This window comes from Pseudomonas sp. 3B-A001-10F (assembly GCF_056313565.1).
Genome location: NZ_JBQYFW010000030.1, coordinates 1 through 57,671 on the forward strand (window position 1 = coordinate 1; position 57,671 = coordinate 57,671).

At 58.4% G+C, this 57,671-nt stretch carries 55 protein-coding genes (1 of these 55 running past the window's edge); 5 read left to right on the plus strand and 50 right to left on the minus strand.

Annotation, left to right across the window (positions count from 1 at the left end):
• Positions 1-88: 88 nt before the first annotated feature.
• From AC0ZWN_RS22595 to AC0ZWN_RS22685, 19 genes are all read right to left on the minus strand, one after another.
• Positions 89-1,117, minus strand: a complete 1,029-nt coding sequence (locus AC0ZWN_RS22595) for a phage late control D family protein (RefSeq protein WP_476336589.1) — start codon at positions 1,115-1,117, stop codon at positions 89-91.
• 9 nt (positions 1,118-1,126) lie between these two features.
• Positions 1,127-1,339 carry a tail protein X gene (locus AC0ZWN_RS22600; protein WP_414926602.1) on the minus strand — a complete coding sequence of 71 codons (213 nt, stop codon included), beginning with the start codon at positions 1,337-1,339 and terminating at the stop codon, positions 1,127-1,129.
• The gene (locus tag AC0ZWN_RS22605; RefSeq protein WP_110720157.1) at positions 1,332-1,715 is read right to left on the minus strand and encodes a phage tail protein; all 384 of its coding nucleotides are present in this window, start codon (positions 1,713-1,715) and stop codon (positions 1,332-1,334) included. The genes AC0ZWN_RS22600 and AC0ZWN_RS22605 overlap by 8 nt, the downstream gene beginning before the upstream one ends.
• Positions 1,715-3,931 (minus strand): phage tail tape measure protein, encoded by a 2,217-nt coding sequence (locus tag AC0ZWN_RS22610; protein WP_476336590.1) that lies wholly within the window; start codon positions 3,929-3,931, stop codon positions 1,715-1,717. Before AC0ZWN_RS22610 ends, AC0ZWN_RS22605 begins: the two co-directional genes overlap by 1 nt.
• A 129-nt stretch (positions 3,932-4,060) precedes the next feature.
• A complete protein-coding gene (locus AC0ZWN_RS22615; RefSeq protein ID WP_476336591.1) occupies positions 4,061-4,642 on the minus strand; it encodes a phage tail assembly protein in 582 nt (193 codons plus the stop codon).
• Positions 4,643-4,810: 168 nt separating this feature from the next.
• On the minus strand, positions 4,811-5,317 hold the full coding sequence (locus tag AC0ZWN_RS22620) for a phage major tail tube protein (RefSeq protein WP_016985055.1): 507 nt from the start codon (positions 5,315-5,317) through the stop codon (positions 4,811-4,813).
• Positions 5,317-6,483, minus strand: a complete 1,167-nt coding sequence (locus tag AC0ZWN_RS22625) for a phage tail sheath protein (protein WP_476336592.1) — start codon at positions 6,481-6,483, stop codon at positions 5,317-5,319. The genes AC0ZWN_RS22620 and AC0ZWN_RS22625 overlap by 1 nt, the downstream gene beginning before the upstream one ends.
• Before the next feature lie 2 nt (positions 6,484-6,485).
• Complete coding sequence (locus AC0ZWN_RS22630; RefSeq protein ID WP_427118840.1) at positions 6,486-6,671, minus strand: hypothetical protein; 186 nt, start codon at positions 6,669-6,671, stop codon at positions 6,486-6,488.
• Positions 6,672-6,773: 102 nt separating this feature from the next.
• Positions 6,774-7,202: a tail fiber assembly protein gene (locus AC0ZWN_RS22635; protein WP_476336593.1), complete on the minus strand. Its 429-nt coding sequence runs from the start codon at positions 7,200-7,202 to the stop codon at positions 6,774-6,776.
• Position 7,203: 1 nt separating this feature from the next.
• The gene (locus AC0ZWN_RS22640; RefSeq protein ID WP_476336594.1) at positions 7,204-9,600 is read right to left on the minus strand and encodes a phage tail-collar fiber domain-containing protein; all 2,397 of its coding nucleotides are present in this window, start codon (positions 9,598-9,600) and stop codon (positions 7,204-7,206) included.
• Positions 9,601-10,236 (minus strand): phage tail protein I, encoded by a 636-nt coding sequence (locus AC0ZWN_RS22645; RefSeq protein WP_476336595.1) that lies wholly within the window; start codon positions 10,234-10,236, stop codon positions 9,601-9,603.
• Positions 10,233-11,228 (minus strand): baseplate J/gp47 family protein, encoded by a 996-nt coding sequence (locus tag AC0ZWN_RS22650; RefSeq protein WP_476336596.1) that lies wholly within the window; start codon positions 11,226-11,228, stop codon positions 10,233-10,235. Before AC0ZWN_RS22650 ends, AC0ZWN_RS22645 begins: the two co-directional genes overlap by 4 nt.
• On the minus strand, positions 11,225-11,557 hold the full coding sequence (locus AC0ZWN_RS22655) for a phage baseplate protein (protein ID WP_095188860.1): 333 nt from the start codon (positions 11,555-11,557) through the stop codon (positions 11,225-11,227). Before AC0ZWN_RS22655 ends, AC0ZWN_RS22650 begins: the two co-directional genes overlap by 4 nt.
• 15 nt (positions 11,558-11,572) lie before the next feature.
• Complete coding sequence (locus tag AC0ZWN_RS22660; protein WP_476336597.1) at positions 11,573-12,181, minus strand: phage baseplate assembly protein V; 609 nt, start codon at positions 12,179-12,181, stop codon at positions 11,573-11,575.
• A 3-nt stretch (positions 12,182-12,184) separates the two neighbouring features.
• The gene (locus tag AC0ZWN_RS22665) at positions 12,185-12,697 is read right to left on the minus strand and encodes a hypothetical protein (RefSeq protein ID WP_476336598.1); all 513 of its coding nucleotides are present in this window, start codon (positions 12,695-12,697) and stop codon (positions 12,185-12,187) included.
• Positions 12,698-12,767: 70 nt separating this feature from the next.
• The gene (locus AC0ZWN_RS22670; protein ID WP_236427604.1) at positions 12,768-13,106 is read right to left on the minus strand and encodes a phage holin family protein; all 339 of its coding nucleotides are present in this window, start codon (positions 13,104-13,106) and stop codon (positions 12,768-12,770) included.
• A 143-nt stretch (positions 13,107-13,249) separates the two neighbouring features.
• Positions 13,250-13,672: a tail fiber assembly protein gene (locus AC0ZWN_RS22675; protein WP_476336599.1), complete on the minus strand. Its 423-nt coding sequence runs from the start codon at positions 13,670-13,672 to the stop codon at positions 13,250-13,252.
• Positions 13,673-14,348: 676 nt separating this feature from the next.
• Complete coding sequence (locus AC0ZWN_RS22680; RefSeq protein ID WP_160769306.1) at positions 14,349-15,773, minus strand: IS1182 family transposase; 1,425 nt, start codon at positions 15,771-15,773, stop codon at positions 14,349-14,351.
• A gap of 110 nt (positions 15,774-15,883) precedes the next feature.
• Complete coding sequence (locus AC0ZWN_RS22685) at positions 15,884-16,618, minus strand: XRE family transcriptional regulator (RefSeq protein ID WP_476336600.1); 735 nt, start codon at positions 16,616-16,618, stop codon at positions 15,884-15,886.
• A gap of 211 nt (positions 16,619-16,829) precedes the next feature.
• Between AC0ZWN_RS22685 and mutS the strand changes: the two genes are divergently transcribed.
• Positions 16,830-19,412, plus strand: coding sequence for a DNA mismatch repair protein MutS (mutS, locus tag AC0ZWN_RS22690; protein ID WP_099758132.1), 2,583 nt, complete (start codon positions 16,830-16,832; stop codon positions 19,410-19,412).
• 163 nt (positions 19,413-19,575) lie between these two features.
• Positions 19,576-19,899 carry a ferredoxin FdxA gene (gene fdxA / locus AC0ZWN_RS22695; RefSeq protein WP_007908827.1) on the plus strand — a complete coding sequence of 108 codons (324 nt, stop codon included), beginning with the start codon at positions 19,576-19,578 and terminating at the stop codon, positions 19,897-19,899.
• Positions 19,900-20,425: 526 nt separating this feature from the next.
• Here the strand turns inward: fdxA and rpoS are convergent.
• From rpoS to AC0ZWN_RS22735, 8 genes are all read right to left on the minus strand, one after another.
• Complete coding sequence (gene rpoS, locus AC0ZWN_RS22700; RefSeq protein WP_038357938.1) at positions 20,426-21,436, minus strand: RNA polymerase sigma factor RpoS; 1,011 nt, start codon at positions 21,434-21,436, stop codon at positions 20,426-20,428.
• 106 nt (positions 21,437-21,542) lie between these two features.
• A complete protein-coding gene (locus tag AC0ZWN_RS22705) occupies positions 21,543-22,412 on the minus strand; it encodes a peptidoglycan DD-metalloendopeptidase family protein (protein WP_093436549.1) in 870 nt (289 codons plus the stop codon).
• A 212-nt stretch (positions 22,413-22,624) separates the two neighbouring features.
• On the minus strand, positions 22,625-23,260 hold the full coding sequence (locus tag AC0ZWN_RS22710; RefSeq protein WP_171057346.1) for a protein-L-isoaspartate(D-aspartate) O-methyltransferase: 636 nt from the start codon (positions 23,258-23,260) through the stop codon (positions 22,625-22,627).
• Positions 23,261-23,301: 41 nt separating this feature from the next.
• Entirely contained in the window at positions 23,302-24,051 is a 750-nt protein-coding gene (gene surE / locus AC0ZWN_RS22715) for a 5'/3'-nucleotidase SurE (RefSeq protein WP_007908831.1), read from the minus strand.
• Positions 24,039-25,097, minus strand: a complete 1,059-nt coding sequence (gene truD / locus AC0ZWN_RS22720) for a tRNA pseudouridine(13) synthase TruD (protein WP_095050410.1) — start codon at positions 25,095-25,097, stop codon at positions 24,039-24,041. The genes surE and truD overlap by 13 nt, the downstream gene beginning before the upstream one ends.
• Positions 25,094-25,567 carry a 2-C-methyl-D-erythritol 2,4-cyclodiphosphate synthase gene (gene ispF / locus AC0ZWN_RS22725; protein ID WP_034149878.1) on the minus strand — a complete coding sequence of 158 codons (474 nt, stop codon included), beginning with the start codon at positions 25,565-25,567 and terminating at the stop codon, positions 25,094-25,096. The genes truD and ispF overlap by 4 nt, the downstream gene beginning before the upstream one ends.
• Before the next feature lie 43 nt (positions 25,568-25,610).
• Positions 25,611-26,456, minus strand: a complete 846-nt coding sequence (fghA, locus tag AC0ZWN_RS22730; RefSeq protein WP_476336602.1) for an S-formylglutathione hydrolase — start codon at positions 26,454-26,456, stop codon at positions 25,611-25,613.
• 65 nt (positions 26,457-26,521) lie between these two features.
• The gene (locus AC0ZWN_RS22735) at positions 26,522-27,634 is read right to left on the minus strand and encodes an S-(hydroxymethyl)glutathione dehydrogenase/class III alcohol dehydrogenase (RefSeq protein WP_007908835.1); all 1,113 of its coding nucleotides are present in this window, start codon (positions 27,632-27,634) and stop codon (positions 26,522-26,524) included.
• 116 nt (positions 27,635-27,750) lie between these two features.
• Here AC0ZWN_RS22735 and AC0ZWN_RS22740 point away from each other — a divergent pair, with 116 nt between their 5' ends.
• Positions 27,751-28,647, plus strand: a complete 897-nt coding sequence (locus tag AC0ZWN_RS22740; RefSeq protein WP_257357118.1) for a LysR family transcriptional regulator — start codon at positions 27,751-27,753, stop codon at positions 28,645-28,647.
• A 143-nt stretch (positions 28,648-28,790) separates the two neighbouring features.
• Here AC0ZWN_RS22740 and ispD read toward each other — a convergent pair whose 3' ends face one another.
• From ispD to rpsB, 23 genes are all read right to left on the minus strand, one after another.
• Positions 28,791-29,498, minus strand: coding sequence for a 2-C-methyl-D-erythritol 4-phosphate cytidylyltransferase (gene ispD / locus AC0ZWN_RS22745; protein ID WP_476336603.1), 708 nt, complete (start codon positions 29,496-29,498; stop codon positions 28,791-28,793).
• Positions 29,495-29,773, minus strand: a complete 279-nt coding sequence (ftsB, locus tag AC0ZWN_RS22750; protein ID WP_007908838.1) for a cell division protein FtsB — start codon at positions 29,771-29,773, stop codon at positions 29,495-29,497. Before ftsB ends, ispD begins: the two co-directional genes overlap by 4 nt.
• Positions 29,774-29,944: 171 nt before the next feature.
• On the minus strand, positions 29,945-31,234 hold the full coding sequence (gene eno, locus AC0ZWN_RS22755) for a phosphopyruvate hydratase (RefSeq protein ID WP_093436567.1): 1,290 nt from the start codon (positions 31,232-31,234) through the stop codon (positions 29,945-29,947).
• 157 nt (positions 31,235-31,391) lie between these two features.
• The gene (kdsA, locus tag AC0ZWN_RS22760; protein ID WP_016985082.1) at positions 31,392-32,237 is read right to left on the minus strand and encodes a 3-deoxy-8-phosphooctulonate synthase; all 846 of its coding nucleotides are present in this window, start codon (positions 32,235-32,237) and stop codon (positions 31,392-31,394) included.
• Between the two features lie 5 nt (positions 32,238-32,242).
• Positions 32,243-33,874 (minus strand): CTP synthase, encoded by a 1,632-nt coding sequence (locus tag AC0ZWN_RS22765; RefSeq protein WP_093436570.1) that lies wholly within the window; start codon positions 33,872-33,874, stop codon positions 32,243-32,245.
• A 274-nt stretch (positions 33,875-34,148) separates the two neighbouring features.
• Positions 34,149-35,477: a tRNA lysidine(34) synthetase TilS gene (gene tilS / locus AC0ZWN_RS22770; protein WP_476336606.1), complete on the minus strand. Its 1,329-nt coding sequence runs from the start codon at positions 35,475-35,477 to the stop codon at positions 34,149-34,151.
• A 132-nt stretch (positions 35,478-35,609) separates the two neighbouring features.
• Complete coding sequence (locus AC0ZWN_RS22775) at positions 35,610-36,557, minus strand: acetyl-CoA carboxylase carboxyltransferase subunit alpha (RefSeq protein WP_108225216.1); 948 nt, start codon at positions 36,555-36,557, stop codon at positions 35,610-35,612.
• Positions 36,558-36,696: 139 nt separating this feature from the next.
• Positions 36,697-40,218 (minus strand): DNA polymerase III subunit alpha, encoded by a 3,522-nt coding sequence (dnaE, locus tag AC0ZWN_RS22780; RefSeq protein WP_038357916.1) that lies wholly within the window; start codon positions 40,216-40,218, stop codon positions 36,697-36,699.
• Between the two features lie 76 nt (positions 40,219-40,294).
• A complete protein-coding gene (gene rnhB, locus AC0ZWN_RS22785) occupies positions 40,295-40,921 on the minus strand; it encodes a ribonuclease HII (RefSeq protein ID WP_476336626.1) in 627 nt (208 codons plus the stop codon).
• 11 nt (positions 40,922-40,932) lie between these two features.
• Positions 40,933-42,063, minus strand: coding sequence for a lipid-A-disaccharide synthase (gene lpxB, locus AC0ZWN_RS22790; RefSeq protein WP_476336608.1), 1,131 nt, complete (start codon positions 42,061-42,063; stop codon positions 40,933-40,935).
• Positions 42,064-42,065: 2 nt separating this feature from the next.
• Entirely contained in the window at positions 42,066-42,842 is a 777-nt protein-coding gene (gene lpxA, locus AC0ZWN_RS22795) for an acyl-ACP--UDP-N-acetylglucosamine O-acyltransferase (RefSeq protein ID WP_038357910.1), read from the minus strand.
• Positions 42,839-43,279 carry a 3-hydroxyacyl-ACP dehydratase FabZ gene (gene fabZ / locus AC0ZWN_RS22800; RefSeq protein WP_003222142.1) on the minus strand — a complete coding sequence of 147 codons (441 nt, stop codon included), beginning with the start codon at positions 43,277-43,279 and terminating at the stop codon, positions 42,839-42,841. The genes lpxA and fabZ overlap by 4 nt, the downstream gene beginning before the upstream one ends.
• A gap of 106 nt (positions 43,280-43,385) precedes the next feature.
• Entirely contained in the window at positions 43,386-44,441 is a 1,056-nt protein-coding gene (lpxD, locus tag AC0ZWN_RS22805; protein ID WP_476336610.1) for a UDP-3-O-(3-hydroxymyristoyl)glucosamine N-acyltransferase, read from the minus strand.
• Between the two features lie 3 nt (positions 44,442-44,444).
• A complete protein-coding gene (locus AC0ZWN_RS22810) occupies positions 44,445-44,948 on the minus strand; it encodes an OmpH/Skp family outer membrane protein (RefSeq protein WP_007908849.1) in 504 nt (167 codons plus the stop codon).
• Between the two features lie 45 nt (positions 44,949-44,993).
• Entirely contained in the window at positions 44,994-47,369 is a 2,376-nt protein-coding gene (gene bamA / locus AC0ZWN_RS22815) for an outer membrane protein assembly factor BamA (RefSeq protein ID WP_476336611.1), read from the minus strand.
• A gap of 74 nt (positions 47,370-47,443) precedes the next feature.
• Positions 47,444-48,796: a sigma E protease regulator RseP gene (gene rseP, locus AC0ZWN_RS22820; protein ID WP_186622030.1), complete on the minus strand. Its 1,353-nt coding sequence runs from the start codon at positions 48,794-48,796 to the stop codon at positions 47,444-47,446.
• 54 nt (positions 48,797-48,850) lie between these two features.
• Complete coding sequence (ispC, locus tag AC0ZWN_RS22825; RefSeq protein ID WP_093436589.1) at positions 48,851-50,041, minus strand: 1-deoxy-D-xylulose-5-phosphate reductoisomerase; 1,191 nt, start codon at positions 50,039-50,041, stop codon at positions 48,851-48,853.
• Positions 50,038-50,844, minus strand: a complete 807-nt coding sequence (locus AC0ZWN_RS22830; RefSeq protein WP_093436592.1) for a phosphatidate cytidylyltransferase — start codon at positions 50,842-50,844, stop codon at positions 50,038-50,040. Before AC0ZWN_RS22830 ends, ispC begins: the two co-directional genes overlap by 4 nt.
• On the minus strand, positions 50,844-51,599 hold the full coding sequence (gene uppS / locus AC0ZWN_RS22835) for a polyprenyl diphosphate synthase (protein ID WP_007908854.1): 756 nt from the start codon (positions 51,597-51,599) through the stop codon (positions 50,844-50,846). The genes AC0ZWN_RS22830 and uppS overlap by 1 nt, the downstream gene beginning before the upstream one ends.
• A 14-nt stretch (positions 51,600-51,613) precedes the next feature.
• The gene (frr, locus tag AC0ZWN_RS22840; RefSeq protein WP_034156333.1) at positions 51,614-52,171 is read right to left on the minus strand and encodes a ribosome recycling factor; all 558 of its coding nucleotides are present in this window, start codon (positions 52,169-52,171) and stop codon (positions 51,614-51,616) included.
• A complete protein-coding gene (gene pyrH, locus AC0ZWN_RS22845; RefSeq protein WP_003222124.1) occupies positions 52,168-52,911 on the minus strand; it encodes a UMP kinase in 744 nt (247 codons plus the stop codon). The genes frr and pyrH overlap by 4 nt, the downstream gene beginning before the upstream one ends.
• 210 nt (positions 52,912-53,121) lie before the next feature.
• Positions 53,122-53,985: a translation elongation factor Ts gene (gene tsf / locus AC0ZWN_RS22850; RefSeq protein ID WP_093436595.1), complete on the minus strand. Its 864-nt coding sequence runs from the start codon at positions 53,983-53,985 to the stop codon at positions 53,122-53,124.
• A 192-nt stretch (positions 53,986-54,177) separates the two neighbouring features.
• A complete protein-coding gene (gene rpsB / locus AC0ZWN_RS22855; RefSeq protein ID WP_003222119.1) occupies positions 54,178-54,915 on the minus strand; it encodes a 30S ribosomal protein S2 in 738 nt (245 codons plus the stop codon).
• Positions 54,916-55,288: 373 nt separating this feature from the next.
• On the opposite strand from rpsB, the gene map reads away from it, so the two are divergent.
• Positions 55,289-56,071 carry a type I methionyl aminopeptidase gene (map, locus tag AC0ZWN_RS22860; protein WP_007908857.1) on the plus strand — a complete coding sequence of 261 codons (783 nt, stop codon included), beginning with the start codon at positions 55,289-55,291 and terminating at the stop codon, positions 56,069-56,071.
• A 41-nt stretch (positions 56,072-56,112) separates the two neighbouring features.
• Positions 56,113-57,671, plus strand: partial view of a [protein-PII] uridylyltransferase gene (locus AC0ZWN_RS22865; protein WP_476336614.1) — the 5' portion only. Its footprint extends 1,144 nt past the window's final position; the window shows 1,559 of its 2,703 coding nt (coding positions 1-1,559); the start codon lies at positions 56,113-56,115; its stop codon lies off the right edge, out of view.

Consider the following 57,671-nt stretch of genomic DNA (forward strand, 5'->3'; position numbering starts at 1 on the left):
GCTCGCGATAGCGGTGTGTCAGGCGCGTTGATTTTGAATGTGGCACCGCTATCGCGAGCAGGCTCACTCCTACAGGGTGGCTCGTGGGTCAGTCTTTGGACTCGGCTTTGGGGTCGAGGCACGACGCATCGATCAGGCAGCGATAGCTGTTCTCTCGATTGCCACTGGCGGTGACCCTGTCGATCGACCAGCGTCCGCGCATGAAGTCCGGCCAGGTGTCATCGAGCAGCACCAGGCCTTCGGCCGCCAACCGTGGATCGCCGGGGCAGGTGATCTTCACCTTGAACTTTTGCCGGAGCATCTTGCGCACTTCACCCTCGCCGACGGCGATGGCATCCGCTTCGTTGGGTTGCTTCTGGCGGATGGTCTTGAACGGCGCAAGCCCGGTTTCGACCCAGCGCAACACGCCTGTCGCCGCATCGACAAAACAGGTCTTGCAGCCTTTGGCCTGCTCGCGGGCGGATTCTTCCAGAGTGGCGCTGATAAAGGCATGATCGCCGGGGCGGTTGTTGCGGGTCACCGACAAGGTCACATCCGCCAGCGTCTGCCCCGACAACGATTTGGTCTGGCCGGACCGCGCCAGCACGTAAATCTGATCGTACGGTTTGGCGACCACGTTGTACTTCATCGCCAATCGAGTCAGAAAGCCCATGTCGGTTTCGTTGGTCTGATCAATGTGCTCGATACGGATCAACGACACATCGGGAGCCACCCGCGGTGAAAAGCCGTGTCGCAATACCAGCTCGCGAAACAGCGCACCTAAAGTGGTCGGCCCGTGACTCTCCGTGCGGCGCTGCTTGAAGCCGGTCTCGTCATCCTTGCTGAATGGCGCTGCAGTAGCGACCAGGGTCAGACGGAACGGGAACAGCGTCGGCGTCAGGCGAGTGACTTTGAATTGGCCTTTGTCGACCATGCCCGATTCCAGGTAACCGACTTTCAGGCCGATTCGACCACCGAGACTCGGCAAACCGTCGAGACCTTCAAGGTCCACCGTCAATGTCAGTTGGTCCGACTCGATGCCCGCGGCATCGATATGTTCCCAACTGATCAGACGCTGATTGAGCAGGGCCGCATGGGCGCCGTAGATTTCTACCGCCGGGGTAAAACCCAGTGTCATGCGACCTCCTTAATCCCAGGCTGTGAGCGGTTTGATTGCGGCGGTTTTTGTATCGAGTTCCGGCAGTACCACCCAGACACCTGCGGACAGGACCGGGCCATGCTCGGCGAGGGTCGGATTAAGTTTCCACAGCGCTTCTTCAGCCACATCATCGCTGCGCCCGGTTTCGCGATAGAGCAGCAGATTCACCGAATCACCGGCCACGCTTCGTACCTTACGCATTGTTGAACTCCGCCAATTCGATGACCCAATCGACCACCATCGCCGTACCGTCATCGATGATCTGGGTCTGGGTTTCCTGAACGTTGTTGATCCGCCACAAGCCCCAATTGCGACCGATGCCGTCAATCAATGGCAGCGGTATGCGCAGTGCCTGTAAGGCGCGCAATTCATCCAGCCGATCCATGGCCACGGCGTACATCGACTTGCCGGTGATGGTCAGGGTTTCCGACTTCTGGCCGGTCTGACTGGATTTGGGTTTGCTGGTGAGAATCTGTATTTCTGTCCAGCCGCCATCGGACTTGCGCAACAGCGAGTGGTACGCAAATTGGCGCGAGAGGCCGAAAATGAAACTGCCCAATGCCATTTGTTGTTTCATCAGGCGACTCCATCGGTCAGGGCTGCGTCACGGCGGGTGGCGAGAGGGTTGTTGGTCAACAGCGGCAGGAACTGGCCGTGGAATTGCCCACTCAGTTGCTGCCCGATGATTGTGCGGATTTGTTCAGCCGTGTCCGGAGCCGGACAGGTGACCTGGATCAAGGGCGAGAAGGTGACTTGCTGGTTTTGGCTTTGGGAGGGAGCGTTGACCAGATTTTTCGCGACATCTCCCGGCGCAGAGAGTTTGTCGGCGGGCGGGCTGGCGAGTTTTTCCCCCAGGTATGATCCCGCTAATCCACCCAGGACTCCCCCGATGGCTGTACCGACAACGGGAAGAAAAAGCGAGCCGACGGCCGCGCCAATGGCTGTACCCGCTAACTCACCTGTTGCCGCTCCCACGGCTTTGTCATCGCCCTCACGCCAGCCTTTCAGGCCTTTGTAGGCGGCGTGTGCAATCATCAATGGCGCAGCGACTTTACCCACAATAGGCGCAGCTCGAGACAGCATAGGCATAACCTTGGCGCCTGCGCTCCGCACTGCGGGCAAGACCTTGGCAGCCGTGCTTTTGATGGCAGGCATAACCTTGAGCGCTGCACCGCGTAAGCGATTGCCCAGGCTTTGGCGAGCAGTTTGAGTGCGCGGCGGAGCACTTTTCGCCGGGGTCTTGGCCCGTTTGCCTTGACCCGGCCTGCGTGCTGATCGTTTCTTTTTGCGACCGCCATTGTCGTCATCCTCACCGGCGATCATTTCGCCGATTTCAGACGGTAAACGCGCAGCCGCCAAGCGCAAAAGTCTTGTGGAAACCGCGTCGAGCACTGAGGACACACCGGTCTTCAGCGCGCCCGCTACGAACGGAGTGGCAGCTACCCCAAGCAACGTCAGTGCAGCTGTGACGAACGGGAAGCTTTCGGCTGCGGCGCTCAGTCCATTTACCACCGCCGTGAGCGCGACGGCAAAGCCATCTGTCACCGGGGCCAATGAGTTGCCGACTGCCGTGGACAGCCTGTTCAGACTCGCATCCAGCGCATTCCAGCGTCCCTGCGATGTATTGCCATAAGCCTCAGCGGTTTGCGCCGCCGAACCTGCATCCTCACCGCGTTTGGATGTTGCATACAGGGATTTGTCAGAAACCAGTTTGAACGCAGTTTGAGCATCCTCAGGCTTCTTCAACAACTCAAGGATTGCATCATTGTTGCCAAACAGCGTTTTTGTCAGTGAAGCCTGTTTCTCTTCAGGTTGTTTCCTGAGTTCTTCCAGAACCAACTTAATCGTTTGGGGGGCATCTTCACTCATCCCACGTGCCAGCGACTCGGGGTTCAGCCCCATTTCGGCCCAGGCCGAGCGCTGCGCCGATGAGGCGGACTGACCTTTACCCAGAACCGTCGTGAAACTCTTCAGCGCCGCTGCGGCATCTGTCTTGTTAGCGCCACTGTTCAGAAATGCTGCCGCAAGTGCAGCCACTTGCTCGGGCGTCATCCCTGCAGCTTTGGCGCCCTCCCCGGCACTTTGAACGACGGAACCGATGTCAGCGGTTTTGACGTTCAGGCCGCTGTTGCCAAGGTAGCTGGTCGCGTCTGCCAGATCCTGGCTCTGCACCCGATCAAGCTTCAGAGCGGTGCGCCAGTCCGCCAACATCTCGCCAGCAGCCTTGACATCGATCTTGAAGGCCGAGGCATTGATGGCGGCATCACGAGAGAAGTCCTGTAATGCCTCCTTTTTCTGCTCGCCCTTCAGACCATCACTGATGCCGGACCGCAGCGCTGCGAGTTGCACTTGCAGCAAATCCGCGCCAGTAGACCCACTAGGGGCAACCCGTTTATCACTGGCGATTTCCAGGTTCGTTTCCGAGAGTGCCTGAAGCGATTCGTTGCTCAGGTGCAGCACCTGATTCAATTCAACCAGCGCCGTTTCGTTGGCCATTGCCGATTGAGTGATTTTCGGCGGCGGACGCTGCTCGATTTCGGCCTTGAGTTTGGACTTCGGCTCAGCGCTTGCAGCAGGGGCTGCTGCGCCGGCCTTGAACAACGACTGCTGGGTGACCAGTAGCTCCCGCAGCTTGATCTGCTCTTGGGTCAGCAAACGAATATCCACGCTTGCCAACGCTAGCGTCAGACTCAAATCCTGCAGCGGTTTACCGAGGTTGTCGGGCAGCGACAATCCGCCCGTTGTATTGCCGCTCTCACCGGCGTATGTGAGCGCATATCTGTTCTCTGCCATTGCCGCTCTACTCCTGTTTCACGCCAAGGCGAGTGATCGCTATGTCGTAGCGGCGCAACGCCTTTTCGGCGTCCCATTCGAGAATTTCCGCCTCACTTACCGGGTAAATGAGCGGGACGATATCGAGGATTACTTCGATATCGCGTTCCGAAAGTAGGCCGCCGGCTGGTTTAAAAAATCGTCGATGCGCACCTGCAATTGCGTCCAGTCCGGGACGGTCATCAGGGCCAGATCGGGGATCATCAGGCCGGTGCAATGGGCGGTGATGAACTCGGCGCGTTCCTTGGCCGTTTTCAGTTTCTTCATCACTTTGGTCGCGCGCAGCGCAGGCATTTCCAGCGACAGCGAGGTCACGGTGCGGCCGCTCACTGCGAGCGGTTGCAGCAATTGCACTTGGTCGGGATCGTCGGACTTTTGCGCGTCTTCGACCTGGTCGAGAAAGTACGACGCAGGGCGTGTCGACATCTCGTGCACGTACTGGGCGATGCTCACGTAGTCCGGGCGCTTGAGCTGGTCGAGTTCCTTGACCGACAGGCCGGTGGCGAGCAGCGCCAGTTCGAAGAACTGATCGTCTTCATCATCGCCGGCACGTTCCAGCGCATCTTTTTGCGCGGCGTAGAACAGCGGTTTGAGCTGGATCGTTTCGATCTGCGAACCGTCATCGCCGGTAATTGGCGACAGCAGGTCATGCTGGGGTGGCATCCACGACATGTATGAATTCCTTGGTGATTCTTGGGGGTTACTAAATTTCTGCCAGTCACACTGGCCCACTGTGGGAGCGAGCCTGCTCGCGAAAGCGGTCGTTCAGTCACATTGATGTTGAATGTGCCAAAGGCTTCGCGAGCAGGCTCGCTCCCACAGGTTTTGCGGTGTAACGGGTTACGGCATCAACACCGCACGCCGGGCATCACCGAGGATGTCGACGCCGTTAAGCACGAACTTCTGGGTGCGTACGTCGATGTCGATCACCGGCACACCGTTTTCCAGGCGGTTGTAGGTGCGGCAGGACAGCTCCAGATTGGTCTTGGGTTTTTCACCCATTTTCACTGCGGTTTCTTCGAGGGATTTCAGCTTGCCGCCGACGGTGTGATAGGTGAACCAGGTGTTGCCATCCTGATCCTGACCGGCTTCACGCACGTTCAGCAGGATGTCGTCGCCCAGCTTCACACCCAGTGCCAGCATGACTTCGGCGCCGAGACCTTGCAGGGTAAGCTTGGCGTTGAGCGCTTTGCCGCCCTTGGCCATTTCCTCGACGATAAAGCGGCCGCCACGCATCTCTTCCACATCGAATTCGATCTTCGGCGGGGTGAATTCTTCAACGGTTGCCGACAACGGCAGGCCTTGCAGGGTGGCCGCGATGGCCTGTCTTACGCGGTTGGTAAACATTAGAGAACGTCCTCCAGGAACTGCTCGATGATTTCATCGCGGGCGTTGAGTTGATAAACCATGTGTTCGTTCGGCGCGTAGCGGCCGTAGTCGATAACCACGTACCAGGTGCCGTTCTTGTACTTCTCGACGCTGTTGAGTTCCGGGTGCAGATAAACGCTGCCGCCGGGAATGGTTTCGTCGGCGACCAGGGTTTGCAGCCAGTCGTTGATGCGCTTGACCTCTTGATCCATGAAGGATTTGGTGAGGTTCTTGGCCATGGCTTTCTGGCCGGCTTTGACCAGCTTGCGGCTGATCGCATCTTCGAGGCCGACGTAGCTGATGAACTTGCCGGTGATCGAGCGGTTACCCAGCAGCGAGAAGCCGCCGAGCACGGTGCGGGCGTAGTAGCTGACGCCGTAGCGGTTGAGCAGATCGCCTTCGGTGGAGGTATCGAGGATGTTGTATTCAACGACCCGCGAAACGTCTTCGGCGTAGGTCAGCTGGTTGCCCGGGCTTTCCCACTGCTTGACCTTGGCCAGCGCGGCAATCGCCAGGCTGGAAGGCGACAGGAAGACGTTTTTCTTCGCCGCTTTCGAGTACACGGCCGGCATGTTGTGCACCACCAGGCAACGGTCGAAACCGAGGTCGGCGCCGCCGAGTTCCTGGCTGTACAGCACTTGATCGGCGACCGAAGCGTCCTTGCCGTCCAGCACCACACGGGCCTTGATGCGCTTGCCGAACGAAGCGAACTCGCTGGCCACCGCTTTGGTGCCGGTGAAGCCCGGCGCACCGATGATGGTCAGGTCTTCCGGAACACTGCCCAGCGCGGCCAGACCAAGCTTGCGGCCAGTCAGTGGATCAACGCCGCCGATCACATTGTTAACGGTGTCGGCCGGAGTCGCGCCCGCTTCGACGATCACCACGTACACCGGCACCTTGACCACTTTGAGGATCTGGTAGACCGCGTGGTATAGGGTGCCCTCTTCCGCACCGGTCGGATCGAGCAGCGCGTGGGTGGTGAAGCTGTTGATGCGGAACGGGGCGTTACGCGGAATCAGCAGATCGGCTTTCGGCGCAGTGCCGACCAGACCGATCACGTTGTCACCCAGGCCACCCATGGCCTCGGGGGATTCGGTGGCATTGACGGTAATGCCGTTGTGCTCGAAGTTCAGAACCTCAGCCATAGTCAGTCAGCCTTCTTGGCAGCGGCCTTTTTGGCCTGGGTGGAGGGGGTTTTCAGTTCCAGTCGACCGGCGCTGTGCAGGGCACTGGCTTCGACGTCGAGCAGATCAAGGTCTTGGCCGATGCTCGACCAATGCCCACCGCCGGTGGGGAATGGGACGAGCACGGTGTAGGTTTGGCGGGTTGCCATTTTTCGTTTCTCCATAAACGGGAAAGCCCCTCTTGGGGAGGGGCTTGGCGGGTGTTGAATGCTTTTTAAGCGGGCAAGAAAACGCCCCGGAGTGCGGGGCGTTTATTCGGGCTGTTCGACGATCCAAGCAGGTTCGACGGGACGCGCTCCTGCTGACGGAAACTCTGAAGATTGTGGCCAGTCGCGCAGGTTGCGAATGTAAGTCAGCAACTCGTTGAACTGTTCAGCTGTCAGGGTTGGTAACTGATTCAGATCGAGTTGGTCACGGTGACGTTCACGCAGCCACAGGATCGCGTTGATCTGCTCGTCTCGCCAACCGCGCTCTTGCTCTGCTCTCTCGAATGACGTTAGAGCGGGCGGATCAACCAGGATTGGTAGCCCCTCATCGTCATGACCGCAAACCTTGCCCAACGGCCGGTTAGCAAAAACTTCCAGATAACGTTCCTCCGTCATCGGAATCACGTCACCGGGCATAGTGCTATGCAGGCTGTCCAGATAGGTGCCGCCAGTTGTCTTGCTGTAATAACGCATATCATGCACCTATCGCGAAGTAACGGAAGTTCGTTGTTGCGACGTTACCGTAAGCGGTAAATGCCGCTAGAGATATGGCCGTAGCCCCAAGCGAATGGGCTCCACTGCCCGCATCCGTGGCCACCATCTGATAGACCTGCGATCGAAACGCAGTCGGGTAGTTGAAGGTTTCCGTTGTTCCCTGCATGTAGGCCTGCCCCCACTGCAACATGAGACCGCCCAGCCACGACGGGAACACAATGTACCCATTAGGAGCGATGCTCACCTCAAAGCCAAGACGGAGCTTTTTGGGCGTGACAAAAACACTGTCATCTGAGCCCGCATTCACCTGATTTTGGGTGGCTACTTTTGCCGTGCCTTGTTTGATTTCAGTCGCTTGTTGAGCCAGAACGGACAACGCGGCGATATCAACGCTTCCTTGATTGACCGGCGCATTCCAAGCTTTGATGCACCACATCACTGCCAGGTTTCGCGGGCGCGCCACACCATAGTGCGCCTGAGTATAAAGGGAGGTTCCTGGGACATTCACTCCGCTTGCCGTGTAAGTACCGACTCCGGAATAGTCAGCCATCACCGGAATATCCCAGCCCAGACCAGTTCGATTAGCACTGATCCCATTGAGCCCATGAACTTCAGCACCATTGTCATCGTTACCGTGGAGCAGTGAGCCTTTCTGATAGCTGCCAACTGCGCGACCTCCATCTACTCCTCGGCCATGATCCCAACCACGCAAAAACTCGCCACGCGATTCCGGCAAGCGGAAGTTACCCGCACCCTCATTACCCTTGTTGTAAGTGGTGCCGAGATAAGCTGCGAGATCCGGATAAGTCGCAATGCTCTGAACACTGCCATCCAGCTCCAGATAACCGGGAGCGACAATGCCGGTAGGGAATGCCAGAACTGCACCCACCGGAACGGCAGATTTGAGCCGTTCGACTTCCTTGGCCAGCGCGGCGACATCGATGGTTCCCTGATTGACCGGGGCGTTCCAGGCTTTGATGCACCACATGACGGCGATGTTGCGAGGTCGTGCCTCCGCGCCACCAGAACTATTGAAGCCAGCCGCGAAATTGGTCATTACGGCCGTATTGCCGTTGTCTACCACTACGGCACTCGGATTACTGCCGGTCGCATTGGCGAATGCCTGCATGCGGGTGACGGTATGAGCATGCGCCTTGTTGTCGTCGGCCTGCCAGCTGCCGAGACCACGTCCGGCGTCTACTCCGCGCCCATGATCCCAGCCACGCAAAAACTCCCCGCGCGCCTCCGGTAAACGGAAGTTGCCAACGCCCTCATCACCCTTGTTGAACTTGCTACCTAGATAAACGCTCAAGTCCGGATAAGTCGCGCTGCTCTTGACGCTGTTATCCAGCTCCAGAAAGCCCGGCGGTGGTGCATCAACCGGGAACGCGACAATCGAACCTACCGGCAACGCCGAAGCCTTGGCGATCAGCGCTTCAACTTCGGCCTTGGTGTACGAATCCTTGATACCAAACCCAGCCAACGTTTCAGGATTGGCACCCGCCGTCGCACGACCATATTCATCAACCGTCAGACTTTTGTAAGTCCCGGCCGCAATCCCGGTGCGCCCGGCCAGCATCTTGAAGGTCAGTGCAGTAGTGCCCAAAGTGATAGGTACATTAGTCGTGAGATGCCAAAGCGAATCACCGTTCGCCGTACCCTCCTCCACCATCACCGTCAGGCCCGGCGTCACCTTGGCGCTGCTGTTGGCATCGGTCGCCCGTACCCAGTCGCCATTGGCAACAACCCACAGGCCGTTATCCTTGGCCAGCGTCTGGCTTGGCAGCAGCACGCGGTCGCCAGCAACCACTGCAACACCATCGATTTGCTGCGCACCGTTCAGCACCACGTTGGTGGTAGCCGCAACACGCACCGACTGCTTACCATCCAGCTTGCCGAGTTCTTCGGCGAGGTAACTCATGACCCAGGCACGCGTGGCTTTAACCACGGTGTCATCAATCAACAACGTCACCAGCGACGCATTACTCGTCTCGAAAATCGAGCGAATGTAGAACTCTTTCCCCGAACCCGACGTCGCCAGTACCGGTTTGAACGACTCCGGATATTTGACGATGGCGTAAAGAATCCCGGTATCAGTCCACAGCCCCGCCTCTCGCACATACCAGCCGCCAACATCCGGCGGAATGGTCACTTCGGCGAGCAGCCAGCTCGGGTTCTTCTCGTCCTGGAACAGCGCATTGAGCGGGCCGCGCCAGACTTCGCGTTTCAGCGCGGTGGCGGTCGCGGCCGGGTTGTAGACCGTGCCGCCGCCGTCACCGACGGAAATCTGCGTCAACTTGATCGGCGTGCCCGCGGCCTTGCACGCCGTTTCGTAGGCAATCCCTGCGTTGGTGAGCAGGGTGTAATAGTCAGCCATTCAGGCCCCCTGAGGATAAATAGTGGATGTTTCGACGGTGTACATGCCGGTAGCCATGAATGCCTCTCCCGAGGTTTCGAGCCCTTCGATGAACACCGGATAAACCGTGGTCAGTTCACCGCAGAACGTCGCGGCGGCGATGACGTGATTGCCGAAAGCGCTCAAGCCGACCGAGACCGTCAGCACATCCCGTTCGCTTTTGGCATCCGCCAGACGTCGGTCGAGACGGGCGTCGATTTCTTCGCTGTAGGGCTGGTCGCTAAAAGCTCGTACGGAAAAGCTGTACGGCGCACCGGGCGGTGTCTGTTCGTACCAGGCGCGGATCTCGGGTCTTAACTGCAAACCCTTGGCGGCATTTTCCAACGCCTTGCGAGTGCCGGCCTGGCGCGCGGTGGGCCAGGCCAGTTCAACGGTCAGGCGTTTTTCCGCTTCCGGTGCGGCGGTGCTCCATTCGGCGACACCACGATCCGCTGCCAGATAAGGCAGAAAGGCGACAGGCGTTTCGCTCGGGTTCATCAGTTCGGGAAACGGCGGCGCGATGCGATCAAGCAGTGCGCCGAAGCCCAGATCCAGACTTCGTTCGAGTGCCGAGCTGTTGGCCGGCAGCAGCGTCGGACGCTGAGTTGGCTCACTCATAGCGTCAGCACCTCAACTTCGACTGCGGTGCAGTACGGCGCTTGAAACGCCGTCGTCACGATCGGCGCCAGCGGTTCGAGAATCTGCAGTTGCACAGCGCCGGCGCTGTGCAGCGTGTAGTCGATCCAGCTTGGATCAACGCGGCCTTCAAGACGATGGCAACTGTCGGCGTAGGCCTGCAATTGCTGTTGCGCGGCGACTTTGGTCAGACCCGAATCCGGGCCGGAATTGATCTTGGCGACGACGCGGATCTTATAGCGCTGAATGTCAGCAGCCTTGACGGTAACGAGGTCCGTTTCAGGTCGCACATCCGGTCGAGCGAAGTGCTGACGAACGCCGTCAAGCAACGACACGGAAGGTGTGCCATCGCCGTCTCGGGACAGCACAGTGACCTGCACTTCGCCCGGCGCGGTGCGCCGACCATTGCCATCCTTGACCTGTGCAGCGAGGCCGTCCGGGTTGAAGGTGTAAGTGACATTCACCACACCCGCCTCAGTGGATTCGACCTGCACCGTCGGACGCTCGCCGAGCGTAAAGACTTCGCGGCGATACTGCATACGCGAGCCCGCCGCCGGAGCGTGTGGCGCCAGGTAATAACGCAAGCGGGCATCGTCGTCGCTTTCGTAAATCGCCGGCACTGGCGGGAATGCCGCCGGGTCGCCGGGATCAAGCAACTGCCGCTCCAGGCCCATGTCCGCTAGCCGCGCATCGAGGTTGCTCCCCGTCGCCCACCACGCCAGCATCTGTTTGATGCGGGCGTTGTATTTGCGTTCGTGGGTTTGCAGACGGATACAGAAAGCCTCAAGCGCCAGCGTCAGCAGTTCGCTTTCGTTTTCCAGGCTGTTTTTGAGTTTTGCGGCACTGTCCGGCGAACGCACACCGACATATTCGATGACGAAAGTCTTGAACTCGGCGAGCAGATCTTCGAAAGCCTCGACGGTAATCAGCGCGGGTTCGGCCAATTGGTTCTGGCCGGGGATCAACATGCTCATGTCACGACCTCGAAGGTTTGTTGACGGTTTTTCCAGGTGCCGGCGAAGCGCAGCAGTAGACCGGCGCCCTGACGGCTGGCGACGATCACTTGCGGCTGAAAATCGTCGATGCCGTTTTGCTTGTTGTAGAACGCCTGCGCGGCGTGGCTCTGGGCCAACAGCAGAACGTCGTCACCGAGGTTCTGCCCCAGCAGCGAGGGGATCAGCGATCCGTACAACGGGCGTTTTTGTCGGGTGCCCAGCGGCGTGGTCAGGGCCCGGGTCGCGCGCTGCACAAATTGCAGCCAGTCGTCGACCGTGGCCCCGCTGTCTCTATCGATTCCGATCATGTGGAGGCTCTTGAATCAGGGGCTGATGACACGGCCCTGGTGATCGACCAATGGACCGCTGAAGTGCACGCCAGAGGCGTCGATGGTCAGGCCGACGGCCCCCAGTTGCAGGGTAATCAGTTGTGGCGTCATCGCCAGTCGTGCCGGGCCGATGCTCAGTTCCAGCGACTCGCGAGAACCGCTGAAAGCCGCTGGGCCGTTTTGCCAGTGGAGGGTGTGCGTGGCATCGTCGTAGCCGCTTTCGCTGCCGTCGACATGAACCCGTCGCGTCAGCGTGGGGACAGTCGAAACGGGTGGAAAGCGATCACTGTTCAGGCCGAACAGGGCGACACTTTGTGCGCCACTTTCGCCGCTGCCGTAGTTGAACAGCAGACACTGCTCACCCACGGTCGGAATCCGCGACTCACTCTGTGCGCCGGCGCTGGGGTTGAAAAACTTGATCGCTGGCGTGAGCAAGCCACCGTGGCTGACCTGGCAGGTATTGCTCGCCGCATCGACTGTCTGGCAAATGCCGATGCGGCAGAAGCTTTCAGCGCGGCGGTGCAGGTCGTCGATTTCCGCTTCCATTTCGGCCAGGCGTTCGATGATCGGACCCAGTTGCATGCGCAATAACGCGTCGAACATCGGTCAGGCCTCTAGCGCGGTGTATTGGTCTGGATCGTCGATGTTGCTGACTTCCCAGGTACGGGCGAATTTCGGTGTGCCCAGCGGGTCATCGAGCAGGGGCTGGCCAAGGTAAAGGGTCTGATTGAACGTCAGGGTCCAGGCCTTGAATTGCTCGCCGAACAATGACGGCAAGCCATCGATGTTGGTCGGCAAATCACATTGATCACCGGGCAAGTTCCAGCGGTTATCAGTGATCAGGTTTTTCAACACGGCAATCAGATCGCACGCTGCAAACGCGGTTGCAGAAAGCGCCGGGACGACTTGCAGCGACACCGTCATGACATGAGCGATGCGCCCGTCAGCGGCACGCCATCCTGATGCATTGCGGTCGAAGTTGATCAGCACCCAGGCCTGATCGCCTGGCGCCGTGAAATCGTCGCGACTGCCGACGCTGATATTGAGTTCGGCGGTGTTGCGCAGTGTCGTCGCGATGGCTGTGAACAGTTGCGACGGCTGCTGGATCGGTGTGGGCATACATGACCTCCTTTTCAATCGTCCACGCGCAGCCCTGCCGCCCAAAGGGCGGCACGAATCACATTCGAGGTTAAGGCTGGTCGCGGGGTGGGACTTCGCAGACGCCGATGCGCTTGGCGGCCCAGCGTTCATAGAGACCTATGGCCACATCGGCCCCGGCCATTGCAGTCAGGCAACCAAACGCGCCAGCGGCCCAGATCGACATGCCGGCGGCATACAGCAGCATGATTGCCGACACGCCGCAGATCATGCAGGCGCCGGAACGCAGGGCCAGGCGCCGCAGCAATGACCAGCCGCGTGCCCCCTCCTTGTCGGCGCGCCACATTTCGCCGGACACCCCGCCGACAACGGCAAGAAGGATGACCAGCCAGATCGGCATGTCCGCCAACGCTTGTTGCTCGCTTGTCATGTCACGCCTCCTGAGGGTGATTGATGAGTGATGTGTGTTGGGTTCAATCGTTTTCTCTTGAGGTAGGCATTCCAAAAAGCCCGGAGCTAGAGCCGGGCTTTTCAGTAATGCACTCCAGACTTGGTTACGGCGGATAGGCCGAATCAGAACGGAGCGACTGGCCAATTGATCGTCGGGAATGTGTTTTGCTCGTTAACTTCGCTGACGGCAACGAAGTACTGCTTATAGGCGATCAACGCCAACTCGTCCGCTGGAGTGGCGATGCCGAGGTCCGACTTGTATTGCAAAGGGTTAAACATCAGCCAGCGCTCGGCTGCATCAAAACGTTGTTGCATGCGACCAGTGGTGATCAGTTGTTGCTCGAGGGGAGTAGCCGCAACATATTCATCTCCAGCAGGGCCCCATGTGATTTTCATTCCCGACTGAGCAGTGTCGTTACCGGTGATGTCTCGCCATGCGGCATAGGGTTCATTTGCCGGCACAGCCGGCGCGTCTCCCTCAATGTCGACGACCTGAAGAATCACGGTGTAACCCATTACGGTGGTTGTAAGTGCGTAACGATTCATTCCAATTCCCTTTTTTGATGAGTTCTGAGCGAACGCTATGTCCTATGTCTGTCAGTACGGAGCGACAGGCCAGACCAGTTAATAAAGATTCATTTCGTCTTGCTGAGTTTGTTGTTAGCGATAAACAGCGCGATGAAATTAGGCAGGCATTCCAAAAAGCCCGGCACCAGTGCCGGGCTTTTCAGTAATGCGCTCCTTCGCCTTCCTTCAAATCCTGTGTTCAAGAAGGAAGCTGACTTTTCGGCGCTACTGGCGCGGTACGAGTCCATTCAGATTGTTTTTCCGACCGCGGTCCCTGCCCGCCGGATAACTGCTTCTGGTGCTTTACGCTGCACACCCGGGTCAGTTGCCAACCCTCTGAACCGTTGAGGCCGGTTCATCGCTGCCTGTTCTTGTGGAACTAAAGAGCTTTCTTGCCAGCCGCTTTGTCGAGCGGCTTGGCGACAAGAATATGCATGCATGCATATCCAGTCAATGCGCAAATGCATTTATTTATGCATTTGAAATGCGCAGATGCATGGAAGCCCCGCGGTTCAAGGGTTTGGCGGTTTCACAAAGGCGAAAAAAAACCCGCCAATGCAGGCTGTGTGAAAACGCACTGATGGTGGTTCCAGCAAACGCCCCGACTTGTTCGGGGCGTTTGCTTTTGTGCTCACAGCAGACGAAAAAAGGCGTTTCAGCCCATCAGCGCCATCATCTGGCGCACGCCCAACACGTTAATTGCTCTTTTCAGGTTGTAGGCGTTCACCGCCAAGGCCATTTCAGCTCTCGCACCTTCAAGCTGTCGCAGCAAGAATCGAGCGTTACCAAATAACCACTGTTTAAGGTTGCCGAAGGGATGTTCGACGATGGATCGTCGGCTGACCATCATTTCGGGATGCGCCTGCATTCGCTGCTCCATTCGCTCGAAAGCCTGTTCGTGCAGATGGCGCGAGATGTATCGGCGTTTGGCGTCGGTGCACTTCGCTTTAATCGTGCAGCTTGCGCAGTCGCTGACCTTCGCTTGGTAGATCCGGCCTTTATTGCTGATCTGCTTAAAGATCAGCCATTTTCCAGCAGGGCATTGATATCGATCTTGCGACGCATCGTAGGCAAATGCTGTTCGATCGAAAAATATCTGTTCCTTGCCGCAGGAGTTGAGTGATCGCGCCACAGGCACATAAGCCGTGATGTTCTCATCCTCACATGCCTGGAACTGCTTGCCATTGGAATAGCCCGCATCCGCGGTGACCGTCAGTTCATCCTGCGAAAGTTGTTCCTTGGCGGCCTTGGCCATCGGTTCAAGTTGCTTGCGATCATCGCTGTCCTGAGTCACTTCATGATGCACAATCATGCAGTTTTCAGCGTCCACGGCTGTCTGCACGTTGTACCCGACCCGAGGCCCTTTGTGCGTTCGCAGCATTCGCGCATCGCTTTCGTGGGTATTGAATTGCTCAAGCTCCATGGATTTCATCAGCGCCTGGCACGTCAAGTTGTTGGAATGCCTGACTTCAAGTTGCGCCAAAGTCGCCTTGATTGCATTGCGGTCAATCTTCTCGCCGGCTTCGGTTTTATCTGCCTCGTCCAGCTCTGCCAAATAGTGGGCGATGCGCTTCTCCAGCTTCTGCTCTTGATGTTGGAGCCGCTTCAAATTCATATGACGCCGTGAAGAGGCGACCGCCTGAAATTTGCTGCCATCAATGGCCACCAACTCGCCGGTTATCAGCCCCGCTGTGCGGCAAAACTGCACGAAGGCCCGGCACGTCGCGATAAAAGCGGCTTTGTTGTCTTTACGGAAATCGGCGATGGTCTTGAAATCAGGCTTGAGTCGATTGATCAGCCACATCACTTCGACGTTGCGCTGGCACTCGGCTTCGAGCCGTCGTGATGAGCGAATCCGCTGGAAATAGCCGTAGAGGTAGAGTTTGAGCTGATCCGCTGGATCGTAAGAGGGACGGCCGGTGCTTTTGGGAAGTGCTTTATCAAAGCCCAGTCGAGCCAGATCCAGCTTGGCGACGTAAAGATCGATAACGCGAACGAGGTGATCCTCGGGGATCAACTCTTCCAGCGAGACCGGAAACAGGCTGGTCTGGCTGCGGGACTGTCCCTGGATGTAGGCCATAACGAAAAATGCTCCGTATCTTTCGATACGGAGCATTTTCTTTGAGCGCTGCGCAGATTGCTAGGTTTTCACACAGTCTGAATGGGCGGGTTTGTCTTGGGAGGATCGGGTTAGCGGGCGTACATGCCCCACCAGAAGACGTGACCGAGGATGACGATCTGCTCTTCCTGGATTTCCTGGAAGCTGTAGTCCTCGTCCGGGTGTTCATCGCGATTGAAGCTGCGCAGACGAATGCCGGTCGGCAGGCGATAGAGTTGCTTCACACGCAATTGGCCGTTGTGATTGATCGCGTACAAGTCGCCATCAATGATGTCGCCGATGCCGCACTTGCCGGCGTTGACGCCGACGGTGGCACCATCACGCAACACCGGCAACATGCTGTTGCCGCGCACAGTCACGCATTTGGCCTGGTCAAACTGCACACCGTTATGACGCAGGCTGCGCTTGCCGAAGCGCAGGCTAGAGCGCTCGCTCTCTTCGATGACGAATCTTCCTGATCCAGCAGCCAATTCAACCTCGCGAAGGAACGGCACCGACACTTCGTCATCATCGACCGGCGTATCGTCGTCCCACAGCATTATGTCCTTGAGTTCCGCGTGCACGTCTTCACGCGCGGCACCGGCCGACGGCGCGACATCCGCGCGCCCGCGCAATTGATCGGTGCTCACGGCGAAGTATTCGGCGATCTTCGAGATGTGTTTATCCGAGGGATCGACGATCTTCCCGCTGAGAATCCGCGAGAGAGTGGATTGAGGCACGCCGGTGCGACGGTGGAGCTCCGTGGGGGAGATCCCGTGCTGGTCGAGCAGTGCTCTTAAGACGGAGGCTACGTTGCGTTTTTGCATAACGCGCATAGTGCTTGAAGTTATTCGCGAAGACAAATGCTGATTTGCATAAATCATGCATAAATACACTTTCCGATGAAGAAAGCCCTCACCCGGCCGCGATGCCTGCGTCCGACAGACTGCCCATGGTAACCTTGCGCCCATCGCGGAAAAGCCCGGCTTATGCCCTCGCTTTTGCCCTACATCTTTTAACGAGTTGCCTGACAATCCGATGAATAAAGCCGTCTCCGACCTGTCCTCCCACACCCCGATGATGCAGCAGTACTGGCGCCTGAAGAATCAGCACCCGGATCAGCTGATGTTCTACCGCATGGGCGACTTCTACGAGATCTTCTACGAAGACGCGAAGAAGGCGGCCAAGTTGCTCGACATCACCCTGACCGCGCGCGGACAGTCGGCGGGGCAGGCGATTCCGATGTGTGGGATTCCTTACCACGCGGCGGAAGGCTATCTGGCGAAGCTGGTGAAGCTTGGCGAGTCCGTGGTGATTTGTGAGCAGGTCGGCGATCCGGCCACCAGCAAAGGCCCGGTTGAGCGTCAGGTCGTACGGATCCTCACGCCGGGTACGGTCAGTGATGAAGCGCTGCTTGATGAACGCCGCGACAACCTGATTGCAGCCCTGCTGGGTGACGAACGTCTGTTCGGCCTTGCCGTGCTGGACATCACCAGCGGCAGTTTCAGCGTGTCGGAAATCAAAGGCTGGGAAAACCTGCTGGCGGAACTGGAGCGGATCAATCCGGTGGAGTTGCTGATCCCGGATGACTGGCCGAGGGATCTGCCAGCGGAAAAACGCCGTGGCGTCAGTCGTCGCGCGCCGTGGGATTTCGAGCGTGATTCAGCACTGAAAAGCCTTTGCCAGCAGTTCTCCACCCAAGACCTGAAGGGTTTTGGCTGCGAGAACCTGACCCTGGCCATCGGCGCTGCGGGTTGCCTGTTGGCCTACGCCAAGGAAACCCAGCGCACCGCCCTGCCCCACCTGCGCAGCCTGCGCCACGAACGTCTTGATGACACCGTGGTGCTGGACGGTGCAAGCCGTCGCAACCTCGAACTCGACACCAACCTGGCCGGTGGTCGCGACAACACCCTGCAATCGGTGGTTGATCGCTGCCAGACCGCCATGGGCAGTCGCCTGCTGACCCGCTGGCTGAATCGTCCGTTGCGCGATCTGACCGTACTGCTGGCGCGCCAGACCTCGATCACGTGCCTGCTCGATCGCTATCGTTTCGAAAAGCTGCAACCACAGCTCAAGGAAATCGGCGACATCGAGCGAATTCTCGCGCGGATCGGCCTGCGCAACGCACGTCCTCGTGACCTTGCTCGCTTGCGCGACGCCCTCGGTGCCCTGCCTGAACTGCAAGTGGCGATGACTGACCTGGAAGCACCGCACCTGCAGGGTCTGGCGACTATCACCAGCACCTACCCGGAACTGGCGGCACTGCTGGAAAAGGCCATCATCGACAATCCGCCGGCGGTGATCCGTGACGGCGGCGTGCTGAAAACCGGTTACGACAGCGAACTCGACGAGCTGCAATCGTTGAGCGAGAACGCCGGCCAGTTCCTCATCGATCTGGAAGCCCGCGAGAAAGCCCGAACTGGTCTGAGCCATCTGAAAGTCGGCTACAACCGCATTCACGGCTACTTCATCGAACTGCCGAGCAAGCAGGCTGAATCGGCGCCAGCGGATTACATCCGGCGCCAGACGCTGAAAGGCGCCGAACGCTTCATCACGCCTGAGCTGAAAGAGTTCGAAGACAAGGCCCTCTCTGCCAAGAGCCGTGCCTTGGCGCGCGAGAAGATGCTTTACGAAGCCCTGCTGGAAGACCTGATCAGCCAGTTGCCACCGCTGCAGGACACCGCCGGCGCGCTGGCCGAACTGGACGTGTTGAGCAACCTCGCCGAGCGTGCGCTGAATCTTGACCTGAACTGCCCGCGCTTCGTCAGCGAGCCGTGCATGCGCATCTCCCAGGGTCGTCACCCGGTGGTCGAGCAAGTGCTGACCACGCCGTTCGTGGCCAACGACCTGAGCCTGGATGACAACACCCGTATGCTGGTGATCACCGGCCCGAACATGGGTGGTAAATCCACCTACATGCGCCAAACCGCATTGATCGTGTTGCTCGCTCACATTGGCAGCTTCGTGCCCGCAGCCAGTTGCGAACTGTCGCTGGTCGACCGCATCTTCACTCGAATCGGTTCCAGCGATGACCTGGCCGGTGGCCGTTCGACCTTCATGGTTGAGATGAGCGAAACCGCCAACATCCTGCACAACGCAACCGAGCGCAGTCTGGTGCTGATGGACGAAGTCGGGCGCGGCACCAGCACCTTCGACGGTCTGTCGCTGGCATGGGCGGCGGCCGAGCGTTTGGCGCACCTGCGCGCGTATACGCTGTTTGCCACCCACTACTTCGAACTGACCGTGTTGCCGGAAGCCGAGCCACTGGTGGCCAACGTCCACCTCAATGCGACCGAGCATAACGAACGCATCGTCTTCCTGCACCACGTGCTGCCGGGACCTGCCAGCCAGAGCTACGGTCTGGCGGTGGCGCAACTGGCTGGTGTGCCAAGTGAAGTGATCGTGCGTGCCCGTGAGCACTTGAGCCGACTGGAAGAAACCGCTTTGCCGCATGAAGCGCCGAAACCTGCCGCCAAGGGCAAACCGGCGACGCCACAGCAAAGCGACATGTTCGCCAGCCTGCCGCACCCGGTGCTCGATGAGCTGGCTAAACTGGATCTGGATGACCTGACCCCGCGCCGAGCTCTCGAAATGCTCTATGCACTGAAGAACCGGATATAAGCACTGAAGAAGCGGATATAACGCAAACGGCTTCAAGCTGTTAGAATCTCGCGCGGTTTGGGATGCTGCTGGCTAATAGCCTAGCCAGCAGGTATCGCTCCCGAACCTGGCGACCCCAACCGTGAAGGGGCAACGCTGCCGCCGCCTGAGGAGAAAATTAGAAATGACCTTCGTCGTCACCGACAACTGCATCAAGTGCAAGTACACCGACTGCGTAGAAGTGTGTCCGGTGGACTGCTTTTACGAAGGCCCGAACTTCCTGGTGATTCACCCGGATGAGTGCATCGACTGCGCCCTGTGCGAACCGGAATGCCCGGCCGTAGCCATTTTCTCCGAGGACGAAGTTCCGGAAGAGATGCAGGAATTCATTCAACTCAACGTTGAGCTGGCTGAAATCTGGCCGAACATCACCGAGAAGAAAGAATCGCTGCCGGATGCCGAAGAGTGGGATGGCGTCAAAGGCAAGATCAAAGACCTCGAACGCTGATCTGTCGCGCGTTCAATAAAAGGCCCCTTGCGGGCCTTTTTGCTTTTTGCGGGTTCTACTTTTCTGCAGGCGAAAAAAGGGGCGGTATGACCCGCCCACATTTTTTCCCTATTCCCTGTATTCCTTTTCATCGTCCTGATGAATCGCGTCCTGCGATGTCCGTTCCCCTCTTCCTTGAAGGGCGTGTCTGTCCGTCGACACAACCCAGATACTAAAGAGTTCCCTGCCGAGAGCAATCGGCCGTAGGAGCGAAAGAGCGCTGTAATAAGCACTTCACATTAAAAAATATATATAAAATTCAATAAGTTAGAATTAGCCATCTAGAGCAATCGACGTCTACTCCCGCATAAAGATAGTGAACACTTACGAAAGAGTAAGCCAAGGCTTACACCGCGAGACTACAAACGATGGAAATGCCAACCATACGTCCGGCAATGCGCAGGGTGGTGCTGGATTGCCAACAAATTCAGGCCAACAAAAAACCCCGAACCAGTCGGGGCTTCTTGCGGGCGAGCGTGGGAGGCGCTTACTGGAACAGCGACTCGCTCGACAGGCCATTCTTCTCGAGGATTTCACGAAGGCGCTTGAGACCTTCTACCTGGATCTGCCGCACCCGTTCCCGGGTCAGGCCGATCTCCAGACCTACATCTTCCAGAGTGCTGCTCTCATGACCGCGCAGGCCGAAGCGGCGTACGACCACCTCGCGCTGCTTGTCGGTCAACTCCGACAGCCATTGATCGATGCTCTGCGACAGGTCGTCATCCTGCAGCAATTCACAAGGATCGGTCGGACGATCGTCGGTAAGGGTGTCCAGCAGGGTTTTATCCGAATCCGGACCCAGCGAGACGTCGACCGAAGAAACCCGCTCGTTCAGGCCAAGCATGCGCTTGACCTCGCCCACCGGTTTTTCCAGCAGGTTGGCAATTTCTTCGGGTGAAGGTTCGTGGTCGAGCTTCTGCGTCAGCTCCCGTGCAGCCCGCAGGTACACGTTGAGCTCCTTGACCACATGGATCGGCAACCGGATGGTCCGGGTCTGATTCATGATCGCGCGCTCGATGGTCTGACGAATCCACCAGGTCGCGTAGGTCGAGAAGCGGAAGCCGCGCTCGGGATCGAACTTTTCCACCGCCCGAATCAATCCGAGGTTGCCCTCTTCGATCAGATCCAGCAGCGACAGCCCCCGATTGACGTAACGCCGGGCGATTTTGACCACCAGCCGCAGGTTACTTTCAATCATGCGCTTGCGTCCGGCCGGATCGCCACTTTGCGACAGTCGCGCAAAATGAACTTCTTCTTCCGGAGAGAGCAGTGGGGAAAAGCCGATTTCGTTGAGATACAACTGCGTGGCATCAAGTGCACGCGTGTAGTCGATGTACTTATGTTGTTTAAGTGAAGCGGAGTGTTTGGATTTGGAACGAACGGAAGGTGGAGCAGCCCCTTCATCATTCGACATCGAAGATTCCGAATCGATGCCGGTCTCCATAAGGAGAACCTCATCGTCGATGTCAAACTCCGGCACTTCTTTACTGAGAGCCATTGTTATAGTCCTTTGGTGAGTTCGACCCCAAGCTCAAGCGACGCCTTTATCCTTGGCAGCGCTGGAGCCTGTCCCCTCTACGCGACGGAACAGGCTGGCCTACAAATCAACGTCTTGGCAGGAACTGCAGCGGATCTACAGGTTTACCTTGGCGGCGAATCTCAAAATGCAGTTTCACCCGGTCTGTACCCGTTGACCCCATTTCGGCAATTGTCTGTCCGACCTTGACCTGCTGTCCCTCCCGAACCAACAGCCTGCGGTTATGTCCGTAGGCACTGACGTAGGTTTCGCTGTGTTTGATGATGACTAATTCGCCGTAGCCCCTTAAGCCACTCCCGGCGTATACCACCGTCCCATCAGACGCAGCTAAAACAGGCTGTCCCAAATCTCCGGCGATATCAATTCCTTTATTCAAACTACCGTTTGAAGAGAATTTTCCAATCAGAATGCCATTAGATGGCCATCCCCAGCCGGTCGGGGCTGGGCCTGCCGGAGGCAACGGCGCGGGCGCTTGCTTGTTGGCGACGGACGGTACAGCCCCCGTAGAACCGGTGGTTGTAGTGGTCGTGGTGCCATTTGCCTGGCGCCGGATTACCGTGGTTTTACTCGACGAAGAAGGTGAAGAACTGCTGTTGCTCACCACCGCCGTCGGCGTTGAACCGGTGCGGCCGTCGAAGCGAATCGTCTGACCCGGATGGATCGTATATGGCGTAGGAATATTGTTCCGGGCCGCGAGGGCTTTGTAGTCCCAGCCGTAGCGAAATGCGATCGAAAACATCGTATCGCCCGGACGGACTACATATTGTCCGGTCGTCACCGTAGGACGCTGGGCCACCGCGTTGTTGCGATCGACCACCCGCACATTGCTCGATTTGGTGCTGGAGCAACCGACCAGCAAGGTGCTCAAGACGAGGCCAGTCACCAGGCGCTGAAAGCTCGTGTTACCCATACGCTGCGCAATGACTGTGAGACTCACCCGCCGCTCCCTTTGTGGTGGCTGAAAAATGTGGAATGCCGGATGTCGGCATGAGGTGTCGCAAGTATAACGGGCCGGATCGGCTTTACCTTTAATGAAGCGAAATCGCTTCACGCACACGTTTGCCAGCTGACAATCTGCTGCGTTTAAACCATCGTCGCCGAAGTAAGACACAAGCGAACGAAAGGAATTCAGCGCACGCAAACAAATGCTCAGGCCAGTGGCCCATTGAGCAACGGCACAAAACGGACAGCCCCGAGAACATGCCGGGAAAAGCCGTTTTCCTCACGCACGATCAGCAACAATTGCTGCACTTCCCCGGAGCCCACCGGAATCACCATGCGTCCGCCCGGAGCCAGTTGGTCAAGCAAGGCTTGCGGTACATCCGTGGCCACGGCGGTGACGATAATACCGTTATAAGGTGCCAGCGCCGGCCACCCTTCCCAACCATCGCCCCAGCGGAACACCACGTTGCGCAGGTTAAGTTCAACCAAACGTTCCTTGGCGCGATCCTGCAGTACCTTGATGCGCTCAACCGAGAACACCCGCTCAACCAGTTGTGACAACACCGCCGTCTGGTAACCGGAACCGGTGCCGATCTCCAGCACCTTATCCAGTGGGCCCGCCTCCAGCAGCAGCTCGCTCATGCGCGCCACCATATAAGGCTGGGAAATCGTCTGGTTATTGCCGATCGGCAGCGCCGTGTCTTCATAAGCACGGTGTGCCAGCGCTTCATCGACGAACAGATGACGCGGCGTACGCCGGATCACTTCCAGCACCTTGGCGTTGGACACGCCCTCTTCGTACAGGCGCTGGATCAGCCGCTCGCGGGTACGCTGAGAGGTCATGCCGATCCCGCTGCGCAGCCTGTCTTCATGTTCACGGGCCATCAGCGCAGTCCCTCCAGCCAGCCATCGAGGCTTCTGAACGCATCGTTGAAGGTGCGATCAAGCTGCAACGGGGTGATGGAAACGTAGCCCTGCATCACCGCATGGAAGTCCGTGCCCGGGCCGCCGTCTTCGGCGTCGCCGGCTGCAGCAATCCAGTAACCGGCCTTGCCACGCGGATCGACCACTTTCATCGGCGCCGCTGCACGGGCGCGATGGCCGAGGCGGGTCAATTGAATACCGCGAATATGGTCGATCGGCAGATTGGGAATATTCACGTTGAGCACCGTGCGCGGTGGCAGATCAAGCCCGGCATGGGCCTCGACCAGTTTGCGCGCAAAGTAGGCCGCCGTCGGCAGATTATCCACCTGCCGCGAGACCAGCGAAAAAGCGAACGACGGACGCTCGAGAAAACGTCCCTCAAGGGCGGCCGCCACTGTCCCGGAATACAGCACGTCATCGCCAAGATTGGCGCCGAGGTTGATCCCGGAAACCACCATGTCCGCCTCGCGCTCCAGCAAGCCGTTGAGGCCCAGGTGCACGCAGTCGGTCGGAGTGCCGTTGAGGCTGATAAAGCCGTTGGCCAGGTATTGCGGGTGCAGCGGACGGTCGAGCGTCAGCGAACTGCTGGCGCCGCTTTTGTCCTGCTCCGGGGCGATAACCACGCACTCGGTGTAATCCGCCAGCGCAGCATAAAGCGCGGCGAGACCGGGTGCGGTTACCCCATCGTCGTTAGAAATCAGAATACGCATGGGCTGTCCGTCTGCCCCACCGGCACCAGATCAACGAGTTCGCGCACCAATACGGTGGCGAAGCATCCGGCCGGGAGGACGAATTCCAGTTGCAGAATGTCAGGCTGGGGATAATGCCACGTCAACCCGGCAATGGGCAGCCGCAGGATGCGACGTTCGTGGCTCATGCCGGCATGAATCAACCAATCGCGCAGCTCTGCTTCATCGGCGGCGATCCCCTGCTCCAATTCATGGACAACGCCTGCGGTCGGCGAGTCACCTTCGCCCCACTGTGGACCGGTCGGGTGCAGATCGAGAATCGCCAGACGCGGGTCGCTGCATTCAGCTTCTCCGGCCGGGAAAAAACTGCGGCTGTCGGTGAACGCGAGCAGGTCGCCGACCTGGGCTTTTTGCCAGGTGCCATCGGCCACTCGTGCGGCGAGCACCTTGTTGAAGAGAAAACTGCGCGCGGTCGAGAGCAGGCGCGAACGCACATTGCGTTGTTCCGGCAAGGCCTTGCGCGCCGCCCACGAACGCGCGTCAACGACGTTGCCGCCGTCGTGGCCGAAACGCTGGGCGCCGAAATAATTGGGGATGCCTTGTTGGGCTATCAGCTGCAGGCGCTGTTCAATTGCTGCTTTGTCGCCATCGAACTGAGTCAAACGCAAGGTGAAACCGTTGGCCGAATGCGCACCGCGTTGCAGTTTGCGTTTGTGGCGAGTGGTCTTGAGAATCTTCAGCGTGTCGTTTTCCGCCGCCGACAGATCCGGATCGGCCTTGCCCGGCAATTGCACGCTGAACCACTGGCGAGTCAGCGCCTGACGATCCTTGAGGCCAGCATAGCTCACCGTGCGCAACGGCACGCCGGCAGCCTTGGCGATACGCCGCGCAGCTTCTTCAGTGTTCAGGCCGCGTTTTTCGACCCAGATCCACAGATGTTCGCCATCGCCGCTGAACGGAATATCGAGGACTTCATCGACCTGAAAGTCTTCAGCGATGGCTTTCAGTACCGCAGTGCCGAGGGGTTCACCATAGGCCCGCGGGCCGAGCAATTGCAGTTCGTTCATGCGCGCAGCAACAAGGCAACGGAGTGCACGGCGATACCTTCTTCGCGACCGACAAAGCCGAGCTTTTCGGTGGTGGTAGCTTTCACGTTCACTTGATCCAACTCAACTTGAAGATCCGCCGCGATCAGCGCGCGCATCGATTCGATATGCGGGGCCATTTTCGGTGCCTGGGCAACGATAGTGTTATCGACATTGCCGACTTTCCAGCCTTTGGCATGGATCAGCGCGACCACATGACGCAGCAGCGCACGGCTGTCGGCGCCCTTGAATTGCGGGTCGGTGTCCGGAAAATGCTTGCCGATATCACCCAGCGCAGCGGCGCCGAGCAAGGCATCGCTCAAGGCGTGCAGCAGGACGTCACCGTCGGAATGAGCGAGCAGCCCGAAGCTGTGTGCGATGCGCACGCCGCCCAGAGTAATGAAATCGCCTTCAGCGAAACGGTGCACATCATAGCCGTGGCCAATACGCATAAAAAAACGCCCCGATTTTTGTCAGGGCGTGATTCTACCTGCATTAGTCCCGAAGGGCTTGTGCGTGATGCTGCAAGTGGTCGTCTATGAAGCTTGAGATGAAGAAATAGCTGTGGTCGTAGCCCGGTTGCAGGCGCAATGTCAGCGGATGACCCGCTTGTTTTGCCGCTTGTTGCAGAGCTTCGGGTTTGAGCTGGGTGGCGAGGAAGTCATCGCGATCCCCTTGATCGACCAGCAGCGGCAGTTTTTCATCCGCCTCGGCAATCAGTGCGCAGGCATCCCACTCTTTCCATTTAGAACGGTCTTCGCCCAGGTAGCGCGAAAAGGCCTTCTGACCCCACGGGCAATCCATCGGGTTGTTGATTGGCGAGAACGCCGACACCGATTGATAGCGTCCCAGGTTACGCAGCGCGCAGACCAGCGCACCGTGACCGCCCATGGAGTGACCGCTGATGCTGCGTTTGTCCGAGGCGGGGAAATGCGCTTCGACCAGTGCAGGCAACTCATGCACGACATAGTCATGCATCCGATAGTGGCGCGACCAAGGTTCCTGCGTGGCATTCAGATAGAAACCGGCACCGAGGCCGAAATCCCACGCGCCATCCGGATCACCCGGCACATCCGGCCCACGGGGGCTGGTGTCCGGCGCAACGATGATCAGACCCAGTTCGGCAGCCATGCGCATCGCGCCGGCCTTTTGCATGAAATTCTCGTCGGTGCAGGTCAGGCCCGACAACCAGTACAGCACCGGCAACTTACCGCCCTGCTCCGCCTGCGGTGGCAGGTACACGGCGAACACCATGTCGCAACCGAGCACGTCTGAGCGATGGCGATAACGCTTGTGCCAACCGCCGAAACTCTTCTGACAGGAGATGTTTTCCAGACTCATGTAAAGACTCCTACACGGTCATGAGCGCAAGCCTTCAAGACTTGCGCCCATGTCGCCACGATTGATCAGAAATGAATGACGGTACGGATGCTCTTGCCTTCGTGCATCAGGTCGAAGGCCTTGTTGATGTCTTCCAGGCCCATGGTGTGGGTGATGAAAGTATCCAGCGGAATCTCGCCGCTCTGGGCCATGTCGACGTAGCTTGGCAACTCGGTACGACCGCGCACGCCACCGAATGCCGAACCGCGCCAGACGCGACCAGTCACCAGCTGGAATGGACGGGTAGCGATTTCCTGGCCGGCACCGGCCACACCGATGATCACCGACTCGCCCCAACCTTTGTGGCAGCACTCAAGGGCGGCGCGCATCAGTTGCACGTTGCCGATGCATTCGAAGGAGAAGTCGACGCCGCCATCGGTCATGTCGACAATCACTTCCTGAATCGGACGATCGAAATCTTTCGGGTTCACGCAGTCGGTTGCACCCAGTTGCTTGGCAATCTCGAACTTGGCCGGGTTGATGTCGATGGCGATGATGCGCGCAGCCTTGGCTTTCACCGCTCCGATCACTGCCGACAGACCGATGCCGCCCAGACCGAAGATGGCCACGGTGTCACCCGGTTTGACCTTGGCGGTGTTGAGCACGGCACCGATACCGGTGGTGACGCCGCAACCCAGCAGGCAAACCTTTTCCAGTGGCGCATCCTTGGAGATCTTGGCCACGGAGATTTCCGGCAACACGGTGTATTCCGAGAACGTCGAAGTGCCCATGTAGTGGAAAATGGTTTCGCCCTTGTAGGAAAAACGCGAGGTACCGTCCGGCATCAAACCCTTGCCCTGAGTCGCGCGAATCGCCTGACACAGGTTGGTCTTGCCCGACTTGCAGAATTTGCACTGGCCGCATTCCGGGGTGTACAGCGGAATGACGTGATCGCCCACCGCAACCGAGGTCACGCCTTCGCCGATCGCTTCGACGATGGCGCCGCCTTCGTGGCCGAGGATCGACGGGAAGATACCTTCCGGGTCTGCACCGGACAGGGTGTAGGCATCCGTGTGGCAAACCCCGGAAGCCACCACGCGCAGCAACACTTCACCAGCCTTGGGCATGGCGACATCGACTTCTACGATTTCCAGCGGCTTCTTGGCCTCGAAGGCAACGGCGGCGCGCGACTTGATCATGCTGACTCTCCAGTGAATCCATTGAATAAAAAACCAGACGGCCAGTGTAGTTCAACGCCAACTGATGAATAATCAGGACAAAAGCAAAACATTATTGCCATACAGGGATAATCCCGATGTCCGAAAATCGCTGGGAAGGCATCGACGAGTTCGTCGCCGTCGCTGAATGCAGCCAGTTCACTGCCGCTGCCGAGCGTCTTGGAGTTTCGTCCTCGCACATCAGCCGACAAATCGTACGGCTGGAAGAAAGACTTCAGACGCGCCTGCTCTATCGCAGCACACGCCGGGTGACGCTGACCGAGGCCGGGCAGACCTTCCTGCAACATTGCCAACGCTTGCAGGATGGCCGCGAAGAAGCCTTGCGCGCCGTCGGCGATCTGACCAGCGAACCGAAAGGCATGCTGCGCATGACCTGCGCAGTAGCCTACGGCGAGCGTTTCATCGTGCCGCTGGTGACGCGGTTTATGGGCCTTTATCCGCAGTTGCGCATCGATATCGAATTGAGCAATCGCCAGCTCGATCTGGTGCATGAAGGCCTGGATCTGGCGATTCGCCTGGGCCGCTTGCAGGATTCGCGGTTGGTCGCGACACGCCTGGCGCCACGGCGAATGTATCTGTGCGCGTCACCGTCCTACGTCGAGCGGTACGGTCGCCCACATAGCCTGTCGGAATTGAGTCGGCACAATTGCCTGATTGGCAGCTCGGACATCTGGCAGCTTGAGCAAAACGGGCGGGAGTTTTCCCAGCGCGTGCAGGGCAACTGGCGCTGCAACAGCGGGCAAGCGGTGCTGGATGCGGCGTTACAGGGGGTGGGGTTGTGTCAGTTGCCTGATTATTACGTGCTGGAGCATTTGCACAGCGGCGCGCTAATTTCGTTGCTGGAGGCGCATCAGCCACCAAATACGGCGGTGTGGGCGCTGTACCCGCAACAGCGGCACTTGTCGCCGAAGGTGCGCAAGTTGGTGGATTTTTTGAAGGTGGGGTTGGCTGAGCGACCGGAGTATCGAAGCTGAGAGATGGGTTGCTCATGCGTCCGCCTTCGCGAGCAAGCTCGCTCCCACAGTGGACCTGCAGTGACTGCAAATCTGGTGTCAGGCGCAAATCAAATGTGGGAGCGAGCTTGCTCGCGAAGGCTGCGGAATAGGCGCCACAGCAATCAGCGGCGATTCGCCCAACGCTGACGCAACCACTCCAGATCTTCCGGCCGGGTCACCTTGAGGTTATCCGCCCGCCCTTCAATCAGGCGAGGCTTAAGCCCCGCCCACTCCATCGCCGATGCTTCATCAGTGATCACAGCATCCGCCACCAGACTGTCCGCCAACGCCCGATGCAGCGTACCGAGGCGAAACATCTGCGGCGTATACGCCTGCCAGATCACGCTGCGATCGACGGTTTCCAGCACTCGACCGTGCTTGTCGACTCGCTTCAAGGTGTCGCGCGCCGGGACGGCGAGCAGGCCGCCGACCGGATCGTCCGCCAGTTCATCCAGTAACTTGTCGAGATCTTCGCGACTCAGATTCGGTCGTGCCGCGTCGTGCACCAGCACCCAATCCTCATCATCGGCACCCTGCGCATGCAAATGCAGCAAAGCATTGAGCACCGAACCGGAACGCTCGGCGCCGCCCTCGACGCGCTGAATACGCGAGTCGCCAGCGCACGCCAGGTTCGGCCAATAAGGATCATCAACAGCAAGACTGACCACCAGGCCCTTGAGGCTTGGGTGATCGAGGAAACAGCCGAGGCTGTGTTCGAGAATTGTGCGTCCGCCCAGTTGCAGGTATTGCTTGGGACGGTCCGCGGCCATTCGGGCACCAATGCCCGCAGCAGGAATCACGGCCCAGAAGGCCGGCAGGGAATTGATCATTGGGCCAACTGGTAAAGGGTTTCGCCGTCCTTGACCATGCCCAGTTCGTGACGAGCCCGCTCTTCAACGGTCTCCATGCCCTTTTTCAACTCGCTGACTTCAGCGTCCATCACGCGATTGCGCTCCAGCAAACCTTCGTTCTCGGCGTGTTGATCAGCTATCTGCTGATTCAGCTCGGCGACTTGCGCCAGACTGCCATTGCCCACCCACAGGCGGTACTGCAAACCGGCCAGTAGCAAGAGCAAAACGAGAAACAACCAGTAAGGACTGCGCATCGAATATCAGGTATCCAGTGAAAAAAGACAGCCACGCCAAAACTTTGAAGCATCTGATAGCACGAAGCCTGGAAGACCCAGGCTTGTGCTGTTAAGGCATCAGATTAGTGGCAAATCCATCGCTGTCACGACTTTTTCGACACAATCCGGTGTCCTTCCATCGATTTGTACTTAGCCGCGGAACTCGCTGCGACCGTTGTACTTGGCCTTGCCATTCAACTGCTCTTCGATACGCAGCAGTTGGTTGTACTTGGAAACGCGGTCGGAACGGCACAGCGAGCCGGTCTTGATCTGGCCAGCCGAAGTGCCCACAGCCAGGTCGGCAATGGTCGAATCTTCGGTTTCGCCCGAACGGTGCGAGATCACTGCAGTGTAACCGGCAGCCTTGGCCATCTGGATGGCTTCCAGGGTTTCGGTCAGGGTGCCGATCTGGTTGAACTTGATCAGGATCGAGTTGGCGATCTTTTTATCGATGCCTTCTTTCAGGATCTTGGTGTTGGTTACGAACAAGTCGTCGCCCACCAGTTGAGTCTTCTCGCCGATCTTGTCGGTGAGGATCTTCCAGCCAGCCCAGTCGGACTCGTCCAGACCGTCTTCGATCGAGATGATCGGATAACGTTCGGTCAGGCCTTTGAGGTAATCGGCGAAACCTTCAGCGGTGAACACCTGGCCTTCGCCGGACAGGTTGTACTTGCCGTCTTCGTAGAATTCGCTGGCCGCGCAGTCCAGGGCCAGGGTCACGTCGGTGCCCAGTTTGTAACCGGCGTTGGCCACTGCTTCGGAGATCACTTTCAGCGCGTCTTCGTTGGAGGCCAGGTTCGGTGCGAAACCGCCTTCGTCGCCAACGGCAGTGCTCAGGCCACGGGCCTTCAGCACAGCTTTGAGGTGATGGAAAATCTCGGTGCCCATGCGCAGACCTTCCGAGAAAGACTTGGCGCCAACCGGCTGTACCATGAATTCCTGGATGTCGACGTTGTTATCAGCGTGCTCGCCACCGTTGATGATGTTCATCATCGGCACCGGCATCGAGTAGACACCCGGAGTACCGTTGAGGTTAGCGATGTGTGCGTACAGCGGCAGGTCCTGGTCCTGCGCAGCAGCCTTGGCCGCAGCCAGGGACACGGCGAGGATGGCGTTGGCGCCCAGGGTTGCCTTGTTTTCGGTACCGTCGAGCTTGATCATCGCGTGATCCAGGGCTTTCTGGTCGCTTGGGTCGGTGCCCAGCAGCAGATCGCGGATCGGACCGTTGATATTGGCTACCGCTTTGAGCACGCCCTTGCCCAGGTAACGGCTCTTGTCGCCATCACGCAGCTCGAGTGCTTCACGCGAGCCAGTGGATGCACCGGACGGCGCGCAAGCGCTGCCGATGATGCCGTTGTCGAGAAGCACGTCCGCTTCCACGGTGGGATTGCCACGGGAGTCGAGAACTTCACGACCTTTGATGTCGACGATTTTTGCCATTGTTGTAAACACTCCAAAGTTGACGAAAACGACGCAGCTAGAGGAAATCTTTTTACCGTCGGCAAGGGGTGTGCAGCGGGCAGGCTTGCAGACGATAACGCTCACACCCGAGGGCATGAGCGACAAATCGTGCGGTACTTTACCGGAGAATTGAGGTTTACGCGGTTTCTACCGTCGGAAAACTCTTCACCAGTTCGTCCAAAGCCTTGAGCTGGGCCAGAAATGGCTCCAGTTTGTCCAGACGCAAGGCGCAAGGGCCATCGCATTTGGCGTTGTCCGGATCCGGATGCGCTTCGAGGAACAGACCTGCCAACGACTGGCTCATGCCCGCCTTGGCCAGATCCAGAACCTGGGCACGGCGACCGCCGGCGGAGTCGGCACGACCACCCGGCATTTGCAGCGCATGGGTCACGTCGAAGAATACCGGGTACTCGAACTGCTTCATGATGCCGAAGCCGAGCATGTCGACCACGAGGTTGTTGTAGCCGAAGCTCGAACCACGCTCGCAGAGGATCAATTGATCGTTACCCGCTTCCACGCACTTGTTCAGGATGTGTTTCATTTCCTGAGGCGCGAGGAACTGGGCTTTCTTGATGTTGATCACTGCATTGGTCTTGGCCATCGCGACGACCAGATCGGTCTGGCGCGACAGGAAGGCCGGCAGTTGAATGATGTCGCAGACCTCTGCGACGACCGCAGCCTGATCAGGCTCGTGGACGTCGGTGATGATCGGCACGCCAAAGGCTTGTTTGATGTCCTGGAAGATGCGCATGCCCTCTTCCAGGCCAGGACCACGATAAGAGGTCACAGAAGAACGGTTAGCCTTGTCGAAACTGGCCTTGAACACGTAAGGGATACCGAGTTTTTCGGTGACCTTTACGTACTCTTCGCAAACCTGCATGGCCATGTCACGGCTTTCCAGCACGTTCATGCCGCCGAACAGCACCATGGGTTTGTCGTTGGCAATTTCGATGTCGCCGACGCGGATGATCTTCTGTGCCATCGGGGTTACGCCTTCTTCTGGTGTTGAGCCAACGCTGCTTTGACAAAACCGCTGAACAGCGGATGGCCATCACGTGGTGTCGAGGTGAACTCAGGGTGGAACTGGCAAGCAACGAACCATGGGTGATCGGCCGCTTCAACCACTTCAACCAGCGCCGCATCAGCGGAGCGACCGGAGATTTTCAGGCCAGCTTCGATCAGCTGTGGCAGCAGGTTGTTGTTCACTTCGTAACGGTGACGGTGACGCTCGACGATCACGTCCTTGCCGTAGCAGTCGTGGACCTTGGAACCGGCTTCAAGCAGGCAGTCCTGAGCGCCAAGGCGCATGGTGCCACCCAGGTCGGACGACTCGGTACGCACTTCAACGGCACCGGTCGCGTCTTCCCACTCGGTGATCAGACCGACCACCGGATGACCGCTGGCGCGATCGAACTCGGTGGAGTTGGCGTCTTTCCAGCCCATCACGTTACGGGCGAACTCGATGACCGCCACTTGCATGCCCAGGCAGATACCCAGGTACGGAACCTTGTTTTCGCGAGCGTACTGAACGGCAGTGATCTTGCCTTCCACGCCACGCAGACCGAAGCCGCCCGGTACGAGGATCGCGTCAACACCTTCGAGCAGCGCAGTGCCCTGGTTTTCGATGTCTTCGGAATCGATGTAACGCAGGTTGACCTTGGTGCGGTTGCTGATGCCGGCGTGACTCATCGCTTCGATCAGCGACTTGTAGGCGTCCAGCAGTTCCATGTACTTGCCGACCATGGCGATGGTCACTTCGTGTTCCGGGTTCAGCTTGGCGTCAACCACTGCGTCCCACTCGGACAGATCCGCGCTGCCGCATTGCAGGCCGAAACGCTCAACGACGAAATCGTCCAGACCCTGCGAGTGCAGGATGCCCGGGATCTTGTAGATGGTGTCGGCGTCTTCCAGCGCGATCACCGCACGTTCTTCAACGTTGGTGAACTGAGCGATCTTGCGACGCGACGAGATGTCGATCGGGTGATCGGAACGGCACACCAGCACGTCTGGCTGCAGGCCGATCGAACGCAGTTCTTTTACCGAGTGCTGGGTTGGTTTGGTCTTGGTTTCGCCAGCCGTGGCGATGTACGGCACCAGTGTCAGGTGCATCAGCATCGCGCGCTTGGCGCCGACTTCGAAACGCAGTTGACGGATGGCTTCGAGGAACGGTTGCGACTCGATGTCACCGACGGTGCCACCGATTTCAACCATCGCCACGTCAGCGTCACCGGCACCCTTGATGATGCGGCGCTTGATTTCGTCGGTGATGTGCGGGATCACCTGGATGGTTGCACCCAGGTAGTCACCACGGCGTTCTTTGCGCAGCACGTGCTCGTAGACACGACCGGTGGTGAAGTTGTTGTTCTGGGTCATGGTAGTGCGGATGAACCGCTCGTAGTGCCCCAGGTCCAGGTCGGTCTCGGCGCCGTCGTGGGTGACGAACACTTCACCGTGCTGGAACGGGCTCATGGTGCCCGGATCGACGTTGATGTACGGATCCAGCTTCAGCATGGTGACCTTAAGTCCCCGCGCCTCCAGGATGGCTGCCAATGAAGCCGATGCAATGCCTTTCCCCAATGAAGAAACAACACCGCCCGTGACGAATATGTAGCGCGTCATGAAAAACCCTAGAAGTCTGCGTTAAAGCGGTACGAGCCGCCGGGGAAAGCGAAGGAAGGCCGAAGCCCCCGATCACCTGCATTAATCACAGTGCACCTTTCAAAAAAACCGCCGCGTTGGGACAGACCGGCAGGTGAAACACCGGTACGTTGCTCGCTACACATTTTTTGGAATCGCCCAGCAAAGACTGCTTGGTAATCGGCAACTCCTGCAATTCAGGCGAATCCACAGAAGTTGTATCAAGAAGGGAGCGTAGTCTACCGGAATGCTCCTTTCAGCTCAAACCTTGATCTTCGTCTGTTGGCAGCCAATGCAATTTCCAGCCATCCTGTGCATGACCATCAAGTCCCGGCAGATTCGCCACCGCGAGCAATTCATCGCCGCGAAACAGCAGCGGCAATCTGCCACGCATGAAGCCCGGGACCGCGCGCTCATTGAGCAGGCGCTTGAGGTCACGGTGGCCGCGATCCGCCAGATGCATGACTTCACCGCCCTGACGATAGGCAATGCGCAAAGGCCCGACGGGAGTCTGCCCGCTGAACGTGACACGTCCGTTATCGGCCAAGCGTAGCGCTGACGCCGGGCTCTGCCACTCGACGCCGATCATCGGCGTGCGTAGCCAGTGACCGCTGAGCCACCACAGACGACCGGCACTGCGGTGCAACTCGCCATCGGCCAGACGCCAGACCGGTGACGCATCAGGAGCGGCATCGCACAGATCCGTCCAACCCGACCAATGGTCGGTGTCAGGCAGGCGCGTCAGCGGCTCAAGCCAGTGACTGAGGGCGTTTCGCTGGCGGGCGGCAGACAACGCCGCCAGCGGCGCCAACTCCAGCGACGGTAATCCCAGCCATTCGAAATCATGAGCGGTAGCGGCTTGCGTCAGATCGATCTGCGCCAATTCATCCAGCAACCCTTGGGCTTCACGCAGATGCGCGGCACTGCGAGCCATGCTTGTCTGTGCTTGCGGCCAGCGTTCGCTCAGCAACGGCATGACCTGATGACGCAGGTAATTGCGCGAGAACTGTCGATCCTGATTTGACGGGTCTTCGATCCAGCTTAACGAGTGAGCCTGTGCGTAACGTTCCAGCTCGGCTCGAGTGACATCCAGCAACGGGCGAATCAACATGCCCTGCCCCACTGGCCTTTGCTGCGGCATTCCCGACAATCCGCGCACTCCCGCTCCACGCAGCAGCCGGAACAGCAGTGTTTCCGCCTGATCATCACGGTGCTGACCAGTGATTAACACCTCATTAGCTTGGGTCAGCGCATTGAACACGGCGTAACGCGCATCCCGCGCCGCCCGCTCCAGACTCGCGCCTAGTTGCACCGTCACATGCTCGATCAGCAACGGCACTCCCAGCGCATCACACACGGACTGGCAATGTTGCGGCCACGCATCAGCCGCAGCCTGAAGGCCGTGATGGATATGGATAGCGCTTAGCGCGGGGATGGATTCGGTTTTTGCCAGATCGGCAAGCAGGTGCAGCAGGACGGTGGAATCGAGACCACCGGAAAACGCGATACGCCAATGAGCGGCATTGCGCCAAGGCTCAAGGCTGTGCAAAAGCCGTGAAGGCAAATCAATCATGGACTGCCCCATATTTAACTCTTTGCCCCAAAACAAATGTAGGAGTGAGCCTGCTCGCGATAGCGGTGTGACAGCCAACACATTGGTTGAATGTTACGCCCTCATCGCGAGCAGGCTCACTCCTACAGGGGTATTGCGCTCGACTTAGAGACCGTAGCTCATCAGTCGATCATAACGGCGCTTCAGCAACGCTTCGTTATCGAACTTTTTCAGCATCGCCAGTTGCGAGCTCAGCTCGGCACGGATCGACGCAGCGGCAGCTGCCGGATCACGGTGGGCGCCGCCCAGAGGCTCGCTGATCACCTTGTCGACGATACCGAGGCCTTTCAGACGCTCGGCAGTGATGCCCATTGCTTCAGCAGCATCCGGCGCTTTTTCGGCGGTTTTCCACAGAATCGAAGCGCAACCTTCCGGCGAGATTACCGCGTAGGTCGAGTACTGCAGCATGTTCAGCTGGTCGCAGACGCCAATGGCCAGTGCACCACCGGAACCACCCTCACCGATAACGGTGGCGATGATCGGGGTCTTCAGGCGCGACATCACGCGCAGGTTCCAGGCGATCGCTTCGCTCTGGTTACGCTCTTCAGCGTCGATACCCGGGTAAGCACCCGGGGTGTCGATGAAGGTCAGGATCGGCATTTTGAAACGCTCGGCCATCTCCATCAGACGGCAAGCCTTGCGGTAGCCTTCCGGACGCGGCATGCCGAAGTTACGGCGCACCTTCTCACGGACTTCACGACCCTTCTGGTGACCGATGATCATCACCGGCTGGTCTTCCAGACGGGCGATACCGCCAACGATGGCCGCGTCGTCAGAGAAGTGACGGTCACCGTGCAGTTCGTCGAACTCGGTGAAGATGTGCTCGATGTAGTCGAGGGTGTACGGGCGTTTCGGGTGACGCGCCAGACGTGCGATCTGCCAGCTGGTCAGTTTGCCGAAGATGTCTTCGGTCAGCGTTTTGCTCTTGTCCTGCAGGCGGGAGATCTCATCGCCGATATTCAGCGAATTGTCATTACCGACCAAGCGCAACTCTTCGATCTTGGCTTGCAGGTCGGCGATCGGCTGTTCGAAATCTAGAAAATTCGGGTTCATAGGCGTCCGTCTTGGGTCGTGTCCCAAATGAGCTTGGGCCGGCCGGTTGTCTATTCGCGCCCTACCTTAAGGGAGAGGCGCGCTGAGGTCGAGATTAAAAATTCAGGTTGCGGGCAAGCGCCATGATGGCACTTGCCGGTCAACGGTATTGGAGGAAGACGTTGTCTCGCCCGAACTGGTCACGCAGGGCTTGAATCAACGCATCCGCCGGATCGATCCGCCAGGTCTCGCCGAACTGCAGCAAGGTCTTCGCATCCGGGCTGGTGTACTCCATGGTGATCGGGCACGCGCCGCGATGACGCTTGAGCAAATCCCCCAACCAGCGTAGCTGATCGCCTTTCAGATCCTGGGTTTGCAGCTTCAGGCGCAGGCTTTCGGCGAGATTGGTGCGTGCGTCTTCCATGCTCATCACCCGCTTGACGCGCAGGCGCAGGCCACCGGAGAAGTCATCGTTGCTGACTTCGCCTTCGACCACCACCATCGCGTCGGTCTGCAACAATGACTGCGCAGAGTGGAACGCATCGGCAAACAGCGACGCCTCAATCCGCCCCGAACGGTCGTCGAGGGTGATGAAACCCATCTTGTCGCCCTTCTTGTTCTTCATCACCCGCAGGGCAATGATCATCCCCGCCACGGTTTGCGTATCGCGCGCCGGCTTCAGGTCGATGATGCGCTGACGGGCGAAACGGCGGATCTCGCCTTCGTATTCGTCGATCGGGTGACCGGTCAGGTACAGGCCCAAGGTGTCTTTCTCACCTTTGAGGCGCTCCTTAAGCGTCAGCTCCTTGGCCTTGCGGTGCGACGCATACACGTCGGCGTCTTCCTCGACAAACAGCCCGCCAAACAGGTCGGCGTGACCAGAGTCGTGGGTACGCGCGGTCTGCTCGGCCGCCTTGATCGCCTCTTCCATCGCTGCCAGCAGCACGGCGCGGTTGCGGTCGATGTTGGCCTGATAAGCCTTCTGTTCGTCATGGAAGTACGGCCCCAGACGATCCAGCGCACCGCTGCGGATCAAGCCGTCGAGGGTACGTTTGTTGATGCGCTTGAGGTCGACCCGCGCGCAGAAGTCGAACAGATCCTTGAACGGACCTTCCTGACGCGCCTCGGTGATCGCCTCAACCGGGCCTTCACCAACACCTTTGATCGCGCCCAGGCCGTAAACGATGCGGCCGTCGTCGTTCACCGTGAACTTGAACTCCGAAGTGTTCACGTCCGGCGCATCGAGGCGCAGTTTCATCGTGCGCACTTCCTCGATCAAGGTCACGACCTTGTCGGTGTTGTGCATGTCCGCCGACAGTACCGCAGCCATGAACGGCGCCGGGTAGTGGGCTTTCAGCCAGGCTGTCTGGTACGAGACCAGGCCGTAGGCGGCGGAGTGGGATTTGTTGAAGCCGTAACCGGCGAATTTTTCTACCAGGTCGAAAATGTTACCGGCAAGGTCGGCGTCGATGTTGTTGGTCGCGCAACCTTCAATGAAACCGCCGCGCTGTTTGGCCATTTCTTCGGGTTTTTTCTTACCCATCGCCCGACGGAGCATGTCCGCACCGCCAAGGGTGTAACCGGCCATGACCTGAGCAATCTGCATCACCTGTTCCTGATACAGGATGATGCCGTAAGTCGGTGCCAGAACCGGCTTCAAACCTTCGTACTGGTAATCCGAGTGCGGATACGCCAGTTCGGCGCGGCCGTGCTTACGGTTGATGAAGTCGTCCACCATGCCGGACTGCAGCGGGCCCGGACGGAACAGGGCCACCAGTGCGATCAGGTCTTCCAGGCAGTCGGGCTTGAGCTTTTTGATCAGCTCTTTCATGCCGCGCGATTCAAGCTGGAACACCGCGGTGGTTTCAGCTTTCTGCAACAACGAGTACGTCGGTTTGTCGTCCAGCGGGATAAACGCGATATCCAGTGGCGGCTCGTTGACCTTGGCACGGTCGCGGTTAATGGTTTTCAGCGCCCAGTCGATGATCGTCAGGGTCCGCAGACCGAGGAAGTCGAACTTCACCAGACCAGCCGCTTCAACGTCGTCCTTGTCGAACTGGGTCACCAGACCGTCACCGGCTTCATCGCAATAGATTGGCGAGAAGTCCGTCAGTTTGGTCGGCGCAATAACCACACCACCGGCGTGTTTACCAACGTTACGCACAACGCCTTCGAGCTTGCGCGCCATTTCCCAGATTTCCGCAGCTTCTTCATCAACCTTGATGAAGTCACGGAGGATTTCTTCCTGCTCGTAGGCTTTTTCCAGGGTCATGCCGACTTCGAACGGAATCATCTTCGACAGACGATCCGCCAGGCCGTAGGACTTGCCCTGCACCCGCGCCACGTCACGCACCACAGCCTTGGCCGCCATGGAACCGAAGGTGATGATCTGGCTTACCGCGTTGCGACCGTATTTTTCGGCCACATAATCGATAACGCGGTCGCGACCGTCCATGCAGAAGTCGACGTCGAAGTCGGGCATGGAGACCCGTTCCGGGTTAAGGAATCGTTCGAACAGCAGGTCGTATTCCAGCGGATCGAGGTCGGTGATCTTCTGTACATAAGCCACCAACGAACCGGCACCCGACCCACGGCCCGGACCTACCGGCACGCCGTTGTTCTTGGCCCACTGGATAAAGTCCATCACGATCAGGAAGTAACCGGGGAAACCCATCTGGATAATGATATCCAGCTCGAAATTCAGCCGGTCGACGTAGACCTGACGCTTGGCTTCGTAGTCTTCGGTGGTGTCCTTGGGCAGCAGCACCGACAAGCGCTCTTCCAGACCGTCGAAGGAGACTTTGCGGAAATACTCGTCGATGGTCATGCCATCGGGAATCGGGAAGTTAGGCAGGAAGTGAGTGCCCAGCTTCACTTCGATATTGCAGCGCTTGGCGATTTCGACGGTGTTTTCGATGGCGTCGGGAATATCGCTGAACAGCTCGATCATTTCCTCGGCGCTTTTCAGGTATTGCTGATCGCTATAATTCTTCGAGCGCCGCGGATCGTCGAGGGCACGGCCCTCACCGATGCACACGCGGGTTTCGTGGGCGGCGAAGTCTTCCTGCTTGATGAAACGTACATCGTTGGTCGCCACCAGCGGCGCGCCGAGCTTGTCGGCGAGTGCAACGGCACCGTGCAGCTGTTCTTCATCGTTAGGGCGATTGGTGCGCTGGATTTCCAGATAGAAACGATCCGGGAATACCGCCATCCATTCGCGCGCCAAGGCTTCAGCTTCAGCCGGGTTGCCGCCGATCATGGCCATGCCGATCTCGCCTTCTTTGGCGGCGGACAGCATGATCAGGCCTTCGTTGGCTTCAGCAACCCACTCGCGCTCGACGATGATCATGCCGTTGCGCTGGCCTTCGATGAAGCCGCGCGAGATCAACTCGGTGAGGTTGCGATAGCCCTTGGCGTTCATCACCAACAGGCTGAGCCGGCTCAGCGGTGCGTCCGGGTCCTTGTTCGACAGCCACAGGTCGGCGCCGCAGATCGGCTTGATGCCCGCGCCCATGGTGTTTTTGTAGAATTTGACCAGGGAACACATGTTGTTCTGGTCGGTGACCGCGACCGCCGGCATGTTCATGGCCGTCAGTGCCTTGACCAGCGGCTTGATCCGCACCAGCCCGTCGACCAGGGAGTATTCAGTGTGCAGGCGTAGATGAACGAATGAAGCCGGCATAGTGATCCTGTCCAGTTACATAGAGACAACAAGGCCCGGATTGTACCGGGCCTCGAACAAAACATCAGCCTTGCGACTAAACCTGCGTCAGACCTTCCAGCGCTTCGTAAGCCAGACGCACCGGGGCGAACGAGCGCCGGTGAATCGGCGTCGGGCCAAGACGCGACAAGGCTTCCAGATGAACGGGCGTCGGGTAGCCTTTATGGCCGCCGATGCCGTAACCCGGATAGATCAATTCGAAGGCAGCCATTTCGCGGTCGCGACTGACTTTGGCCAGAATCGACGCAGCAGCAATCGCCGGCACCTTGCCGTCGCCCTGCACAACCGCTTCGGCACGCATCGGCAGTTGCGGGCAGCGGTTGCCGTCGATCATCGCCAGTTTCGGCTGGATGTGCAGGCCGGCCACCGCGCGCTGCATGGCCAGCATGGTCGCGTGCAAGATGTTCAGCTCGTCGATTTCTTCGACTTCGGCGCGCGCAATACACCAGCTCAGGGACTTTTCGATGATTTCGTCGTAAAGCTTTTCGCGCTTGGCCTCAGTGAGTTTCTTCGAGTCGTTGAGACCGAGGATCGGCCGGTTCGGATTGAGGATCACCGCCGCCGTCACCACCGCACCGCACAACGGGCCACGACCGACTTCATCAACGCCGGCCACCAGCTCTTCAACTTCGGCGACCAGGGTGAAATCCAGGCCCATCTGCATGCTTGTCTTGCTCATCGCGTTTGACCGATCAGGTTAAGGACGGCGTCCGCCGCCTGATTGGAGGCATCCAGCCGCAACGTGCGGTGGATCTCGTCGAAACCACGGGTCTGTTCTTCGCCACCTTCGATCAGTGGCAACAGGGTCTGTGCCAGCGCGTCGACTGTCGCATCATCCTGCAACAATTCCGGGACCAGCAGGCGCTGGGCCAGCAGGTTCGGCAAGGACACGTACGGGCTCTTGACCATGCGTTTGAGGATCCAGAACGTCAACGGCGCCAAACGGTACGCCACCACCATCGGCCGCTTGTACAACAGCGCTTCGAGAGTGGCGGTGCCGGAGGCGATCAACACGGCATTGCACGCTGCCAGGGCCAGATGGGATTTGCCGTCGAGCAAGGTCACCGGCAGATCACGCCCGACGAGCAGCTCTTCAAGTTGCGCACGGCGTTCAGGATTGGCGCACGGGATGACAAAGCGCAAACCCGGGCGCATCGCACGCAGACGTTCGGCGGTGTCGAGGAACAATGCCCCCAGACGGGAGACTTCGCCGCCGCGACTGCCGGGCATCAACGCCACCAACGGGCCGTCGGGCAGGCCCAGCTCGGCACGCGCCGCAGCGCGATCAGCTTCCAGCGGAATGGTATCGGCCAGCGTGTGGCCGACGAACCGCACCGGCACGCCCTTTTCTTCGTAAAATTTTGCTTCGAACGGCAGCAGCGTCAGCATCAGGTCGCAGCCTTCGCGAATCTTCAGCACACGCTTCTGCCGCCACGCCCACACCGACGGGCTGACGTAATGCACGGTCTTGATCCCGGCCTGACGCAGCTTGAGTTCGATATTGAGGTTGAAGTCCGGCGCGTCGATGCCGATGAATACATCCGGTTTCTCGGCGATCAGCGTCGCGATCAGGTCTTTGCGGCGCTTGAGCAATTCGCGCAAACGACCGAGGACTTCCACCAGGCCCATGACCGACAAGCGCTCCATGGGAAAGTAGGAAGTCAGGCCTTCAGCCTGCATCAACGGGCCACCGACGCCGATGAAATCGACCGCCGGATGCTGAGCCTTGAGCGCGCGCATGAGGCCGGCACCGAGAATGTCACCGGAAGCTTCACCCGCCACCAGCGCAATACGCAGATTGGCCATGATCAGCGCGTGATGCCGCGAGTCGACGACTGGATGGAGTCGCGGAATATCGCAACTTCCGGGTATTGCGCAGCAGGTTCAGCCAGTTCGGCCAGCGCCTGCTCAACCGTCAGACCTTGGCGATAGACGGTTTTGTAAGCGCGACGCAGGGTATGAATCGCGTCTTCGCTGAAACCGCGACGGCGCATGCCTTCGAAGTTCATGCTGCGCGCTTCGGCAGGGTTGCCGAACACGGTGACGAACGCAGGAACGTCCTTGCCGATCGCAGTGCCCATACCGGAAAAGCTGTGAGCGCCGATGTGGCAATACTGGTGAACCAAGGTGAATCCGGAAAGGATCGCCCAGTCATCCACGTGCACATGCCCGGCCAACGCGGTGTTGTTGACCAGAATGCAGTGATTGCCGATGACACTGTCATGCCCGATGTGAGCATAAGCCATGATCAGGTTGTGATCGCCCAGCGTGGTTTCCGAACGGTCTTGCACGGTGCCACGGTGAATGGTCACGCCTTCACGGATGACGTTGTGGTCACCGATCACCAAGCGGGTTTCTTCACCCTTGTACTTCAGATCAGGCGTGTCTTCGCCTACCGAGGAAAACTGGTAGATGCGATTGTGCTTGCCGATGCGGGTCGGGCCTTTGAGGATTACATGCGGCCCGATCACGGTACCCTCGCCGATTTCCACACCTGCGCCGATGATCGACCACGGGCCGACCTCGACGCCATCAGCCAGAACGGCCGACGGATCGATGATTGCGCGAGGGTCAATCAAACTCATAGCTTGCGTTCCGCGCAGATGATTTCAGCCGAGCAGACCGGCTTGCCATCGACCGAAGCCTGGCACTCGAATTTCCAGATCTGACGCTTGCAGCTGATGAACTTGGCTTCGAGGATCAACTGGTCGCCCGGCAAGACTGGCTGGCGGAAGCGCAGCTTGTCGGAACCGACGAAGTAATACAGCGTGCCGTCGGCAGGCTTCACATCAAGCATTTTGAAACCGAGGATCCCGGCAGCCTGAGCCATCGCTTCGATGATCAGCACGCCCGGCATGATCGGGTGCGCCGGGAAGTGACCATTGAAGAACGGCTCATTGATGCTGACATTCTTGTAGGCGCGAATGCGCTTGCCTTCAGTGTCCAGTTCCACCACCCGATCCACCAGCAGGAACGGGTAACGGTGAGGCAGGTATTCGCGAATCTCGTTGATGTCCATCATTTCGGGGGGAAGCCTATGTAAAGATTGGGAGCGCGACTGACGCGCACTCCTCTAGCAAATCAAGGAGGCAGTCTAGAGGCTGTGCACACTTGATATGGAAATGGTATCAGCCATCTGATGAAGCATTGCCGTCAGGGGTCACTTCCCCTACGCGCTTTTCCAGCTGTTTCAAACGTCGCGCGATGTCATCGAGCTGACGGATGCGGGCCGCGCTTTTGCGCCATTCGGCCGCCGGTTGCATGGCTGTGCCGGAAGAATAGGCACCCGGCTCGGTAATCGAGTGAGTCACCATGGTCATCCCGGTCAGGAAAACGTTGTCGCAAATATCAATATGGCCGACCAGGCCAACACCGCCGGCCAGCATACAATGCTTGCCGATTTTGGTGCTGCCGGAGATCCCGACGCAGGCCGCCATGGCAGTGTGATCACCGACCTGAACGTTGTGGGCGATCTGGATCTGGTTGTCGAGCTTCACGCCATTGCCAATGACGGTATCGGCCAGCGCGCCGCGATCGATGGCGGTATTCACGCCAATCTCGACATCGTCACCGATGGTCACGCCACCGATCTGGGCAATCTTCTGCCAGATGCCTTTTTCGTTGGCAAAGCCGAAGCCTTCACCACCGAGCACCGCACCGGACTGGATCACCACACGCTTGCCGATGCGCACGTCGTGATACAGCGTCACGCGCGGGGCGAGCCAGCCGCCTTCACCGATTTCGCTGCGGGCACCAACAACGCAATGTGCACCCAGTGTCACCTGCGCGCCAATTCGCGCACCGGCTTCGATCACCACAAAAGGGCCAATGCTGGCGCTTGGATCAACCACCGCGTCCCCCGCAATCACCGCTGACGGATGGATACCCGCAGAGGATTTTGGCTTGGGATCGAACAGGTGGGAGATACGCGCGTACGCCAGGTAAGGATCAGGCACCACCAACGCATTACCGGCAAAACCTTCGGCATCGGCCTCTTTGAGCAACAGTGCTGCCGCCTGCGAGCCCGTCAGGTATTTGCGATATTGAGGATTTGCCAGAAAGCTCAACTGAGCTGGGCCAGCCTCTTGCAAAGTGGCTAGCCCAGTAATTTGCTTCTCAGGGTCGCCACGCAGGGTGGCGCCGAGGAACTCGGCCAACTGGCCGAGCTTGATAGTCACGGTCATGGGTTACTTCAGCTGATTCATGCGCTCGATTACCTGGCGCGTGATGTCGTACTGAGGCTTGACATCGATCACTGCGCCACGCTCGAACACCAGGTCAAAACCACCTTTCTTGATGACTTCTTCCACTGCGCTATCCAGTTTCGGCTTCAGTTGCTTGAGCATTTCGCGGTCGGCAACGGCCTTGGCTTCGTTCAGTTCCTTGGACTGGAACTGGAAGTCACGGGCCTTTTGCTTGAATTCCAGCTCCAGACGCTCGCGCTCACCTTGCTGCATTTTGTCACCACCGGCCATCAGACGGTCCTGAATGCCCTTGGCGCTGCTTTCCAGCGTCTTCAGCTTGGTCAGTTGCGGACCGAACTTCTTCTCGGCATCAACGGCGTATTTCTTGGCCGCGTCGGATTCGAGCAAGGCCATCTGATAGTTCAGAACAGCGATTTTCATGTCGGCAAATGCCGGGCCTGCCACCATCAAGGAGGCCAGGAGAACCAATTGAGTCAACTTACGCACGATGCACTCCTACAAAATCCATTGTCGTTATCTTGGGTCAGACGCTTAGAACGTCTGGCCGAGGGAGAATTGGAACACTTGAGTTTCAGCCTCATCCGGCTTCTTGATCGGCATGGCCAACGCGAAGCTCAGAGGACCCAGTGCGGTGACCCAGGTCACACCCACACCCACGGAACTGGCCATGTTGCTCAGGCTGATGTCGTTGCACTTGGTGTTCGACGTCGAGCCGTTCGCATTGGTAGTGTCCTTGCACTGCGAGTCAAATACGTTACCCACATCCCAGAATACCGAAGTACGCAGGGAGCGCTGATCTTTTACGAATGGCAGCGGGAACAGAACCTCGACACCACCCTGGATCAGGACGTTACCACCGAACGGCAGTGGATCCTGGTCGGGGTCAGCCAGCGTGCCCGGGTTGGTACCACGGCTCGGCGTACTGCGTGGGCCGAGGGTGCTGTCCTTGAAGCCACGAACCGAGTTGAAACCACCAGCATAGTAGTTTTCATAGAACGGCAAGCCGTCAGTCCCGCCGTAACCGTCGCCATAACCCAATTCGGTGTGCAGACGCAGGGTGTAGTTCTCGCTGATCGGCTGGAACAGCTGACCGCGGTAATCAAGTTTGTAGAACGACAGGTCACTGCCCGGAATGGTGGATTCCAGAGTCAGGCTCTGGGAACGACCACGGGTCGGCAGTACGCCTTTGTTCAGGGTCGACTCGGACCAGCCGGCCGAAGCCTTGAAGTTCAGGTACTTGTCGCCTTCCTTGTTAACGAAGTCGAAAATCTCGTCAACGGTATAGGTACCGGTCTTGATCTCGTCCTGTTGAACCGACAGACCAAACGTCAGACGCGAAGTCTCGCTGATCGGGTAGCCAACGTTTACGCCGGCACCCAGGCTGTCTACCGCATAGCTCGCTACGTCGACGTCGAGGTCTTTGTAGTCAGTGGTGCGATAGAACGCGTTGTAACCCAGGCTCACGCCATCGGCGGTCCAGTACGGGTCAACGTAGCCGAAGTTGTAGCGGCTCTGGTATTCGCTGCGAGTCAGGCCGATGCTGACGCGGTTACCGGTACCAAGGAAGTTGTTCTGGGTGATCGAACCACCAAGGATGAGACCGGCACTCTGGGCGAAACCGACGCTGGCGGTAATCGAACCGGAAGCCTGTTCTTCGACGGCGTAGTTCACGTCAACCTGATCGTCGACACCCGGAACAGCCGGGGTTTCAACGTTGACTTCTTTAAAGAAGCCCAGACGCTCAAGACGGGTCTTGGACTGGTCGATCAGGTAAGTCGAAGCCCAGCCGCCTTCCATCTGACGCATTTCACGACGCAGCACTTCGTCTTCGGACTTGGTGTTGCCACGGAAATTGATGCGGTTGACGTATGCACGCTTGCCCGGATCAACAGCGAACAGGATGTCTACAGTGTGATCATCATCGTGTGGCTGAGGTACGCCGTTGACGTTGGCGAAGGTGTAACCCTCGTTACCCAGACGACGGGTGATCAGCTCGGATGTGGTAGTCATCAGCTTGCGCGAGAACACCTGCCCCTTCTGCACCAACAGCAGGGACTTGACCTGATCTTCAGGGACTTTCAGATCACCACTGAGCTTGACGTCACGAACGGTGTACTTCTCGCCCTCAGTGACGTTGACAGTGATGTAGACGTGCTTCTTGTCCGGGGTGATGGACACCTGGGTCGAAGCGATATCCATGTTGATATAGCCACGGTCCAGGTAGTAGGAACGCAGACGCTCCAGGTCACCGGACAGTTTTTCACGGGCGTACTTGTCATCGTTCTTGAAGAACGACAGCCAGTTGGTGGTTTTCAGCTCGAACAGGTCGGTCAGGTCTTCCTCGGGGAAAACCGTGTTGCCTACCACGTTGATGTGCTGAATGGCCGCAACGGTGCCTTCGTTGATCTTCACCTTCAGGCCCACGCGGTTACGCGGCTGCGAGACCACTTCGGTATCAACGGTAGCCGAGTAGCGACCTTGCGCGACGTACTGACGTTGCAGTTCGTTACGCACACCCTCAAGGGTGGCACGCTGGAAGATCTCGCCTTCGGCCAGACCGGACTGTTTGAGACCTTTCATCAAGTCTTCAGTGGAGATCGCCTTGTTGCCTTCGATCTCGATACTGGCGACCGACGGGCGTTCAACGACCGTGATTACCAGAACGTTGCCTTCGCGGCCCAGCTGGATATCTTGAAAGAAACCGGTTTTGAACAACGCACGAGTGGATTCCACCAGGCGACGATCATCCGCCTGCTCACCGACGTTCAACGGCAAGGCACCAAAGACGCTACCCGCGGAGACCCGCTGGAGGCCATTGACGCGAATATCAGAGATAGTGAAGGACTCGGCGTGAACTTCGGCGATCATCAATACGGTGAGAACCGCAGTTAGCAGCAGACGTTTCATGAAGTCCTTTCTTATTCCAACTGGCAATAAACAAACTGCCGCAAAATGCGGCAGATTCGCAATTCAGCGAAGCGTTACAGACGACCCAGATCGTTGACCAGAGCAAGCAACATCACCCCGACCACCAAACTGATACCGATCTGTATCCCCCAACCTTGCACCCGATCCGACAAGGGGCGACCACGCGCCCACTCGATCAGATAAAACAACAAATGCCCCCCATCCAGTACAGGAATGGGCAGCAAATTCAGAACGCCCAGGCTAATACTCAGATAAGCAAGGAAATTCAGGAAATCAGCGACGCCCGACTGGGCAGAAGCGCCCGCCACTTTAGCAATGGTTATCGGTCCACTCAAGTTTTTTACCGAGAGCTCGCCGAACAGCATTTTCTTCAGTGAATCGAGCGTCAGAATGCTCATGGTCCAAGTGCGACGGGCACCCTCGCCAATTGCAGCCAACGGCCCGTAACTGACCTCGCGGATCATCTCCGGTGGCCAGTCGACAGCTTTTACGCCCGCCCCCAGATATCCGCTGGGCGATTTGCTTTCACCGCGCGCTGCCAGGGTCACAGGGACGTCGATTTGAGCATTGTCGCGCTCGATACGCAGCATGATTTTGGTATCAGGACGCGTACGTACCGTATCAACCACTTGCTGCCAGTCATTCAACGCCTGACCGTCGAGCGCCAACAGACGATCGCCGGTCTTCAGGCCGGCCGCCTGGGCCGGACCTTTCGGATCAAGTTCGGCGAGTACCGGCGGCAAGGCCGGGCGCCACGGGCGAATCCCCAGGGAGCGGATCGGATCCGGCTCATCTGCGCCTTTGAGCCAGTTATCCAGCTTCAGCTCACGCGGCGAATCGACAGTCGTGCCCTGTTCGCGCACCAGCAACTGCAGGGAACCGCTTTCACCAAGGCGCCGGACCAATTGCAGATTGACGGCAGCCCAACCGGTAGTCGGCTCACCATCGACAGCAACAATTTCCTGACCAGCGTTCAAACCGGCACTGGCGGCGATACTGCCGGATTCAACTGCACCAATGACCGGGCGAATCTGCTCGCTGCCGAGCATGGCCAATACCCAAAAGAACACCAACGCCAACAGGAAGTTGGCAATTGGGCCGGCGGCAACAATGGCGATACGCTGACGCACGGATTTGCGGTTGAATGACTGGTCAAGCTGATCGACTGGCACTTCGCCTTCGCGCTCATCGAGCATCTTGACGTAGCCACCCAACGGTATCGCCGCGATTACAAATTCGGTGCCTTGCTTGTCATGCCAGCGCAGCAACGGCATGCCGAAGCCTACGGAAAAGCGCAGAACCTTGACGCCACAGCGACGCGCGACCCAGAAATGGCCGAATTCGTGAAAGGTGACCAGCACACCCAAGGCGATCAGGGTGCCGGCAATCATATAGAGCGCGCTCATCTACTTTCTCCGCAATCCTGTTCAGTGCCGCGTGTAGCCATTGTGTTGCAAATTTTATCGAGCGTGACGCTTCAACCATTGCTCAGCCAGGACTCGCGCCTTGGCATCAGCCGTAAACACGGCCTCGAGATCTGCCAATGCAACAACCGGCTCGAGGCTCAAGACTTCCTCGATGATACTCGCGATTTCCAGGTAACGGACCCGTCCGTCGAGAAACGCCGCCACCGCCACTTCATTGGCCGCATTGAGCATCGCCGGAGCGCTGTCGCCAGCCTCGGCAGCTTGCCGCGCCAGACGCAGGCAAGGGAAGCGTTCTTCATCCGGCGCCTCGAAATCCAGACGCGCGACGGCGAACAGATCCAGTGGTGCCACACCGGAATCAATGCGCTCCGGCCAGGCCAGGGCATTGGCAATCGGCGTACGCATATCGGGATTGCCCAACTGCGCCAGTACCGAACCGTCGACATAATCGACCAGCGAGTGAATCACGCTCTGCGGGTGAATCACCACCTCGACCTGCGAAGGCTTTGCATCGAACAACCAACAAGCCTCGATCAGCTCAAGACCTTTATTCATCATGCTGGCCGAATCGACCGAAATCTTGCGCCCCATGGACCAGTTCGGGTGCGCACACGCCTGATCAGGTGAAACATGCGCCAATTCACTCATGGGCGTCTGTCGGAACGGACCACCAGAGGCTGTGAGTAAAATCCGACGGACACCGACCGAGCTCAATCCACGAGCAAAATCCGGTGGCATGCACTGGAAAATCGCGTTGTGTTCGCTGTCGATCGGCAGCAGGACTGAACCGCTCTTGCGCACCGCTTGCATGAACAAGGCGCCGGACATCACCAGCGCCTCTTTATTGGCCAGAAGAATCTTCTTGCCCGCTTCAACGGCCGCCAAGGTCGGACGCAGCCCTGCTGCACCAACGATTGCTGCCATCACCGCGTCGACTTCCGGAGCAGCAGCGACCTGACACAGGCCCTCTTCCCCTACCAATACGCGGGTCGGCAAACCGGCGGCACGCAAATCGTCCTGCAAACTGCGCGCGGCAGCTGCCTCGGGCACCACAGCGAATTGCGGCACGTGGCGCACGCACAAGGCGAAAAGCTCGCTCAAACGCGTGAAACCACTCAACGCGAAAACCTGATAACGCTCAGGATGACGGGCAATTACATCGAGTGTGCTCAGGCCGATCGAGCCCGTCGCACCCAAAACGGTAATCTGTTGTGGGCGACTCACGGTGCAGCCATCCACAGCAGCACGGCGAATACCGGAATGGCCGCGGTCAGACTGTCGATACGATCAAGCACGCCGCCATGACCGGGCAGCAGATTACTGCTGTCCTTGATACCGGACTGACGCTTGAACATGCTTTCGGTCAGATCGCCAACCACGGAGATGAAGACGATCAGCGCAGCGCCAATCAAGCCTTTAAGCAACTCGGCGACGGTCCAGTCGCGGACAAACGCGACAATGGCGGTAATCAGCAGACTCAGCACCAGACCACCGTACACGCCTTCCCAGCTTTTACCCGGACTGACTTGCGGGGCGAGCTTGCGCTTGCCGAATTTGCGCCCGGAGAAGTAAGCACCAATATCGGCACCCCAGACCAAGACCATCACCGCCATGATCAGCCAGTTACCCAGCGGGTACTGTTTGATCTGCACCAGACCTTGCCAGGCCGGCAACAGAATCAGCAAGCCAATGACCAGTTTGGTGGCAGCCGTGGACCAATGCTCGCTGGAACGCGGATATGTCAGCACCAGATAAGTCGCCACCGCCCACCAGAGCACCGAAGCCCCCAGCACCCACGGTGCCAGGCCCGGCAGTACATACATGACGAACAACATCAATGCGACAACCGCAGCATATCCGACGCGGAACGATTGAGCGGTAAAGCCCGCCAGACGCGCCCATTCCCAGGCGCCCAGACTCACGACCAGACCGATGAACAGGGCAAAACCCGAACCTTCGAGCAGGAAAAAACCGCACAAGGCGATCGGCAGCAGGATCAGCGCAGTGATGATTCGTTGTTTAAGCATTAAACCCGGGCTCCAGCTTCGACCTGTTCGCTCGTTTTACCGAAGCGACGCTGGCGCGAAGCGAAATCGGCCAGCGCATTACGCATGGCATCGTGTTTGAAGTCCGGCCAGAACAGGTCGGAGAAGTACAACTCGGCGTAAGCCAGTTGCCACAGCAAGAAGTTGCTGATGCGGTGTTCGCCACCGGTACGGATGCACAGGTCCGGCAATGGCAGATCGCCGGTCGCCAGACACGTTTGCAACAGATCCGGGGTGATGTCTTCCGGGCGCAGGTGCCCGGCCTGGACTTCACGCGCCAGACGCTGGGCAGCCTGTGCAATATCCCACTGACCGCCGTAATTGGCGGCGATCTGCAAGATGAAACGGTTGGCACCGGCCGTCATCGCTTCAGCTTCACGCATTGCTGCCTGAAGCTCCGGATGAAAGCGTGAACGATCGCCAATGATGCGCAGGCTGATGTTGTTGTCGTTGAGGCGCTTGGCCTCACGTCGCAATGCCTTGAAGAACAGATCCATCAAGGCACTGACTTCATCGGCCGGGCGCTGCCAGTTTTCACTGGAAAACGCGAACAGGGTGAGCACCTCGACCTTGGCCTCGGCGCACACCTCGATGACGGCCCGCACAGCATCCACGCCCGCTTTATGCCCGGCGACACCCGGCATAAAGCGTTTTTTCGCCCAGCGATTGTTGCCATCCATGATGATCGCGACATGGCGCGGCACCGCGGACGGCGCAGTCTGCTTGGTCTTGTCCATTAAAAGCTCGAACCTTATACGGCCATCAGATCCGCTTCTTTTTGCTTGGTAGCCGCGTCGATATCAGCTTCAGCCTTGTCGGTGATTTTCTGAATATCGGCAGCAGCACGACGCTCTTCGTCTTCGCTGATTTCTTTGTCTTTGACCAGCTTCTTCAGCTCACCCAAGGCATCACGACGAATGTTGCGCACGGCAACTCGCGCGTCTTCGGCGGCACTGCGCGCCTGCTTGGTGAAGCCTTTGCGGGTTTCTTCAGTCAGGGCCGGCATGGAGATCAGCAACAACTCGCCCAGGTTGGTCGGGTTGAGGTTCAGGCCAGCGCTCTGGATTGCCTTGTCGACTGCGGCGAGCATGTTGCGCTCGAACGCAACGACTTGCAGGGTACGCGAGTCCTTAACGGTGATGTTCGCCACTTGAGTGATGGAGGTGTCTGCGCCGTAGTACGGCACCATCACGCTACCCAGAATGCTTGGGTGAGCCTTGCCGGTACGAATCTGACCAAAGGCGTGGGTCAGAGAGTCCAAGGATTTCTGCATGCGCTCTTGAGCGTCTTTTTTGATTTCGTTGATCATTGTTGACCTTCCTCGATCAGGGTGCCTTCAGCGCCGCCATGGACGATGTTCAGCAGGGCACCGGGCTTGTTCATGTTGAATACGCGCAGCGGCATCTTGTGGTCGCGGCACAGGCAAATAGCGGTCAGATCCATAACGCCCAACTTGCGATCCAGTACTTCATCATAAGTCAGATGATCGAACTTCTCGGCATGCGGGTCTTTGAACGGGTCAGCGGTGTAGACGCCATCGACCTTGGTCGCCTTGAGCACGACATCGGCATCGATTTCGATTGCACGCAGGCAGGCTGCCGAATCCGTGGTGAAGAACGGATTACCGGTACCGGCCGCGAAAATCACCACGTCTTTGGAGTTCAGGTGGCGCATGGCTTTGCGGCGATCATAGTGATCGGTCACGCCCACCATGGAAATGGCCGACATCACGATGGCCGAGATATTGGCACGCTCCAGCGCGTCGCGCATGGCCAGGGCGTTCATCACAGTGGCCAGCATACCCATGTGGTCACCTGTCACCCGATCCATACCGGCTTTGCTCAACGCTTCGCCACGGAACAGGTTGCCACCACCGATCACCAGACCGACCTGTACGCCGATGCCGACCAGTTGGCCGACTTCCAGCGCCATCCGATCCAGCACTTTTGGATCGATCCCGAACTCTTCCGAGCCCATCAGGGCCTCGCCGCTAAGCTTGAGTAGAATGCGTTTATAGCGAGCCTGATAACCACTGCCCTGCTGAGCCATTGCGAATCTCTCCTGCGGCGTATTTAAAAATTCTTTGCGAGCTGTTTACAGCTGGCGTTCACTCTAGCTTGGCGCTGCTTCAGCGCCATCGGAACATGGCTTTGTAAGTCAGTTCCAAGTGGAAACCAATTAAAAATTGGCAACCCCATCTGAAAAGAGGCTGCGCGCGTAAGCGGGCAGCCTCTTTCGGGCGACAGTTGAAAAACCGTCTTATTGCTTGGCGGCAGCCAGCTGGGCAGCAACTTCTTCAGCGAAGTTGTCGACCGGCTTCTCGATGCCTTCGCCTACTTTGTAGTAAGTGAAGGAAACGATTTCTGCGCCGCCTTTCTTGGCCAGCTCGCCAACCTTGATTTCAGGGTTCTTGACGAACGCCTGCTCAACCAGGCTTGCTTCTGCCAGGAACTTGCTGATACGGCCTTTGACCATGTTCTCAACAATGTTTTCTGGCTTGCCTTTGATCTTCTCTTCGTTCAGCTGCAGGAACACAGCTTTTTCACGCTCGATCGCTTCAGCCGAAACTTGCGAAGGCAGCAGGAACTCAGGGTTGCTAGCAGCGACGTGCATCGCGATGTCTTTGGCCAGCTCGACGTCACCGCCTTTCAGAGCCACAACAACACCGATCTTGTTGCCGTGCAGGTACGAACCCACAACGTCACCTTCGATACGGGTCAGACGACGGATGTTGACGTTCTCGCCTACTTTGGCAACCAGCGCTTCACGAGCAGCTTCTTGCGAAGCGATCAGCGGAGCAGCGTCGGTCAGCTTGTCAGCGAAGGCTTTTTCAACGCTGGCAGCAACGAAGTTTTTGAAGTCGTCTTGCAGGGCCAGGAAGTCGGTCTGCGAGTTCACTTCCAGGATAACGGCAGCTTTACCGTCGTCCTTGATTGCGATTGCGCCTTCAGCGGCAACGTTGCCAGCCTTTTTCGCAGCCTTGATCGCGCCCGAAGCACGCATGTCATCAATGGCTTTTTCGATGTCGCCGTCAGCCTTTTCCAGGGCTTTCTTGCAGTCCATCATGCCTTCGCCGGTACGCTCGCGCAGTTCTTTAACCAACGCTGCAGTAATTGCTGCCATTTTCAAATTCCTCTTGGATAGGTTTTCAACCATTCCACCCGATCGAACGGGCGTTCAATTCGTCCCGAGCCCCACCTTGTAGCTGCTGCACGTTACAGGAGCTGTAGCTGCGCCGCCGACAAATGGTTTTCGAGGTGGCAAAAAGGGGGCCAAGCCCCCTTTTTGCTTACTGAGTCAACGCCAGGGCGTTAATTACTCAGCTGCAGCCTGAGTTTCTTCAGCTGCGAATTCTACAGTGCCGCCAGCAACATTGTTGCGACCACGGATCACTGCGTCAGCCATCGAACCCATGTACAGCTGGATAGCGCGGATTGCGTCATCGTTGCCTGGGATGATGTAGTCAACGCCTTCCGGGCTGCTGTTGGTGTCGACAACGCCGATTACCGGGATGCCCAGCTTGTTGGCTTCGGTGATCGCGATGCGCTCGTGGTCAACGTCGATCACGAACAGTGCGTCTGGCAGACCGCCCATGTCCTTGATGCCGCCCAGCGAACGATCCAGCTTTTCCAGGTCACGGGAGCGCATCAGCGCTTCTTTCTTGGTCAGCTTGGCGAAAGTACCGTCTTCGGCTTGAACTTCAAGGTCACGCAGACGCTTGATGGAAGCACGAATGGTTTTGAAGTTGGTCAGCATGCCGCCCAACCAGCGGTGATCGACGTACGGCGAACCGCAACGTGCTGCTTCTTCAGCAACGATCTTGCCAGCGGAACGCTTGGTGCCGACGAACAGAATCTTGTTTTTGCCCTGGGCCAGACGCTCTACGAAAGTCAGAGCTTCGTTGAACATTGGCAGGGTTTTTTCAAGGTTGATGATGTGAATCTTGTTACGCGCGCCGAAAATGTACTTACCCATTTTCGGATTCCAGTAACGGGTTTGGTGACCGAAGTGCACACCGGCCTTCAGCATATCGCGCATGTTGACTTGGGACATGATAGTTCCTTAATAAGTCGGGTTTGGCCTCCACGTATCCCAATGACCAACCAGTGGCATAAAGCCAAAAGCACCCAGGTCATCGTGTCGACACGTGTGTGGATTTAAGCTTTTCGGGGTATCCCCGGAAAGCGGCGCATTTTATACCACAGGGTGCGCAGAAACGGAACCCGGAATCTGTATTCGCACCAAGGACATGGGCGCAGCCCCCTTGGAATCGGCCCCGAACGCACCATTGTATAGAGAGAAGCGATGCACGCGGGCGCTGAATTGCGCCGTGCGTCTGTTAGAATCGCGTTTTTCAGGGTCGCCAATCGAACACTCGCCACCCTATTCGTATCAGCAAGCGCCGCCGAGCGCAAAGAGAGCCTGTATGACCGTCAACCTCAAAACTCCCGAGGACATCGCTGGCATGCGCGTCGCCGGCAAACTGGCCGCCGATGTGCTGGAAATGATTGCCGAACATGTCAAGCCGGGCGTCACCACCGATGAGCTGAACCAGATCTGCCACGACTACATCGTCAACGTGCAGCAAGCCATCCCTGCCCCGCTCAACTACAAGGGCTACCCGAAGTCGATCTGCACCTCGATCAACCATGTGGTCTGCCATGGCATCCCGAACGACAAGCCGCTGAAAAACGGTGACACCCTGAATATCGACGTCACCGTGATCAAGGACGGTTACCACGGCGACACCAGCCGCATGTTCCACGTCGGCGAAGTGCCGGTCTGGGCCGAGCGTCTGTCGCAGATCACCCAGGAATGCATGTACAAGGCGATCGAGATCGTCAAACCCGGCTGCCGCCTCGGCGACATCGGCGAAGTGATCCAGAAGCACGCCGAGAAGAACGGCTTCTCCGTGGTTCGCGAGTTCTGCGGTCATGGCATCGGCAAGGTCTTCCACGAAGAGCCGCAGATCCTCCACTACGGCCGCGCGGGCACCGGCATGGAACTGAAGGCCGGCATGACCTTCACCATCGAGCCGATGATCAACCAGGGCAAGGCCGACACCAAAGTACTGGGCGACGGCTGGACCGCGATCACCAAGGACCGCAAGCTCTCGGCACAGTGGGAACACACCCTGCTGGTCACCGACACCGGCTACGAGATCTTCACCCTGCGCGCCGATGACACCATCCCGCGCGTCTCGGCCTGATCCACACAACGCTCCCAGCCTTATAGAAGGAAAGCCAATCGATGCCGCAGGTGGATCCCGAACTCTTCGACCGCGGCCAGTTCCAGGCTGAACTGGCCCTGAAAGCGAGTCCTATCGCGGCGTTCAAGAAGGCGATCCGCCAGGCTCGCGAGGTGCTCGACACGCGTTTTCGCAATGGCCGCGACATCCGCCGCCTGATCGAAGACCGCGCCTGGTTCGTCGACAACATCCTGCAAAAGGCCTGGGAGCAGTTCAACTGGAGCGAAGACGCCGACATCGCGCTGGTCGCGGTCGGCGGCTACGGTCGCGGTGAGCTGCACCCGTATTCCGACATCGACTTGCTGATCCTGCTGGACAGCGCCGACCACGAAGTTTTCCGCGACTCCATCGAGCGCTTTCTGACGCTGCTGTGGGACATCGGCCTGGAAGTCGGTCAGAGCGTGCGCTCGGTCGACGAATGCGCCGAAGAGGCCCGCGCTGACCTGACCGTCGTCACCAACCTGATGGAAAGCCGCACCATCTGCGGTCCCGAGCGTCTGCGCCAGCGCATGCTCGATGTCACCAGCACCGCACACATGTGGCCGGCCAAAGAGTTCTTCCTGGCCAAGCGCGCCGAGCAAAAAGCCCGTCACCATAAATACAACGACACCGAATACAACCTGGAACCCAACGTCAAAGGCTCGCCCGGTGGCCTGCGGGATATCCAGACGATTCTGTGGGTGGCCCGGCGTCAGTACGGCACCCTGAACCTGCGCGCCCTCGCCGGCGAAGGCTTCCTGGTCGAAAGCGAAAACTCCCTGCTCGCCTCCTCTCAGGAATTCCTCTGGAAAGTGCGCTACGCCCTGCACATGCTGGCGGGCCGCTCAGAAGACCGCTTGCTGTTCGATCATCAGCGCACCATCGCCGGATTGCTCGGCTTTGAAGGCGACGACGCCAAACAGGCCGTCGAAAACTTCATGCAGCAATATTTCCGTGTGGTGATGAGCATTGCCCAGCTCAGCGACCTGATCATCCAGCACTTCGAGGAAGTCATTCTCGCGCCGGAAGACGAAGCTGCGCCGCAGCCGATCAACTCACGCTTCCAGTTGCACGACGGTTATATCGAGGCACGCAACGACAACGTGTTCCGCCGCACGCCATTCGCCATGCTCGAGATCTTCGTGCTGATGGCCCAGCAGCCGGAAATCAAAGGTGTGCGTGCCGACACTATTCGATTGCTGCGGGAAAACCGTCACCTGATCGACGACAACTTCCGCAACGATATCCGTAACACCAGCCTGTTCATCGAGCTGTTCAAGTGCAAGATCGGCATCCACCGCAACCTGCGCCGGATGAACCGTTACGGCATTCTCGGGCGTTATCTGCCCGAATTCGGTTTTATCGTCGGGCAGATGCAGCACGACCTGTTCCACATCTATACGGTCGATGCGCACACGCTGAACCTGATCAAGCACCTGCGCAAATTGCAGTACACCCAGGTCTCGGAGAAATTTCCGCTGGCCGCCAAACTCATGGCCAAACTGCCCAAGCCCGAACTGATCTACATGGCGGGCCTGTACCACGACATCGGTAAAGGCCGGCATGGCGATCACTCGGAGAT

Coding starts and splice junctions, on each gene's coding strand:
- mutS (WP_099758132.1), top strand. CDS start 16,830: ATGAATAAAGCCGTCTCCGACCTGTCCTCCCACACCCCGATGATGCAG.
- AC0ZWN_RS22605 (WP_110720157.1), bottom strand. CDS start 1,715: ATGAAACAACAAATGGCATTGGGCAGTTTCATTTTCGGCCTCTCGCGC.
- eno (WP_093436567.1), bottom strand. CDS start 31,234: ATGGCAAAAATCGTCGACATCAAAGGTCGTGAAGTTCTCGACTCCCGT.
- fabZ (WP_003222142.1), bottom strand. CDS start 43,279: ATGATGGACATCAACGAGATTCGCGAATACCTGCCTCACCGTTACCCG.
- AC0ZWN_RS22635 (WP_476336593.1), bottom strand. CDS start 7,202: ATGCGTTATTACAGCAAGACAACTGGCGGCACCTATCTGGACAGCCTG.
- kdsA (WP_016985082.1), bottom strand. CDS start 32,237: ATGGCACAGAAGATCATCCGCGTCGGCGACATCGAAATTGCCAACGAC.
- AC0ZWN_RS22710 (WP_171057346.1), bottom strand. CDS start 23,260: ATGACCTCTCAGCGTACCCGCGAGCGGCTGATCCAGCGCCTGTACGAA.
- rpoS (WP_038357938.1), bottom strand. CDS start 21,436: ATGGCTCTCAGTAAAGAAGTGCCGGAGTTTGACATCGACGATGAGGTT.
- AC0ZWN_RS22775 (WP_108225216.1), bottom strand. CDS start 36,557: ATGAACCCGAATTTTCTAGATTTCGAACAGCCGATCGCCGACCTGCAA.
- AC0ZWN_RS22650 (WP_476336596.1), bottom strand. CDS start 11,228: ATGAGCATGTTGATCCCCGGCCAGAACCAATTGGCCGAACCCGCGCTG.
- ispF (WP_034149878.1), bottom strand. CDS start 25,567: ATGCGTATTGGCCACGGCTATGATGTGCACCGTTTCGCTGAAGGCGAT.
- fghA (WP_476336602.1), bottom strand. CDS start 26,456: ATGAGTCTGGAAAACATCTCCTGTCAGAAGAGTTTCGGCGGTTGGCAC.
- AC0ZWN_RS22685 (WP_476336600.1), bottom strand. CDS start 16,618: ATGCAAAAACGCAACGTAGCCTCCGTCTTAAGAGCACTGCTCGACCAG.
- AC0ZWN_RS22735 (WP_007908835.1), bottom strand. CDS start 27,634: ATGATCAAGTCGCGCGCCGCCGTTGCCTTCGAGGCCAAGAAGCCGCTG.
- lpxB (WP_476336608.1), bottom strand. CDS start 42,063: ATGGCCAATCTGCGTATTGCGCTGGTGGCGGGTGAAGCTTCCGGTGAC.
- AC0ZWN_RS22660 (WP_476336597.1), bottom strand. CDS start 12,181: ATGTTCGACGCGTTATTGCGCATGCAACTGGGTCCGATCATCGAACGC.
- pyrH (WP_003222124.1), bottom strand. CDS start 52,911: ATGGCTCAGCAGGGCAGTGGTTATCAGGCTCGCTATAAACGCATTCTA.
- AC0ZWN_RS22665 (WP_476336598.1), bottom strand. CDS start 12,697: ATGCCCACACCGATCCAGCAGCCGTCGCAACTGTTCACAGCCATCGCG.
- AC0ZWN_RS22615 (WP_476336591.1), bottom strand. CDS start 4,642: ATGTCGTGGATGCCACCCCAGCATGACCTGCTGTCGCCAATTACCGGC.
- rnhB (WP_476336626.1), bottom strand. CDS start 40,921: ATGCAGATGGGCCTGGATTTCACCCTGGTCGCCGAAGTTGAAGAGCTG.
- AC0ZWN_RS22595 (WP_476336589.1), bottom strand. CDS start 1,117: ATGACACTGGGTTTTACCCCGGCGGTAGAAATCTACGGCGCCCATGCG.
- AC0ZWN_RS22600 (WP_414926602.1), bottom strand. CDS start 1,339: ATGCGTAAGGTACGAAGCGTGGCCGGTGATTCGGTGAATCTGCTGCTC.
- tilS (WP_476336606.1), bottom strand. CDS start 35,477: ATGGGGCAGTCCATGATTGATTTGCCTTCACGGCTTTTGCACAGCCTT.
- surE (WP_007908831.1), bottom strand. CDS start 24,051: ATGCGTATTCTGATTTCTAACGACGATGGGGTAACCGCACCCGGTCTC.
- truD (WP_095050410.1), bottom strand. CDS start 25,097: ATGAACGAACTGCAATTGCTCGGCCCGCGGGCCTATGGTGAACCCCTC.
- AC0ZWN_RS22675 (WP_476336599.1), bottom strand. CDS start 13,672: ATGAATCGTTACGCACTTACAACCACCGTAATGGGTTACACCGTGATT.
- AC0ZWN_RS22740 (WP_257357118.1), top strand. CDS start 27,751: ATGTCCGAAAATCGCTGGGAAGGCATCGACGAGTTCGTCGCCGTCGCT.
- rseP (WP_186622030.1), bottom strand. CDS start 48,796: ATGAGCGCGCTCTATATGATTGCCGGCACCCTGATCGCCTTGGGTGTG.
- AC0ZWN_RS22830 (WP_093436592.1), bottom strand. CDS start 50,844: ATGCTTAAACAACGAATCATCACTGCGCTGATCCTGCTGCCGATCGCC.
- fdxA (WP_007908827.1), top strand. CDS start 19,576: ATGACCTTCGTCGTCACCGACAACTGCATCAAGTGCAAGTACACCGAC.
- AC0ZWN_RS22765 (WP_093436570.1), bottom strand. CDS start 33,874: ATGACGCGCTACATATTCGTCACGGGCGGTGTTGTTTCTTCATTGGGG.
- AC0ZWN_RS22630 (WP_427118840.1), bottom strand. CDS start 6,671: ATGGCAACCCGCCAAACCTACACCGTGCTCGTCCCATTCCCCACCGGC.
- rpsB (WP_003222119.1), bottom strand. CDS start 54,915: ATGTCCCAAGTCAACATGCGCGATATGCTGAAGGCCGGTGTGCACTTC.
- tsf (WP_093436595.1), bottom strand. CDS start 53,985: ATGGCAGCAATTACTGCAGCGTTGGTTAAAGAACTGCGCGAGCGTACC.
- ispD (WP_476336603.1), bottom strand. CDS start 29,498: ATGATCAATTCCCTGCCGGCCTTCTGGGCCGTGATTCCTGCTGCGGGC.
- AC0ZWN_RS22645 (WP_476336595.1), bottom strand. CDS start 10,236: ATGAGTGAGCCAACTCAGCGTCCGACGCTGCTGCCGGCCAACAGCTCG.
- AC0ZWN_RS22620 (WP_016985055.1), bottom strand. CDS start 5,317: ATGTTTACCAACCGCGTAAGACAGGCCATCGCGGCCACCCTGCAAGGC.
- map (WP_007908857.1), top strand. CDS start 55,289: ATGACCGTCAACCTCAAAACTCCCGAGGACATCGCTGGCATGCGCGTC.
- AC0ZWN_RS22610 (WP_476336590.1), bottom strand. CDS start 3,931: ATGGCAGAGAACAGATATGCGCTCACATACGCCGGTGAGAGCGGCAAT.
- AC0ZWN_RS22625 (WP_476336592.1), bottom strand. CDS start 6,483: ATGGCTGAGGTTCTGAACTTCGAGCACAACGGCATTACCGTCAATGCC.
- ftsB (WP_007908838.1), bottom strand. CDS start 29,773: ATGCGCAGTCCTTACTGGTTGTTTCTCGTTTTGCTCTTGCTACTGGCC.
- lpxA (WP_038357910.1), bottom strand. CDS start 42,842: ATGAGTTTGATTGACCCTCGCGCAATCATCGATCCGTCGGCCGTTCTG.
- dnaE (WP_038357916.1), bottom strand. CDS start 40,218: ATGCCGGCTTCATTCGTTCATCTACGCCTGCACACTGAATACTCCCTG.
- AC0ZWN_RS22680 (WP_160769306.1), bottom strand. CDS start 15,773: ATGGCCTACATCCAGGGACAGTCCCGCAGCCAGACCAGCCTGTTTCCG.
- bamA (WP_476336611.1), bottom strand. CDS start 47,369: ATGAAACGTCTGCTGCTAACTGCGGTTCTCACCGTATTGATGATCGCC.
- lpxD (WP_476336610.1), bottom strand. CDS start 44,441: ATGACCGTGACTATCAAGCTCGGCCAGTTGGCCGAGTTCCTCGGCGCC.
- AC0ZWN_RS22655 (WP_095188860.1), bottom strand. CDS start 11,557: ATGATCGGAATCGATAGAGACAGCGGGGCCACGGTCGACGACTGGCTG.
- AC0ZWN_RS22670 (WP_236427604.1), bottom strand. CDS start 13,106: ATGACAAGCGAGCAACAAGCGTTGGCGGACATGCCGATCTGGCTGGTC.
- AC0ZWN_RS22640 (WP_476336594.1), bottom strand. CDS start 9,600: ATGGCTGACTATTACACCCTGCTCACCAACGCAGGGATTGCCTACGAA.
- uppS (WP_007908854.1), bottom strand. CDS start 51,599: ATGGACAAGACCAAGCAGACTGCGCCGTCCGCGGTGCCGCGCCATGTC.
- frr (WP_034156333.1), bottom strand. CDS start 52,171: ATGATCAACGAAATCAAAAAAGACGCTCAAGAGCGCATGCAGAAATCC.